Here is a 57,113-nt window from a genome sequence, read left to right as displayed (position 1 = left end):
CCGGGGGACGTTCCGACGGACGGTCGGCGAGGATCGGAGCCCACCACTGCGGGGTCCGCGCGAGTGCGCCCGGGCGTGTGCGCGCCCAGCGCTCGTGAATGTCCGGGATCGTCGCGGCGACCTGCTGCGGGTTCGCGAAGTAGACCTCGGGGTGGTCGGGGGCCTCTGCCCGCAACGTCGGACGGCCCGGGGTCACCTCGACGGTCTCGGAGAAGCATGCGGGGCCGAACCCGAACCGCTCGTAAATGGTCCCCTCCGACGCCGTGAGGATCGCGAACGCGAAACCCTCACGCTCCCACTGGGTGAACAACTCGGTGATCATCCGACGCAGAATGCCTCGCCGACGATGCGTCGACGCGACCGACACCCAGGACAGACCGGCCGCAGGAACCTGCGTCCCGCCGGGAACCGTCATCTGCATCCGATAGAACATCGACACCCCGACAAGCGGGCGGTCGTCGTGCCAGGAGTCCCGAACGAGTACGACGTCGTCGTCGGCGACCTTCCCGCGGAGATCCGCGCGCTCGTCGTCGGAAATAGGGTTTCGCATCGCGAACGCGCGCGCATCCGTGGTGATGATCTCGTCCCAGTCGGCGTCCGTGGCCCGTCCCAGGTCGAGTGTGCTGCTGCGATTGTCCGGTGATCTCACTCCTCAACCGTGTCACATGGGTGGGCAGGAGAAGCAATTCGGACTGCTTACGGCAGACTGGACCGCGTGTCCGAGCCTGTTTCAGCCCCACCTCTGGCAGTCGACGTCATCGACATCGACGACCCCGACGACCTGCGCGTCGACGACTTCCGCGACCTCAACTCCGTCGACCGCCGCCCCGACCTGCCGACGCTGCCGGGCGGCCGACCGGGCAAGGGGCTCGTGATCGCCGAGGGTGTGCTGGTGGCTCAACGCATGATCGCGTCGCGGTTCACCCCGCACGCCTTTCTGGGCGTCGACAAGCGACTCAACGAGCTGTCCGACGACCTGCGGAACCCCACCCTGTCCGGGGTGCCGTTCTACCGCGCGAGCGCCGAGGTGATGGCCGAGATCGTCGGATTCCATCTCAACAGGGGAGTCCTGGGCGTCGCGCGCAGACCAGCCGCGTTGGAGGTCGACGACGTGCTCGCGACAGCCACGACCATCGCCGTGCTCGAGGGCGTCAACGACCACGAGAACATCGGCAGCATCTTCCGCAACGCAGCGGGCCTCGGCGTCGACGCGGTCCTGTTCGGTGCGGGCTGCGCCGATCCGCTGTATCGACGCTGCGTACGCGTGTCGATGGGCCACGCGCTTCTCGTGCCGCATGCGCGGTTCGACGACTGGCGCGGCGCCCTCGACCTCCTCGCCGATCACGGCTTCACGACGGTCGCGCTCACCCCACGCGAGTCCGCGGTCCCGCTCGCCGACGCGGTCTCGGCCGACAAGGTGGCCGTCCTCGTCGGAGCAGAAGGTCCCGGCCTCAGCGAGACCGCCATCCGCGGCTCCCACGTCGCGGCACGCATTCCGATGAGCAGGGACACGGATTCGCTCAACGTCGCGACTGCTGCGGCAATCGCCTTTTACGAGCGCGTCCGATCAGGGACGATAGACCGGTGAGCCTCGCCGAGTTCGACACCGCCCACGCGTCGACGGCCGGCCTCTATCGCCGCGAACCGACGCCATGGGCGAGCGGACTCTTCGTCGCGACGACGTGCGCGATCTACTGCTCGCTGCTGCTCGTCGGCCTCTACACGCTCGTCGCCGACATCACGCCGTGGTCGGTGGCGGCTCGCTGGATCGGGGTTGCTGTTGCGATGCTCGTCGCGGGAGGACTCGGCTGGACACTGTGGCCACTGCGTGACCGACCCGTCTGGCGGTGGATCGTGTGGGGCTCGCTGATCGGATTTCTCGCAGGCGTCGGCTCATCGATCGCCCTGGCGCTACTGAATCCCTGATCCACCCGGCGAAGACCTACCCGGCGGACCTGCTCGAACTGCCTACTTGTCGGCGCCGAAGCCGAAGTACCGCGCGACGCGGCGCGTCCAGCCCGCCGACTCGTCGACGTACTCGCCGTTGGTGGGGAGTTCTGCTTCGACGCTCCCCGGCTCGCCGTAACTCCCCGGCTCGTCGAAATTCGCTGCCTCGCCGGCGTTCACGGATGGAACCGGCGCCGTGACAGCATCCTCGACGCTCGCTGCTGGTGCATCACGCAGCTCGGACTCGACCACCGGCCGACTCTCCTCTGACCTATCCGCCCCGGTCTCGACCGCTTCGGCGTCGACCACTTCGGCCTCCACCACTTCGGTGTCGACGATCCCGGCGTCCACGACGTCAGCGTCGACCACGGGCTCACCCGGCCCATCGGCGATCGGCGGTGCTGCGATCGGTTCGGCGATCGGGATGCCGACCGCTGGTGTGTTCCCGGGAACCGGGGCGGGCGGAGCGTCGACGGGATGCTGCGCTGCGGCTTCGGCCTGCAGGGCCTGCTCGCGCGCGCTCGCCGCGGCCGCGGTTGCAGCAGCAGTTGCGGCGGCGGCCGTGGCGCTGGCCTCGCGGTAGCGTTCGTCGTCGGCCTCGGTCGGCTCGTAGTCTGCGGGCCTGATGGCGAAGCCGGTGACGGGAATCGTCAGCGGTTCAAGATCGCTCGGCGCGAGGGGTCGGGTGAACCGGAAACCCAACCACTCCCGATTGCCCTGCTCGGCGAGTTGCTGCGGATGGAACGGCAACGCCAGCGGATCGGGTGCCACGCCGGGTGCATACCGCAGCGGATGCTCACCTCCCCAGAAAGGCTTCTCGAAGGGGTACGGCAGGCCGTCGTCCTCAATGATGCTGACGGGGTCGGCGGCAAACGAACGTCGAAGTGTTCCGTCTTCCCACCGCGCGAAAACTCCTGTCGCAGAGTCGGGTTCGGTGTAGAGCAGTACTGCGGCAGCGCTCTCGGGGATCGATGCCGCCGTGCGGATGGTCTCGACGGTGCGCGTCAGCGTCGACGGCTTCGACGTCGCGAACAGCGAACACGACACCACGGTCAGCGGGCCGTAGAAGCCCGCGTACACCTGCGAACTGTCCGAGTCCATCGCCGCGGCGAGGTTGGTGTCGACGGACGGGACGAGAACGCTGTCGCCATAGATGGCCGATGCCAACTTCTTGGCCGCGTCGACGTCGTTGGTGACGCCGGATCGGAGTACGTCGACGGGAGTGTCGGTGTCGATGAACCACAGTGTGACTGCGCGCGCGGACATGGAGGCCGGTGCTCAGCTGTTCCCGTTGCTGCGCACACCGAGCAGCACGTCTTCCCAGGCGGGCACGGCAGGCTTGCGCGACTTACGACGACGATGCTCCGTCGGCTTGTCGTCGGTGCTCGACGTCGAGGTGTCGGAGCTCGTCGGTGCGTCCTGAGTGCCGCGCTCGGAGTCCGTAGGCGGAGCTTCGTCGACGACGGTCGGCTCCTGCGCGGCGTCGTCATCGATGCCGAAGTCGAGGGTGTACGTGTCGTGTTCGACCCGCACCTCGACGTGCCGCGAACGCTGGGCCCCGATCAACGCGTTGGCGTCGAAGGTGACTTCCTCGTGGTCGTCGTCGGCGGGCGTGATCGTCGGCGTGCTCACCGGGATGAGTCGACGTCGCGGTTCGATCGTCTCGGGGTGGATGAGCTCCTCGGCGAGATCGTCGAGCGGAACCGCGGTCCCACCGTGCGAGCCGGGAGAAAAGCGCCAGTGCGCGTGATGCTCGGTGTGCCCGACCTGCCAGTTGACCTGGACAACCCACTGCCCATCGTCGCCCTTCCAGGCGTCCCAGGTCGCTTCGTTGGGGTTCTGGCCATACGCGGCGAGTCCCTCGGTGACCGTGTCGCCGAGCGTTTCGGTCGACGGTCCGTCGTGGCGAACGGGGTGGGCGAGTGCGCCGAGCTCGGTCGCACGCTGACGTTCGAGCAGCACCGGATGAGCGAAGCGCTCGATCTTGTCCTTCGGCACGCCGGCGACGGCCGCGACCTCCTCGACACTCGCGCCCGCACGGATGCGGGATTGGATTTCTCGGGGGCGCAGCGACGATTCCATTTCAATCTCGATCTGTCCGAGGCGGGAGAGGTCACCGCGGGCGGCCGCGCGGAGCCGCTCGTCGGCGTCGAGCTTGAAACGCTCACCGGAGTCGGTGTCCTGGCAGATGACATGCGAGCCGTCGACGTCGACGCCGACGACCCGAAGTTCACGCATCATCTGCTCCTCCTCTGGTGGCCATGAGTGCGGGCATTGTCGTCAGGTTAGACCACAGATCCGCGTGAGACGGTCGGGACACGCGGCAAATCCGCAGGTCGAACCCAAACATGCGGCCCTGCAAGCGCCAGACGCGGCCCGAACTGGCAGACGCGGTCGGTGTACCAACCGCGTCTGCCGACTCGAGCCGCGTCTGTGCGGAAAACGTCAGAGCTTGCCGACGACGTAGTCGATCGCGGCGGTCAGGGTGCTGACATCGTCGGGCTCGATCGCCGGGAACATGCCGATGCGGAGCTGGTTGCGGCCGAGCTTGCGGTACGGCTCGGTGTCGACGATCCCATTGGCGCGCAGCACCTTTGCGACCTGCGCGGCGTCGACGTCGTCGGTGAAGTCGATCGTTCCGACGACCTGGCTGCGCAGCGCGGGGTCGGCGACGAACGGTGTCGCGAACTCGCTGGCCTCGGCCCACGAGTACAGGCGCGAGCTGGAGTCGGCCGTACGCGCGACGCACCAGTCGAGTCCGCCGTTGCCCAGCATCCACTGGATCTGGTTGTCGAAGAGCAACAGCGTGGCGAGTGCGGGCGTGTTGTACGTCTGGTTCTTCGCGCTGTTGTCGACGGCCGTCGGCAGCGACAGGAACTCCGGGCACCAGCGATCGGTGTGGGCGATCTGGTCGACGCGCTCGAGGGCAGCGGGACTCATCACGGCGATCCACAGGCCGCCGTCGGAGGCGAAGCACTTCTGGGGCGCGAAGTAGTAGACGTCGGTGTCGGCGATGTCGACCGGCAGGCCGCCTGCGCCCGATGTTGCGTCGATGGCGATCAGCGCGTCGTCGGAACCCGCGGGACGGACGACGGGCACAGCGACACCGGTCGACGTCTCGTTGTGGGCCCACCCGATGAGGTCGACGCCGCCGAAGTCGTCGACGGTCAGTGCCGCCGGATCAGGTGCGGTTCCCGGATCGGTGGAGATCACGGCGGGGGAGTCGAGGAACGGCGCCTTCTTGGCGACCGTCGCGAACTTGGAGCTGAACTCGCCGTAGGTCAGGTGCAGCGAACGCTGCTTGATCAGGCCGAACGCCGCCGCATCCCAGAACGCAGTGGTGCCGCCGTTGGAGAGCACCACCTCGTAGCCCTCGGGCAGCGAGAACAGGTCGGCGAGACCCGCGCGGATCGAGCCGACGACGTTCTTCACCGGCGCCTGGCGGTGGGAGGTACCCATCACCGACGCTCCGATGTCGACCAGGGACTGCAGTTGCTCGGGGCGCACCTTCGACGGTCCGCAGCCGAACCGGCCGTCGGAGGGCAGCAGCTCTGCGGGGATGGTGATGGATTCGATGGCGACGTCGCTCATGCCCGCAATTCTAGGGATGTGGCGCCGACCACTGCGTTCCGCCCCTCCCCGCGCGCTTACAACCCCGGTTTGACGACGTCGCCCCACCCCTCGACGTCCTCGGGTCGACGCGGCGCGGGACCGGTGTAGAGCGCCGCGGGGCGGACAAGCTTGCCGAGCTGCTTCTGCTCGAGAATGTGTGCGCACCAGCCGGCGGTGCGCCCGCAGGTGAACATCGCCGGCATCATGTGGGGTGGTACCTCGGCGAAGTCGAGGATGACTGCCGCCCAGAATTCGACGTTGGTCTCGATGGCCCGGTCCGGACGTCGCTCGCGCAGTTCGGTCAGCGCGGCCTGCTCGAGTGCGGCGGCCACTTCATAGCGCGGGACGTCGAGTTCCGATGCGGTGCGGCGCAGTACGCGTGCTCGCGGGTCCTCGGCACGGTACACGCGGTGCCCGAAGCCCATCAGCTTCTCTTTGCGGTCGAGGATTCCCCTGACCAAACCTCTTGCGTCACCGGTCTTTTCGACCTCTTCGATCATCGGCAACACCCGCGCCGGCGCGCCGCCGTGTAGCGGTCCCGACATGGCTCCGATGGCTCCCGAGAGTGACGCCGCGACGTCGGCTCCGGTGGACGCGATCACCCGCGCGGTGAAGGTCGACGCGTTGAGTCCATGCTCGGCCGCACTCACCCAGTAGGCGTCGATAGCCGCGATGTGTTTCGGGTCGGGTTCGCCCTTCCACCGCGTCATGAATCGGGCGGTGACCGTCGGGCATTCGTCGATAATCCGTTGCGGCACTGCGGGTTGGTGAATACCGCGTGCCGATTGCGCGACGTACGAGAGCGCCATCACCGACGCGCGCGCGAGGTTGGCGCGTGCGGTGGCGTCGTCGATGTCGAGCAGTGGCTGGTAGCCCCAGATGGGGGCGAGCATGGCCAGCGCGGCCTGTACGTCGACGCGGACATCGCCGGTGTGGATGGGCAGCGGGAATGGTTCGGCGGGCGGCAGTCCGTCGCCGAACCGGCCGTCGACGAGTAGGGCCCACACATCGGCGAAGGTGACGGCGTTCTCGACCAGATCCTCGATGTCGACACCGCGATAGCGCAGGTTACCGCCGTTCTTGTCCGGTTCGGCGATCTCGGTCGTGAAGGCGACGACGCCCTCGAGTCCCGGTACGAAGTCGTCGGGAATGCTGTTCGCCACAGGGGCCACCTCTCTCCACGCAACACCGTGGGAAGTGCGCGGCGCGGGGCTGCGGCGCCACCCCAGCACTCTAGGTCACTCCAGCAGGTGCGGCACAGCGGGACGCCTCACCCATTGGGCGGTGACGGGTCGGGTCGGGGAGTACCGTCGGCGTCGTGGACAACGACCCCATCGACCTGCCCGGTATGCGCGTCGGTTACGGCGGCGGCATCCCACCCAACGTCGGCGATGGCGATCGAGCGGCTGGCGCAGACGGGGTGCGGGACAATCTCGATCCGAGCTGGCTCGACGGTGAGCCGCCGTGGCTCGAACTGTTCACCGTGTGGTTGCGCGAAGCCGTTGCCGCGCGCATTCCCGAACCCAACGCGATGGTGCTCGGAACTGTCGACGTGAACGGACTTCCGGCCACACGGACCGTGCTGTGCAAGGGAGTCGACGCCGGGGGCGTCGTGTTCTTCACCGGGTACGAGTCGGACAAGGGACACGACCTCGCCGCCAACCCTTTTGCCGCCGTGACGTTTCCATGGATCGCATTGGAACGACAGGTTCACTTTCGCGGGCCTGTGACCAAGGTCAGCGACGCCGAGACGCAGGCGTATTGGAACAACCGCCCGCGCGGCTCTCAGTTGTCGGGTTACGCGTCGGAACAGTCACGCGAGATCGGTAGCCGTGCCGAGCTCGAAGCCAAGGCGGCGTCGGTCGCCGAGCAGTTCGGCGGATTCGACGACGGCGACCCTGTACCCGCGCCGTCGAATTGGGGTGGGTACCGAATCGAACCGGTCTTCGTCGAGTTCTGGCAGGGCCGAGCCAACCGACTGCACAACCGGGTGCGGTTGACCATGATCGACGGCTGCTGGCGGGCGGCTCGGTTGCAGCCGTAGAGCTTTCGCCAACGTCACAGGGGCGGGAGCCAAGCGGGCGGTACGACGAGACCCATCTGCCGGTCCACAGGGGACCGTGTTTTCGTGACCAAGTTCTTCGCATGCGTTAAGCTTCGCGGCAGCATGTTCGGGGAGTGGTTGCGACAGTTGGGGAGGGCTGGTTGAGCGAGAGCGATCTCGAGCAGTGGTTTGCCAACCTCCCGCCGTGGCCCACCTCGGGTACGACTCCGATGCACGAACTCGCGCGCGAGTCGTCGAGTGTATTGGTGGCTTCGAAAGTCGCCGGTTCGGATACCGCCTCGTCGGGCGAGGGAACCGGGTCAGCCTCTCCCTCGCAGGAGCTCGACGCCTTCCTCACCTCCCAGGCCGAACGCTTGCGCGAGGACACTCGCCAGAAGCGAGAGAACGCGGCAGGTCCGCGCACCTGGCACAAGAGGCGAGGAACACTCGTCGGCGCGGGGGCAGGGATCCTCGTAATCGCGGTGATCGCAACTGTTCTCGGTGTCGCTCTATCGGGGTCCGACGAACGCGAGTCGACCACTGCGCGGCCGTCGGCAGTCGGTCCGACAGAGAGCACCACTGCGTCCATCACATGCCCTGCGAGCGTGAATGGCGCCGTGACCACGGGAGCTGGTGCGGGAGACCAGAGTTCGGGCCCCAACGTGATCAAGGCGTTCAACTATGCGTATTACGTCGACAAAAGCGCTCAGAAAGCCAAAGCTGTGACGACGCCGAACGCGGTCGCTGCTGTCGATGTCATGCAGAAGTTCATCGACCAACGCGGCGTCGGCACCAGTCACTGCCTCTCGATCACTGATCGCGGGAACAACACCTATGGTGTGACGCTCACCGAGACTCCACCGAATGGCGGGGCGCCGATCGTCTACCAGCAGACCATCAGTACTGTGCAGGCCGGTGGCAAGTACTGGATCACTTCGATCAAGTCTGAAAACTGATTTTCAACGCCACTATTGGGGTTCTCGATCTCAGGTCGAGAAGTAATGAGGGGGACAACGCGACGATGACACGGTCAGCCAAGAACCGGACTCGCGAAGCAGTATTGGACGTACGCCGACCTTCGATGAAGACGGCGGTCACCTCTGCGGTTCTCGTCGCCTCAATCGCGACTGCGTTGGGTGCCGGTTCGGCGGCAGCTGTGGAACAGGGCGGAACGAACCCCAACGATTCCGCGCCGCAGCAGGGTGGCACCGCGCCGACCGATACCGCTCCCCAACAGGGCGGTACGGCTCCGACGCCGGCGCCCGAACCATCCGCGCCGATCAACGTCCCAGGTGCTGGTTCGATCCCGGCCCCGCCCCAAGAAGCTCCTTACCAGCCGTACACCGCTGCCCCGCAGTATGAGGAGTCGGGCTACACCGACCCCGGCTACAGCACGTACTACAGCCCCGTACCCGACGCGCCGCTCCAGGCGCCGAAGCCGGTTGCGCCGGTGCGCCCGATTGCCCCGCCGCCCAACAAGATTCGCGTCGGAAACTTCGTGACCGACATCCCCGACGGGATGTCGGACAAGGACGTCAACTCCATCAACGCGTGGTCGGCCTACGGGGAGGCCAAGATCGCCCAGAACCTGATCTCCCTCGGCGTGCCGAAGGACAAAGCGTCGCGTCAGGCCGCGGCGACGATCATCGGCGTGGCCATCGGTGGTACCGCAGGTGCTGCCGCCGGTGTCATTCCCGGAGCGCTTGTCGGCGTGCTGCCGGGCGCAGCGGTCGGTGCGGGGGTCGGTGCCGGTGTCGGCGCCGTTGCCCTGACTCCGGTTTCGGTGCCCGGCGTGGGAACACTCTCGGGGGGCGCCGTCGGCGCTCTCATCGGCCTCCCGATCGGCATGGCAGGCGGAGCGGCAGCAGGCGCTGTCGGCGGAGCCGCCCTCGGCGCGACGATCGGCGGCACCATTGGTGGCATCGCCGCGTACACGCTCGGCGCAGGCGATCCGGGTGCGCACCCGCAGGAGCCCTGGAAGCTCGACGAGAACGGAAATGCCAAGCAGCCCAAGCACGCCAAGCCTGAGCCGGTCGATCCCAGCATCAACCAGTTCGAGCTGTCGGTTCCTGCTGAGTCGGCCGCCGAACAGGGGCTGCCCGGCGTCGACTACGTGGTCAACTATCGCGGCGATGTCAACGTGAAGGTTGGCAACCAGACCACCACGTGGTCGGCAGAGCAGGCGCAGGCGCCGTACAAGGCTCTCGGACCGCTCGGCGCCCAGCTCGAGCAGCGATTCCGTGAGCTCACCAAGCAGATGACGGGCAGTCTCGACGCACAGGTTCCCGGCTCCGAGGTCAACTGGCCCCAGGAGGCTGTGGGCCGCCACGCGCTGCCCGACGACGCAACGGCATCGGAAGCCGTTGCGGCACAGTCGACTCCGGTGGCAGCGACCGTCGACGCCCCGGCGGACGCGACCAAGACAGACGTATCTCAGTCCGAAGAAGCAGCACCCGCCGTCGCCAAGGTGGGTCGGCACGCAGCAGGCCGCTGATCGACATGTCCGACACCAGCGTGCAGGGAGCAACTCAACAGGCGGCCGCGATGCCACACGCGGTCGTCGTGGTGGGCTCCGCCGGTGGTGTCGGAACGTCGGTGATCTCAGCGCTTCTCGCTGAGTATCGAGCGGCGACGACGCTCGGCGCCGCGTCGTGGTGGATTGACGCATCGGGCAACGACTGCGATATCGAGTTGCGGCTACAGGGACGTGGCGACCCGTCGTTGCTGCGAAGCGAACTCGGTACCGGCCTCCATCTCGCTGCCGAAGGAGCATCGGTGGCCGACACGGTCGAGGAAGTCTGGGGCAACGGGGCCGTGCCGGTCGTCGACGCCGGTGCGCGTCTACTCACATCACTTGCCGATCTCACCGACGACGTATTGGTCGACAAGGTCACGCCGGTGATCGTGCTCGGTGTACGGCCTGATCTCCTCAACCGGGCGCGCCCGTTCTTGTCCGAGTGGCACAAGGCGGGCGTACTCGAACGGTCCGTCGTGGTGATCAACAACCCCGTTCCGCTACCGAATCAGGCGTCGCTCCGGACCCTGCTGATCGACACCGTCGGCGCGAACGTGGCTGCCGTCGTCGGATTCGACTACGAGCCGGTGCTCGGCAGCGGGCTGGCAATGGGCCGTGCTGCGCAGGAGAAGTTCCTCCCGGCGACATGGGTGTCGTTGCAGGCTCTCGCTCAGGCGACCCAGGGCCCAGCCGCCCAGTAGGTAATACGCCAACGGGATTCACTCGCTGGTAGTACGTGTCGCTAAACTGCTTCGGTGCCCCGCCTGCTCGCCGATACGACGCCTCTGCGCAATATCTACTTTCGGCGTCTCTGGGTGGCGAACATCGTCACCGTCATCGGTGCTCAACTGACGATCGTCGCGGTACCGGCCCAGATCTACACCATTACAGGCAGTTCAGCGTATGTGGGACTCACCGGACTCTTCGGTTTGGTGCCGCTCGTCATTTTCGGTCTGTGGGGCGGGGCGCTCGCAGACGTGCTGGATCGTCGAATCTTGTTGATCTGCACCACGATCGGGCTGATCGCGTGCAGTGCGGCATTCTGGGCACAGTCGGCGTTCGGTGTCGGAAATGTCTGGATTATCCTGTCGCTGTTCGCAATTCAGCAGGCATTCTTCGCGGTCAACCAGCCGACGCGTACGGCGGTGCTGCCGAGGCTGCTTCCCGACGAGGAGCTCCCTGCTGCGCTGTCATTGAATATGACGGTCATGCAGGCCGGCGCGATAGCGGGTCCGCTCGTCGGTGGTGCGTTGATCCCGATACTCGGGTATCCGCTCCTCTATCTCCTCGACACCATCTTCCTCGTACCGACGCTCGCGGCGGTCGTGATGTTGCCCGCGCTCCGACCGCTCAGTGGCGACGCGCCCAAGGTTCCAGGGCTGCGCTCGGTCATCGACGGTCTGCGCTATCTCGGGGCGCACAAGATCCTGATGGTGTCGTTCGTGGTCGACCTCATTGCCATGATCTTCGGTATGCCGCGGGCGCTGTTTCCGCAGATGGCTCACGAGAACTTCGGTGGGCCGATCGACGGCGGCTGGGCGTTCGCGCTGTTGTTCGCATCAATCCCTGCCGGTGCCGTGATCGGCGGTGTCTTCTCCGGATGGGTGAGCCGCGTCCAACGGCAGGGCCTGGCCGTCATTGTGTGCGTCATCATTTGGGGAGTCGCGATCGCAGGTGCCGGTATCGCGGTGGGATTTGCACATGGTCGCGCGATGCCGTGGCTCCCGGTTGCCCTGGTGCTGCTGATGATCGGTGGTGCCGCCGACATGGCGTCGGCGGCATTCCGTCAGTCGATCCTGTTGGCCGCGGCCAACGACGACGTGCGCGGTCGACTGCAGGGCGTGTTCATCGTCGTCGTCGCCGGTGGTCCGCGAATCGCCGATGTCGTACATGGCGCGGTGGCGGTGTCGATCGGCGTCGCACTCACCACGACCGGTGGTGGTGTGCTCGTCGTGATCGGCACTGTCCTTGCCGCGCTTGTGGTTCCGGCATTCGTGCGATACCGCATCGGGCGCACCATCACCGAGCGGGCCGAAGGCCAGGGGTGAGCGTCGAGATCGTCGACGATGCCCTGACCAGCGGACCAGAGATTTCGATGCCAAGATGGAGCGCATGACTGTCACCGTCGGGGAATCGCGCAGCGGCTTTCGTGTCCCGCTCATCGACATCACGCCGTATATCGCGGGCGGCAGCGCCGCCGACAAAGCTGTCGTCGCCGCGCAGATCGACGACGCCGCCAGTTCGGTGGGCTTCATGCAGATTGTGGGCCACGAGATTCCATCGGCCGTGATCGACGAGTTCACCGCCGTGCTCGACGATTTCTTCGCTTTACCCCTCGACCAGAAGAAGGCGTATCGCACCCCGCCGGAGATCAATCGTGGGTACGCCCCGCCGAAGTCCGAATCGCTCTCGTTGTCGCTCGGCGTCGAATCAGCGAATCGCATGAACGACTTCTTCGAGGCGTACAACGTCGGCGTCGAAGCCAAGGAGTACCCGGATCTCGAGCTCCCCGACGACCAGTACGCCGACAACACCTGGCCGCAGGTCGACCACTTCGAGGCGGCGGTGTCGACGTACTTTGCCGAGGCTCGACGGGTTGCGCACACGCTGACCAAGATCTTCGCCGACGCACTCGACCTCCCGCCCGATTTCTTCGACGGGTACACCGACCACTCCCTCGACGTGCTGCGCATGAACAACTACGCGCTGCCGCCCGGCGAGGTGGAGCTCGACGGCGAGCTGACGGGCATGGGGGAGCACACCGACTACGGCATCGTCACCGTGCTCTGGGCCGACCAGGTGCGCGGTCTGCAGGTGCTCGACGGCAACGGACAGTGGCACGACGTCGCTCCCGAGGACGGGGCATTGCTGATCAACCTCGGTGATCTCATGGCCCGCTGGACCAATGAGCGCTGGATGTCGACGCTGCATCGGGTCAAGCCGCCGATCGTCGACGGAAGTATTGAACGCCGACGCTCCGCCGCCTACTTTCATGACGGCAACATCGACGCGACGATCTCCACGCTTCCGTCGTGCGTCGGCGCCGGAAGCCGGTACTCGCCGATCACGGTGGGCGAGCACATCGGTGCGAAACTCGCCGGATCACGTGCAGGACAGGCAAATCCGTACGCCAAACGTGAAGCTGCCCGAGTCCAGCGCGCGATGCAGCGGGGACTCGGGCAGCAGTAGATCGCTCACGGCCGGTGCCCGGTGGTCGAGGGCCGCGGTCGGACTCGTCAGGGAACGATCACCCAGCCGCCGAACCCGTAGCCCTGAAGGACTCGTACCGGAGTATTCAGTGCGTACGCACCGATCATCACCTGGACGGCGCCCGAGCCCGTACGCAGTTCGAGCGACTGGGTCTCGCCTGGTTTGCGCCCGAACGTAGCGCGCAAAAACTTCTCCTGCGGAATCAATGAAGCACCGTTGCTGAGCATGATGAGCGAGCTGCACCGCGGATTCCGTGCCGACCCGGCACCGTTGCCTGTGAAGCCGAACGATGTCAGTGTCGCCTTGAGCACGCCGCGCTTGGGAGAGGTCAACGTGACATGGACAGAGCCACGACAGTAGTCATGATCGCCGAAGAAGCCGAAATTGTCTCCGGTGCTTGTGTAGTGGGGCAACGGTCGAGGCGCCGGCGCCGCATCCGCCCCACCTCCGCCGATTCCGATGCCCAGAGCTGCCGACGCTGCGACAGCGACCCCGGCGACAAGCCGACGACTCTTACTGCAGAACTTTGACCCGAAAACGGGCATGTACGCACCTGATCCTTGGGTTTGGGCGTCGTGGACGCATGGGTGATCGTTCATTTGCGCAAACAAATTAGCACGACGTTCCGTGGCTTGGGTCACAGGTTTCGGGGCGGCAGAACTGTAACGAACCGCGCGGCGTCGAGCGCATCGCTGATATAACGGCAGTGAGGGCACGTGTGTCGGGGAGGGTCGGTGGAACGTCGCCGGAGCCGAGGACCTGGGCGTCATGCGGAACCTTTGGGGCGGAAAAGGACGATACGGCAGATGCCACCGCGTCCGAACGTCGAGACGTGCAAAGACCGTGCAGGAGAGCACAATGACCACATCCTCGCAAACCCCTTCGACGATGCGCGCAGCCGTTGTCCATGACTTCACCAAGCCCCTGACAGTCGATTCGATCGACGTTCCGACCCCCACTGGAAACGAAGCGCTGGTGCGCGTCGACTACACCGGCGTCTGCCACACCGATCTCCATGCGGCACATGGTGATTGGCCCGTCAAGCCAGAGCCGCCCTTCGTGCCGGGCCATGAGGGAGTCGGGACCGTCGTTGCCGTAGGCGACGATGTCACCCGTATCAAGGTGGGCGACGTCGTCGGAAATGCGTGGCTGTGGAGTGCCTGCGGCGAATGTGAATGGTGCGAAACCGGTTGGGAGACACTGTGTCCCAACCAGAAGAACGGTGGGTACTCGGTCGACGGTTCGTTCGGCCGCTACATGCTCGTCGACTCACGCTACTGTCCCATCATTCCGTCAGGTGCCGATCTCGCCGCCGTCGGCCCGATCCTGTGCGCGGGCGTCACCGTCTACAAGGGTCTGAAGTGCACCGACACCAAACCCGGTGAGTGGGTGCTGATTTCCGGTATCGGCGGACTCGGGCACATCGCGGTGCAGTATGCGATCGCGATGGGTCGTCGGGTGGCGGCGTTCGACGTCGACGACGAGAAGCTCGAACTCGCCCGCCATCACGGCGCCGAGATCACGGTCAATGCCGCGACGTCTGCCGACCCGGGCGCCGAACTGCAGGAAGCCACGGGTGGTGGCGTTCACGGTGCACTCGTCACCGCGGTCAACAAGCACGCGTTTCCACAGGCGATCAGCGCGCTGCGGCGCGGTGGGACCGTCGTCCTGGTCGGTCTCCCGCCCGATCAGTTCCCGCTCGACATCTTCAGCACGGTGCTGCTCGGGTTGACTGTGCGCGGCTCGATCGTCGGAACCCGCAAGGACATGAGCGAGGCTCTCGACTTCTACGCGCGGGGCAAGATCACGCCCACCTACTCGGTACGCAGTCTGACCGATATCAACGCGGTGTTCGACGAGATGGAGCACGGCAAGATCGAAGGCCGCGTCGTGATGGATATGGCCAAGGACGCCGGCTGATCGGCGTCGTGTGGAACGGCGCCAACCACCGCGCAACGTGTTCGACGGGTTGCGGGCGCACCCATATCGAGAAATGTGTGTCGTATCGGAAGATGTGGGTGCTGCAGCACACAGATCCTTCGATTCGACACACATCTAGCCTGGCCGGGATGCTGGGCGGTGTATACGGGTGGCAGGGTCTGGCTCGAGCCGGGGTGCGTACACAATCGTGACGTGAGCGGGGCGCCGAGGAGATTATTGTCTTGGCGTCGCGCTGACGACCGAGTTGTGTACGCGCGCTGGGGGTGTGGCGACTCAGTGGGCGTCGGGCAAGGTGCCGCACGGGCCCGACGAGCGGTCCCGGGTACGACAGCGAAACCGCGGCCCCGCTGGTCGAGCGGGCGCGAGCGCAGCGAGCACCCGAGTCGAGACCACTGCGCCCGGGGAGTGATCTCGACAGGCTCGATCAGCGGGACGGGGCTCGATTTGCGGGACGGGGCTCGATTTGCGGGATGGGGCGCGATCAGCGGGACAGCGCGGCCCCGAGGGCGTATCGCCAAATGTGTGTCGTATTGAAAGATGTGGGTGCTGCAGCACACAGATCCTTCGATTCGACACACATCTAGCCCGGGCGTCGGGCAAGGTGTCGCGCGGGCCGCGGGTGATCTCGACAGGCTCGATCAGCGGGATGGGGCTCGATCAGCGGGATGGGGCTCGATCAGCGGGATGAGGCTCGATCAGCGGGATGGGGCTCGATCAGCGGGGCGCCCCGCTGGTCGAGCGGGCGCGAGCGCAGCGAGCACCCGAGTCGAGACCACTGCGCGTCGCGACTGTTAGTCGGCCGGGGTGACCCTGCCCGGATAGGTTGAGGTGCGCGCCGCGTGGACGGGGCAGTAGTGCATCGACTTGCCGCGTTCGGATTCCGGCGGCAGGTTGCGCGACGGCGTCTCGACGAGCGGTGCGTCGGCCGGAACCCGTCCGTTCACGCGGTCCCACGCATCGCGGGCACGGGGATGCCGCCACGGGCGGCGGGGTAGCAACCGATGGAACACGAGGTTGTAGGTCTTGCCGAGGAGACGGAACAGCTTCTCGTCCCGGTCGGTCCAGGGCAGTGCCATCATTTCGCGGATCGGTTCGTCGTAGAACCCCGTCGTGAGCCAGATGAAGTTGCGGGCGACTACGGGGGCGATGACGCGACGCCAGAGCGGGGTCGGGATGAACGAGAGATAGGGAGGCGGGGGAAGCGTCGAGATGTCGAGGACTGTGCGCACCGACTCGTGGTCGCGAAGTACATTGCGGCACATGTGGTCCCAGTATTCGAGGAAGTCCTCGTAGGTCTCGGGTACCGGCCGCATACTCACGCCGTACATGGCGTACCAGTTCTTCGATTCTTCGAAGAGCTGTCGCTTCTGGTCTTCGCTCAACCACGGGCCGAACCTCTCGCAGAGGCGCACGTTGCCGTACCAAAACGTGGCGTGCGCCCAGTAGAAGACGTCGGGGTCGAGGGCGTGGTATCGCGAACCGTCGGGCATGGTGCCCTTGATCTCGCGGTGGTAATCGCGCACTTCTTTGCCGGTCTCGAAGCCCCAGTACTCGTCGAAGACGACTCCGCCGATCGGATACAGCGATCGCATGAGGCGTTGCCAGCGTTCGCCGAAGAAGTCGGAGTGATCCCAGACCGCCTGTCCGAGCTTGGGGTGCATGTTCTGAATCGACCCGGCCCAGAGGCCCCGGATCATTCCGGTCCAGGTTCCCCACACCTGCCACGTCAGGGAGTCGGGGCCCAGCGGCGGGTACTCGACATGCGGGTACTCGGCACGACGCGGGGTGTCGGTCGTCGCAGCCTCGCGCTCGACGGCGTCGGGTGTTTCGGGTGACGAGCTCGACGAGTTGACTGTGACGTGCGTCATGAGACGAAACCCTAGGTGCGTCTCACGGTGCTGTCAACGCTGCCCGACCTGATCAACCGGGCTGAAAGAGGACGAGCGTGCCGGCGACGAGTTGCGCCGCGGCCGAGACCGACGTCGCCGACAGGACGCCCACGACCGGGTATCCGCCGGTCACGGGGTGATCGGCGAGGAAGATGACGGGCTCGCCGGCAGGCGGAACCTGCACCGCTCCGTGGGCAACGCCCTCGGAGGGCATCTCGGGAAGGTCGGTGCGGTGTGTCAGGGTCGGCGCGGTGTCGTCATCGCGACGTCGTAGGCGTACCCCGACCCGATTACTCGCGGGCGTGACCTCCCACGTGCCTGCGAAGAGGTCGCCCGGCTCGGAGAGGCGATTCGCGCGTGGGCCGGGAAAAGTGGTGAGTTCAACGACGCCGACCCGCCGGGTGTCTGCCGGGGCATGCAGAGTTGCCGGCCACGTCTGGTCTGCATCCCCGACCCTCAGTTCGTCGCCCTGCGCCAGGGGAGGGGGTCCGGTTCCGGAGAGCGTGTCGGTCGACCGCGATCCGAGTGACGGCTCGACGTCGAATCCACCTCGTGCGGCAACGTAGTTGCGGCAACCCCAGTGCGGCGTGCCGACCTCGACATTCGTCCCGGCGCGGGCAACGACAGCCGAATTGATCCCGACGGCAACACCGTTGACCGAGACCGAAGCATCGGCGCCCGTCACGGCCACGAGTGTGTCTGTGTCGCAACGGAGCACGAGGCCACCGAGTGTGGTTTCGATCGTCGCGGCATCCTCGGAGTTGCCGACGAGGCGATTGGCAAGGGTCATGGCGACTCGATCTGCGGCACCCGACCTCGGCACTCCGAGGTGTTGATAGCCGGGACGCCCGAGATCCTGGATCGTCGCCAACGGCCCGGTGGCGATCACCGTTGCGCGAGTCACGGGTTCCCCGTGTCGTCGTCGGGTCGAGCGGCAGAATCTTCGGAGACACTGGCGTCGACGAACCGGACACGGGTACCGGGTGCGAGGAAGGCCGGCGGGTCGTCGTGTTCGCTCCAGAGGCTGATTCCGGTGCGTCCCAGCAGGTTCCAGCCTCCGGGGCTGTCGCGCGGATACACCGCGCTGTATCCGGCGGCGATCGCCACCGACCCGGCCGGCACGCGGGTACGGGCGTGTGACCGTCGGGCGAGGTTCAGCAGTCCGGTGAGAGCGGCATCGGCGACGTCAGACGCGGGCACCAGATAGCCGAAACCCGGTGCGAAACCCATGAACTGGACGACCCATTCGGTACCCCGATGCGCCGCGATCACCGCGTCGACACTCATGTCGAGTGCACCGGCGACGTCGTCGAGGTCGTCGCCGTCGTAGTGAACGGGTATCTCGACGGGTGAGGGAGTCGAATCCGCAACGTCGGCACCTGCGATCCCGAACCGCAGTGCGCGATGGATGCCGAGGACATCCACACCGCCACCTGTCTTGCCCTGCACCAGAATTGACGACGCACTCGGCACAAGGTCCTCGGTGGCTACGAGGCGACCGTCGGCTATCGCGGCCCGCAACGCGGTCGCCGACTCGAGTACCGCATATGCCGGGTCGTCGGCATCGGCGAAGTCGAGAAGCACCGCATCGGGGCCGGCGGGTAACTCCTGCATACCGATCGAATCTACCGTCGACGGCCACGTCCGGATGGCACACTGGGCGCGTGGCGCGCATGGGAGCAGATCGTTGAGAGAGATCGTCGTGTGCGGTGAGGCCCTCGTCGATGTGGTGTCGACAACGGCTCCGGGCCCCGACCCGTCGCACCTGCCACCGTTGCAGCCGGCACTCGGCGGCGGACCGTTCAACGTCGCGATCACCCTCGGCAGACTCGGTAGTGCCGTCTCGTTCTGCTCTGCGGTCGCCACCGACACCTACGGCGACGCCATAATGGCTGCTCTGAGTGCCGGGGGCGTCGGCACCACACTGGTCCAACGTCGCTCCGAACCCACGTCGCTCGCCCTGGCCACGATCGGTACCGACGGCGCAGCGCACTACTCCTTCTATGTGGAGGGCACCGCCGACCGCCTGGTCACCGAGCCCGGCGACTTCGCCGCGACCGTCTCCGCGGTGTGCTTCGGAACGTTGTCCATGGTCCTCGAACCGGGTGCGAGCGTCTACGAACTGGTGATGCGTCGAGCTCACGACGCCGGGCGTCTCGTTGCACTCGACCCGAATATCCGGCCCTCCGTGATCGACGAACCCGACGTCTACCGTCGACGATTCCTTGACTGGGTACCGATGGTCGACGTCCTCAAACTCTCCGACGAAGACGTGGACTGGCTCGGCGACGGAGCAGACGGCTCGTCGGTCGACGACTGGCTCCGGGAGGGCGCGGGGGCCGTCGTGATCACCCACGGAGCCGACGGAATCTCCGTTCGCACACGCGAATTCACCGTATTGGCACAGGCTCCCGAGACAACCGTCGTCGACACGATCGGGGCGGGCGACAGTGTGCTCGGAGGGTTGCTCCATTTCTTCGACGAGTCGGGCGATTTGTCCGCATCAGCACTGCGGTCGCGCGACGCCGACTATTGGCTACGTGCCGCGGACTACGCGGCACGAGTCGCCGCGGTGACCGTTTCGCGTCCCGGAGCCGACCCTCCGTGGGCGAGCGAGCTCGATGCCCCGTGATCGAGGCGCAGGTCAGACGGTATTCGGCTACGGTTGACCAACGTCAATGCACCCTCCGTGGGCGCGCATGTCGATAACCGACTACGTTTAGTAACGGAGAGTCCGACTCACAGTGCGTCACATGTACCTGTGGGTCTCATACCTGAGTAAAGGGGTTTTGGAGTGTCCGCTGAAACAGCTCCCGCCGACTCGGCATCGGATACCGCCTCGTCGACGTTCATCTACCCCGGTGGGCAGCTCGAGCTTCCCATTCTCAAGGCCACCGCGGGCAGTGATTCGGTTGCGCTGGGCAAGTTCCTCGCAGAAACGAATCTCACGACGTTCGACGGCGGCTTTGTCAACACCGCAGCCTGCAAATCCGCGATCACCTACATCGACGGAGAAGCAGGCATTCTGCGCTACCGGGGTATCCCGATCGACCAACTGGCAGAGAAGTCGACCTTCATCGAGGTCAGCTACCTGCTGATCTACGGCGAATTGCCGACTCCGAGCCAGCTCGAAGAGTTCAACAACAAGATCCAGCGGCACACCCTGCTGCACGAGGATCTCAAGCGATTCTTCGACGGCTTCCCGCGCAACGCACACCCGATGCCGGTGCTGTCGAGCGCAGTCAACGCACTGAGTGCTTACTACCAGGACTCGCTCGATCCCAAGGACCCCGAGCAGGTCGAACTGTCGACGATCCGTCTGCTTGCCAAGCTGCCGACGATCGCCGCCTACGCCTACAAGAAGTCGGCGGGCCAGCCGTTCCTCTACCCCGATAACTCGCTGTCGTTGGTCGAGAACTTCCTGCGCATGACCTTCGGCTTCCCGGCCGAGCCCTACGTGGTCAACCCCGAGGTCGCCAAGGCCCTCGACATGCTGTTCATCCTGCACGCCGACCACGAGCAGAACTGCTCGACGTCGACGGTGCGTTTGGTCGGTTCGTCGCAGGCCAACCTCTTCACGTCGATCTCGGGTGGCATCAACGCTCTGTGGGGTCCGCTGCACGGTGGCGCCAACCAGGCCGTGCTCGAGATGCTCGAAGACATCAAGGCTTCCGGTGGCGACACCAAGGCGTTCATGACCAAGGTCAAGAACAAGGAAGACGGTGTGAAGCTCATGGGCTTCGGACACCGCGTCTACAAGAACTACGATCCGCGCGCAGCGATCGTGAAGAAGACCGCCGACACGATCCTCCAATCGCTCGGCGTCCAGGACGATCTGCTCGACATCGCCAAGGGACTCGAGGAAGTCGCCCTCAACGACGACTACTTCATCTCGCGCAAGCTCTACCCGAACGTCGACTTCTACACCGGCGTCATCTACCGGGCCATGGGCTTCCCGACCCGCATGTTCACGGTGCTCTTCGCACTCGGACGTCTGCCGGGCTGGATCGCGCATTGGCGTGAGATGAACACAGATCCCGCGACCAAGATCGGCCGACCGCGTCAGCTCTACACCGGCTACCCCGAGCGTGACTACGTCACGATGGGCGACCGCTGAGTTCGACGCTTCGACCTGTACACCCCACGACTCAAAGGAGAGTCCCGTGACCAGTACCGAGAAGCCAGAAGTCGAGTTCCAAGAAGGTCCCGCTCCCAGTGAGTTGGTGATCGCAGATATCATCGTCGGCGACGGCGACGAGGCAAAGCCGAGCGACGTCGTGGACGTGCATTACGTCGGCGTCGACTTCGAGTCGGGCGAAGAGTTCGATTCGTCGTGGGACCGTGGTCAGTCGGCCAACTTCCCGCTCGACCGGCTGATCCCCGGCTGGCAGCAGGGAATCCCGGGCATGAAGGTCGGCGGCCGCCGTCGCCTCACCGTGCCACCTGCGCTGGCGTACGGCCCCGAGGGTGCGGGCCACCGGTTGTCCGGACGGACACTGGTCTTCATCATCGACCTGCTGGGTGTGGGCTAGATCGCCTCGCAACGTAACAACGCCGGTGCATCGGATGTCGATGCACCGGCGTTGTGCTGGCTACGGCGTGATCTGCGACTAGGCGATCTCCCGGCGCTAGGCGAAGCGATCGGCGACGGCAATCGCGAGGTTCTGGTCTGCTTCGTGCTCGACCCGCGTCTCGAATCCTCTTCAGGCGAGCGACGACTCGCTTTTCTCTACGACTCGCTCCGCGAACTCGACGCCAAGCTCGACGGCAAGCTCCTCGTCGTGCGTGGACGTCCCGACGAGGAGATCCCACGACTGGTCGACGCCGTCGGAGCGGGTTCGGTACATGTGAGCGAGGATTTCTCGCCGTTCGGGCGGCGTCGAGACGACGCTGTCACCGCAGCACTCGAAAAATCCGGCGCGACATGGCAGCCCGTCGGTTCGCCCTACCTTGTCTCGCCGGGCAGGGTGACGAAGTCCGACGGCACACCGTACAAGGTGTTCACGCCGTTCTTCCGTGCATGGCGCGACCACGGTTGGCGCGCGCCGGCGAAGACCGAAGCGCCGTCGAACATCCTGAATCCCAGCGACATTCACCCCTCCGGCCGAATCAGGATTCCGGCAGCACCCACGACGCTGGACCTGCCTGCCGGTGAAGACGCGGCACTCGAGCGGTGGCGCACCTTTGTCGACGACGACCTGTCGGGCTACGAGTCCGACAGGGACAGGCCAGATCTCGATGCGTCGAGCAGGATGTCGGCGTATCTGAAGTTCGGCAATATCCACCCGCGCACGATGGCCGCCGACCTCGGCAGGTCGCAGTCGGCGCAGGCGTATCTGCGTGAGCTGGCGTTCCGTGACTTCTACGCCGACGTGCTCTACAACTGGCCAAAAAGCCTCTGGCACAACTGGAATGACCAGTTCGACGACATCGCACTCGACACCGGAAAGTCCGCCGAGAAGCACTTCGACGCGTGGTGCGAGGGGCGAACCGGCTTCCCACTCGTCGACGCGGGGATGCGTCAACTGAGCGAAACAGGGTTCATGCACAACCGGGTGCGCATGATCGCCGCGTCGTTCCTGGTGAAAGACCTGCACCTGCCGTGGTGGTGGGGTGCGAAGTGGTTCCTCGACCAGCTCACCGACGGCGACATGGCGTCGAATCAGCACGGTTGGCAGTGGGCCGCAGGCACGGGAACCGATGCGGCACCGTACTTTCGGGTGTTCAACCCGGAGACGCAGGCCAAGAAGTTCGATCCCGACGGCGACTACATTCGATGCTGGATTCCCGAATTCGACACCGACGACTACCCGGAACCGATCGTCGATCACAAAGCCGAACGCGAAGAAGCACTTCGACGTTTCGGTGAGCTCTGAGACGGCGAGATCTGAGACGCCGAAACCCTGGGTGGCGCAAGGCGATCCCCACTCACGAGCGAACCCGCGTTCTTCACGCGCGACAGTAGCGGGAGCAATTCGTACGACGTGATCCCGTCGAGGGGTCCGAGGACATCGGTGACGAAGGAGTACAGCTCGTCGGTGTCGTGCACCATGACACTGGCCGTCAAGTTGGCCGCCCCGGTGACGGCAACCGCGAACGGCACAGCGGGGTGGGCTGCGAGTGCCTCGCCGGTCGCTGTCAGATGTCGGGGGTGCACCGTCAGCCAGATCGCGATCGCGTCGCGCCCCAGCGCGGCAGTGGCGAGATCGACGTCGAAGTAGGCGATGCCCGACCACACGAGGTGCTCGACGCGTCGGGTCACCTTGCCCGGCGTCGAACCCACTGCGCGAGCGAGGTCGGTATACGACGTCCGACCGTCGCGGGTGAGGACATCGATGATCGCTCTGTCGGTGCGATCGATCGTCGTCGATGAGGGCCGACCGCCGTCGGGTCCGCTCGGAATGCGTGTTTCCGCAAGCGAGTTAGCCTCCGTCTGGGTGAGCGCGTCATGCCAGCCCTCCCAATCCGTCGGTGCCCCGCCGACGAACGTGTGCAGCACCGCTGCCGGCCGGACGTCGAGGACCGGTGCCGCCTTGGGGAGCGTTCGGGTGAGGAGTTCCATTCCGCCGTGCGGATCGGCTGCGCGCAGATTGAAGACGATCTCCCAGCCGGCCTCGTAGATGGATACCCACGAGACATCGTCTCGCGCTGCCAAGGCACCGGCGATACCGTCGGCTCCTTCCGGGCGACACCGCACACGCACGACCCATGTCGAGTTTCCGAGGGCACGGGGGTCGGTGGCCATGGTGACGCGCAGGAGACCATCGCGTCGCAGGCGTCGATAGCGTCGGGCGATCGTCTGTTCAGCCACGCCGAGGACGTCGGCGATCTCATGAAACGACGCCCGTGGCGACAGTTGGATTGCGCGAGCGATTCTCGTGTCCAGACCGTCGAGGATGGAGGATTCTGGCGACGTTGTGGCTCCCATGTCATGAAGTTAACGGAATCAGGGTCTCCTGGCGACGCCGAGCGATTGCGGGATCACACTTGGTTCATACCGCCTGAGGTGCGTTGACGCACCGGATTCGGGCGAAATCCTCGAAAGGTACACACTCATGGAACGTAAATGGTGGACGCTTGTCGTCGTCTGCGCAGCGACCTTCATGTTGCTGCTCGACGTCACGATCGTCGTCGTCGCACTTCCCGACATTCAACATGCACTCGGCGCCAGTTTCAGTCAGTTGCAGTGGGTCACCGACGCGTATGCGCTCGCGCTGGCGTCGTTGCTGCTGACATCCGGATCCATCGCCGACAAGTTCGGCAGACGTCGAATCTTCTCGATCGGCTTGGTGATCTTCACACTCGGCTCGCTGCTCTGTGGCGTCGCACAGGACCCAGTCATGCTGATCGTGTCCCGCGCACTGCAGGGCGTCGGCGGCGCGATGCTGTTCTCGACGTCGCTCGCGCTTCTCGCGTCGACGTTCCACGGCCGTGAACGCGGCGTCGCCTTCGGCGCCTGGGGTGCGGTCACCGGTATCTCGACGGCACTCGGCCCCATCCTCGGTGGCGTGCTGACGACCGGCGTGAGCTGGCGTGCGATCTTCCTCGTCAATCTGCCCATCGGTATCGCCGCCCTGTTCGTCACGTGGAAGATGGTCGACGAGTCGCGCTCGCCTCATGCTCGTCGAATCGACTGGCCCGGCGTCGTCACATTCACCGCTGGTCTCGTCGCTCTGGTCTACGGGCTCACCGAGGCCGGGCAGCGCTCGTGGGGTGACAGCCTGGTCGTCGGCTCGTTCATCGTCGCCGCGGTGTTGCTCGTGGCGTTCGTGATCATCGAACTGCGTGTCGACGAGCCGATGTTCGACCTCTCACTGCTGCGGATTCCCACCTTCACCGGCGGTCTGATCGCCGCCTTCGCGATGAACGGCTCGCTGTTCGCGATGCTGCTGTACGTGGTGCTCTACCTGCAGGAAGGGCTCGGCTACTCGGCGCTGCAAACCGGCGTCCGGCTGCTGGTGATGTCGGGCTGCACGATGGTGAGCGCCACGATCGCGGGCCGACTGTCGGAGAAGGTGCCGCTGCGCTGGCTCATCGGACCGGGCCTGCTCATCGTCGGTGTCGGACTGTTCTTGATGGCCGGTCTCGACGAGAACTCGTCGTGGACGCACCTCATCCCCGGCCTGATCATCGCGGGCATCGGCAGCGGCCTGGTCAACCCGCCCCTCGCCGCGACCGCCGTCGGCGTCGTCGACGTGCACCGCTCCGGCATGGCGTCGGGCATCAACACCACCTTCCGCCAGATCGGCATCGCCGTCGGCATCGCGGTCTACGGCACCGCCTTCAGCTCGAAGCTGAGTTCGTCGATGCGCGAGAACCCCGCCGGCGGCAAGCACGCCGCCTACGCCGAGGCCCTCAACGCGCTGTTCTGGATCAGCGGCGCCGTGGCCGTCGTCGGTGGCCTCGCCGCGCTGCTGCTGATCCGCAGCCGCGACTTCGTGCCGCACGGCCCCGCCCCGACCACCGAGGGCGGCGACACGTCGAGCGAGGGCGCCGGGGTGACGGCATCGGCCTGACGCTGCTCTCGACTGGCCCAGCCGGCAGAAACCCGCGGAAGGATTCTTTCCGCGGGTTTCGTGCCTTTGCTCGTGTTGTTTCTCGAGGAGAGGTCAGTCTCTGGGGAAAAGATCTCTTCCCCTACTTTCTGCGCGCCCCTAGCGCGCCATCGAGAGCACTTCGGACCACTTGACGCGGCTGCCGGTGCGCAGGATCGAGCGCTGGTAGATGCGCGCGGCGAACCAGGTCGCGGCGGCGCAGGCCAGGATCATCAGGATCAGCGAGACGACGATCTGCATAGCGTTGGTGTCGCCGGTGGCGATCCGGATCGGCATCAGCACGGCCGAGAACGGCGGAATCCACGTCAGCACTTCGATGAACGTCGACTGCAGCGACTGCACTCCGAAGATCCCCGCGTACATCACGGCCATCGACAGCACGGTGAGCGGCATGATCGTCGAGCCGAGCTCTTCCTGGCGCGAAACCAGTGCTCCCGCAGCGGCATACAGCGTCGCGAAGAACAGGTATCCGAGCAGGAACCACACCAGAACCGCGAAGAACATCCAGATGGCGGTACCGGCGATTGTCAACATCCCGGTGGCAATCCCGGCAATCAGAGCAGTCAGGCCGAGCACCACCACCTGCCCGAGCGCAACGGCACCGATCCCGAGGATCTTGCCCCACATCAGGTGTAGCGGCTTGACCGTCGCCAACAGAAGTTCGACGATCCGCGAAGTCTTCTCCTCGACAACTCCCACGGCAATCATGTTGCCGCCCAGCATGATTGCGGTGATGAGCAGAATCGCACCGACGAGCGCGATCACGATCCGCTGCGCCTTGTCGGGCTTTTCCGGGGTGGTCTGAACAGTGGTGATCGTTGGTGTCGGCAGCGACGCCGCGTCGACACCGCGGGCAGTGAGACCCTGGGCCAACTCGTGCTGCTGGATCGAGCCGCGCAGCACACCCGACAGCGAGTCGGACAGCCCCGTCTTGCTGACGATCGCATACGACTCACCGGAACCCCGCACCACCGCGGCATCGAGATCACCGGATTCGACGCTGCTGCGCGCCTGCGACAGCGCATCCGGACCAGAAGCGATTGATACGACGGTGATCGGCGTGCCGCTGGCCTCGCCCACCTGGCCGATCGTCGTCGACAGGGAACTGTCGCCCGCAACGCCGACACGCTCCGGGTCGGTTCCACCACCGGAGATCGCTTTCCAGACGATCAGGCCGACGACGATCACGAGCATCAACACCACGGTGCTGACCACGAAGGATCGGGTCTTGGCACGTGTGGCGATTTCACGTTGTGCCACAAGGCGAATCGTCTGCAGCGCACTCGCGCCCTGTGAGGCTGTGTTGTCAGTGGAATTGTGGGAGGTCATGCCGTCACCACCTCTCGGAAGAGTTCGGTCAGGTCGGGTGTTGTCCGCGCGAAGCGATGTACCGGTCCGTGTGTCAATGCGCGATTGAGTACTGCCTGGTCGTCGAGCGTCGTCGGGTCGACGCGCAGCCGAGCACCGCCCGGTTGGTATTCGGCTTCCAGCACTCCGGGAAAGCCATCGGCCCAGCGCGTCGTCGAGTCAGGACCGTCGACCTCGAGGATCACGCCTGCACGTGTGCGGAGATCGTCGACGGTGCCGAGCGCACGCATTCTGCCCTTGACGACGATGCCGACGCGATCACACAGTCGCTGCACCAGATCGAGCTGATGCGACGAGAAGATGACCGGAATATCCTCGGCTGCTTTCTCTTTCAGAACGTCGCTCATCACATCGACGGCCACCGGGTCGAGGCCCGAGAACGGCTCGTCGAGCACCAGTACGTCTGGATCGTGGACCAGCGCCGCGGCGAGCTGTACGCGCTGCTGGTTGCCGAGCGAGAGGTCGGCGACGTTGTCGTCGTACCGTTCGTCGACGCCGAGTCGCTGCGTCCAGCGTCGGGCACTCTCGGTGGCCTGGTCGGCACTCATTCCGTGGAGGCGCGCGAGAAACACCAGTTGCTCGCCGACCTTCATCTTGGGATAGAGCCCACGCTCCTCGGGCATGTATCCGATTCGACGCCGCGTGTTGAGATCGATCGGTGCGTCACCGAGCGTCACCCGACCCGAATCCGGTTCGAGCACACCGAGAATGATGCGCATCGTCGTCGACTTGCCTGCGCCGTTGCTACCGACGAAGCCGAAGATCTCTCCTGGGGCGACGGTGAAAGTCATGTCATCGAGTGCGACGACGTCGCCATACCGTTTGGATAGTCCGTCGACGGTGAGGGATTCAGGCATGATCTTCCTCCTGGTAGGTTGCGAAGTCTTCGGGGTCGGCGTCGTCGCTCCACCACGCGGTCAGCATGGTTGGCACGAGGGCGCCGGTCAGCACGAGGCTGATGAGCAAAATGCCGGTGCCGTACACCAGTTGGCCGTGTACCTGCTCTCGGGTGCCCAGGACGATCAGGATGATGTACGGGATGAACATCAGCGAGAAGAGGGCGATGAATCCCACTGATCGGGCCGAGTTACGTTGCGCGAGTTGGATTTCATCGAGCGCGGTGACCGGGGTTTCGGCAATGGAGCCGGTCACGATCCGCAGCAGGTACTGCACGACGAACGCGCCGACGATGGCAATGATGAACGGGATGAAGAACGCGTAGGTGAAGAACGCCACCACCGCGCTGGCCAAGAGCACGACCAGCACCACGATCTCGGCAACGACGATTCGTCGCGCGGCTCGACGATTGCGCCAGCTCATCAGCTTGCCTGCATGACGTTGGTTGAAGCGAACATGGCGTTGACCACGCCACTCGTCGTAGCGACGCCACAGCTCGGGCGTCGCTTCGGCCGGGATGGCCGAGTTGGGATCCCTCATTGTGCTTCCTCCGTGGTGGACGACGGTTGCGGTGAGTGTGTTTCGTCGACGCGGATGGCGCGTCGGGGGTAGAGCTCGGCCGACATCGCCGAGAACTCGGTGCGACTGAACACCGCTTCTACGGGGAGGTCGAAGACTTCGCAGATGCGAAAAGCGAGGTCGAGGCTCGGGTAGTTGTCGCCGCGCTCGAGCGCACCGACGGACTGGACGTTGATGCCGACGAGTGCTGCCAGATCGGCACGCGACATCCTCCGCTCGGCGCGTAGAACTCCGATGCGGTTGTAGATGGGGAGCTTTTCTCCCCGCCGTACTGGACTCACACTACATAGTGTTGGGAAAACACAACAACTTGTCAAGGCTGGGCATCAAGAATCTCCGCGACGTTGCGTGCTGCCTCGCGACCCGCGCGGTTTGCGCCGATCGTCGACGCCGACGGTCCGTAGCCGAGTAATTGGACCCGCGGGTCGTCGGCGACGGTGGTTGCAAGGCGTCCGGTCATGACGATTCCGCCGCCGGGTCCGCGCAGGTGGAGAGGCGATAGATGATCGAGCGCACTTCGGAATCCGGTGTTCCAGAAGATGACGTCGACGTCGAGTTGCTCGCCCGCAGTGACCGCGCTGCTGCTCCCGCCTGCCGACCCGTTCCCGCCTGCCGACCCGTTCCCGCCTGCCCCGCCCGTGCAGTCCCAACACACGCCGGTCTCGGTGATGCGGGTGAACATCGGTCGCCAGTTGTCGAGGATTCCGTCGCGCTGCGCGGCTTCGATGGTCGGTGTCACCGCGAGGCCGGTCACCGACACCACCGACGTCGGCGGTAGGCCGGCACGAACCCGGCGTTCGACGCGGGCCACGGCTTCGCGACCGAGGTCGGGTGAGAAGGGATTCGAATCGAAGCGCGGTTCGGTGCGCGAGCACCAGAATGTCTGCACGCCGGGAGCGCGTCGAGCGATCTCGATCAGTAGCTGAACTGCCGAGATGCCTGCGCCGACGACCAACACGCGCTGACCGGCGAACTCCTCGGGTCCGGTGTAGTCGTGCGTGTGCAGTTGCCTGCCGCGAAAGTCCGCGGCTCCTGGAATGTGAGGGATGAACGGCCTTTCCCACGTTCCGGTGGCGTTGATGAGTGTGCGTGCGGAGATCTCACGCCCGCGGAGTCGGCCACCGAGCGTGACCCGAAATCCGTCGCCGTCTCGTTCGACGGAACGTACGTCGACCGGTCGACGTACCCGCAGCCCAAACCTGTTCTCGTACTTCGCGAAGTACTCGGGAACGACGGACGACGCTGGGAACTCGCCGCGGTCGATGCCCACCGCCTCAGCAAGCCCGTATCCCGGAAGATCGTGCACACGGTTGGTGCCCGACAACGTCAGCGTGGGCCATCGGAACTGCCATGCGCCGCCGGGACGCGGGGAGTGGTCGAGCAACTGGTAGCGGTCACCGAGGCCGAAGCGTTGCAGAAAGTACGCCGCCGACAGTCCTGCCTGCCCGCCACCGATGACGAGGACATCGCTGGACGCGTCGGGCTCCTGCGCGACGGATTCGTGCACATCGGGGCTTGTGGACGCGGGCGACAGCGACGGACTCGACACCTCTCCAGTGTGCCCGCCGGAAAATGGCGGGGCTGGGTAGTCTCTCCTGCATGATCCACTCGCATGCAGAAGGTTCGGTGACGACGATCGAGCTCGATCGCCAGGACAAGCGCAACGCACTCAATGAGGACATGGTCGACGGACTCGGGAAGGCTTTCGCCGATGCCGTCGACGCGGGCGCCAGGGCCATCGTGGTCACCGGCCGCGGCAGCGTATTCAGTGCGGGCGCCGACCTGTCCGGTCCCGTCTACGACCCGGCGTTCCTCGAAAAGCTCATCGCCACACTGCGCGAGATCGAGTCGGTGCCCGTCCCGGTGATCGCGGCACTCAACGGTTCGGCACTCGGCGCAGGCCTGCAACTGGCGATGGCGGCCGACCTTCGGGTGATGGCCCCCGACGCTCTTGCCGGTATTCCCGCAGCGAAAATCGGTGTCGCCGTTGACGAGTGGACAATTCGACGACTCGTCTCACTGGTGGGTGCAGGCCAGGCGCGCGGCATGCTGATCGGCTGCGATCCGTTGTCGGCCGAACGCGCTCACGCTCTCGGATTCGCCAATCGCATCGGCGATCTCACCGACGCCCAGCATTGGGCGTCGACCATCGCCGATCTCGCCCCCCTGACGCTGCAGCATTACAAGTTGGTACTCAACGGCGACGGTGCGCGCGACGACGCACCCGCCGATCGTCAGGCCGCGATGCGTCGCGCGTGGGAAAGCGAAGACGTGGTCGAGGGGCGTGCCGCTCGCTCCGAGAAGAGAAAGCCTGAATTCACGGGAAAGTAGATCGGACAACGTGTTTCGTCGTCGGCGGTGCGTCTACGGGCGCATCGTCGAACAACCGTGGCCGTGATGCCTAGTTTTCCTGCGTGAAACATTCCGAGTAACTCGCCGAAACATGGCGTTCGTACGTTTGGCCGATCTGTAACTCGGATCACGCAGGAGGGGCCGATGGCCACCGATAAGCATCACGAACACGTCGGCGAGGTGGCCGACGAGGTCGGCGAGATAGAAAACGCCGAACACAGCATCATCGCGACGGGTGCGCAGGCTGCTGCCATGCGCGAGACCCTCGAGGACTACACACTTCGTTTTGCGCCCCGCAGCTACCGCAAGTGGGGACCGGGCGTCGTCGCCGTCTCCGCTCTCGGTGGCATCGCCTACCTTGCCGACTTCGCGATCGGCGCGAACATCGGTATTGCCAACGGCACCGGAAATGCCTTGTGGGGCATCCTGTTCTTCTCGGTCGTCATCGTGATCACGGGCTATCCGCTCGCGTTCTACGCTGCTCGATACAACATCGACCTCGACCTCATCACGCGCGGAAGCGGTTTCGGTTACTACGGCTCGGTGCTGACCAACGTCATCTTCGCGTCGTTCACCTTCATCTTCTTCGCCCTCGAGGGCTCGATCATGGCGCAGGGTCTCGAACTCGGTCTACACATACCGCTGTGGATCGGCTACCTGGTCTCGTCGTTGTTGGTCATCCCGTTGGTTATCTACGGCATGAACACACTCGCCAAACTGCAGGTGTGGACCACGCCGCTGTGGCTGGTCATGATGGTCCTCCCGTTCATCTACCTGGTGATCAAGCACCCGTCGGCCATCGGTGACTTCTTCGCGTTCAGCGGTGTCGACGGCGACGGCAACCCAGCGGGCAAGGGTGTCAGCTTCGCAGGCACGATGCTCGCGGCCGGTGTCTGTTTGTCCCTGATCGCACAGATCGCAGAGCAGGTCGACTACCTGCGCTTCATGCCGCCCCGTACGCCTGAGAACAAGCGGAAGTGGTGGTCGGCAACCCTTATCGCCGGACCGGGGTGGGTGTTCTTCGGCGCCATCAAGCAGATCGTCGGTCTCTTCCTCGCCGTGTACCTGATCGGGATCAGCGTCGACAACGCGGGCATTGCGAACCAGCCCGTCCACCAGTTCGTCGAGATCTACCAGGACTTCCTGCCGCACTGGCTCGCTCTGACCCTCGCCGTGATCCTCGTGGTCATCAGCCAGGTGAAGATCAACGTCACCAACGCCTACTCGGGCTCGCTGGCGTGGACCAACGCTTTCACACGTGTCACCAAGACCTACCCCGGACGCCTGGTGTTCCTGTTCTTCAACGTGATCATCGCGATCGTGCTGATGGAAGCCAATATGTTCAGCTTCCTGAACAACCTGCTGAACTTCTACGCGAACTGCGGTATCGCGTGGATCGCCGTCGTCGCGTCGGACATCGTGATCAACAAGTACATCTTGGGCATCTCGCCGAAGCAGCCGGAGTTCCGTCGCGGCATGATCTACAGCGTCAACCCGGTCGGATTCTGCTCGCTCCTGATCTCGGCGGGTGCGTCGATCCTGGTGTACTTCCACGTCTTTGGCGATGCCATCCAGCCGTACTCGCCGCTGGTGGCGCTCGTACTCGCCATCGTCCTGCCGCCCATTTTCGCGATCGCAACGAAGGGCAAGTACTACCTGCGTCGCGTCGACGACGGTATCGATATCCCGATGTACGACGAGCACGGCAACCCCACCGACGTGAAGTTGCTGTGCTGCGTCACCAAGATCGAGTTCGAGCGACCCGACATGATCGCCTCGGCGGTGCCCGGTCCGAATGGCGAGAAGCAATACATCAGCTCGCTTGCACTCTCCTGTGACAAGACCGGTGAGCATGTCCTGCCCGCGCAGGACGTGATGTCGATGACCTCCGACATCCCTGCTGCGACAACCGAAGCGGCGACGGCTACACCTAGCTCGTCCTCGGAGGCGCCGAAGGAGGACGCATAGCCTCACGGGCAAGAATTGCACGACGTCGGGTTCGCTTCGGGTCGGGTTCGCTTCAGCGATGGAGCGGACCCGACGTCGTGTGTAGTGGAGCAGCCGAAGCGGCATGACGATCCGCGATCAACTGTGCGGCGATCGAGACGGCGACCTCGGCAGGCGTGTGTCCCCCGAGGTCGAGTCCGAGCGGCGATCGTAGACGACTCAATTGTGCTGCGGTGACGCCGGATTCGACGAGGCGATCGTTGCGATCGGCAACCGTCCGACGGGAGCCGAGTGCACCGACGAACCCCGCGGCGGAGTAGGCGAGCGCAACGCGAAGAGTCGGGACGTCGAACTTCGGGTCATGGGTCATCACGCAAATCGCGCTTGTGGCATCGACTGTGCCGGAACGTATCTCGGACTCGAGGTAGCGGTGCGGCCAGTCGACGACGACCTCGTCGGCGTCGGGAAAGCGTGCGCGGGTGGCGAATACGGGCCGCGCGTCGACGACGGTCACCCGATAGCCGAGCGAGCGTCCGATGCTGCTCGTGGCACGCACGAAGTCGTTGGCACCCACCAGGATCAACCGCGGGGGAGGGGCGAAGGTGTGTACGAACGTGCGCGGACGGTCGGCACCCGACTCCGCAGGCTCGTCGCAGTCGTCGACGCCGATGATGCCGCTGCGCCCCGACGCGAGGAGATCGGCGACGTCGCGGCCGAGTCGACGCCATGGTTCGCTCGTCGACGTCGTGATGTGCCACTCGGGGGAGTCACTCAGCGTGGTTGCCCAGGCGACTCGACGGTCCGCCGCGAGATGTCCGGCGAGGTCGTCCAACGCGCGTCGATGACCGGAGTCGACGCGCTCGACGAAGACCTCCAGAGATCCACCGCAGGTCAGGCCGACTTCGATGCCGTCGGGATCCGCAATACCGAAGTGCTCGACGACGGCACAACCGTCGTCGAGCACGGTCATGCAGGTGTGGACGAGCGCTGATTCGACGCAGCCACCCGAGACCGACCCGATGACCTCGCCGTCGGCCGTGACAGCCATTGCAGCGCCGACGCCGCGCGGGGTCGGGCCGCTCGTGCCGATGATGCGAGCGATGGCGACCGGCCCACGACCGAGGCGATCGATCACCACTGGCAGAACATCACGCATTGATCCAGTGTCGGCTCCGTGGCGTGGTTGCGCCACTCGGCGTCACCGTGTCAGCGCGGCGCGACGTGCGTCATGACGTCACGCACCATCGACTCCGTGATGGCGCCGAGAGCGCTGTCGTCGGCAGTCGACAGGTAGACCAGGGTGATCGCGATGATGTTGGCGATGAACACGGGAGCAATGCGAGCGACCGGTGTGAGCCAATCGATCTGCGCCTGCTCGCCCGCCGCGGCCAGCCCTTGTGCCGCAAGCGCATAGAGATGCTCGTACATCTGCTTGCCCGCCGGCTGCAATTCGGGATGGTTGTGCGCGTAGATGCCGAGCGAGATGGTCGCCTGGAGCCGCCCGGGGTCGGCTTTGAGCATCATGTAGAACGCGTCGAGTTGCTCGACCATCTTGGTACGCATCGCTTCGACGCCGACCGCCGATGATTCGCCCACCGGCAGCAGCGACTGGAGCATGAGTGAAACATCCTCGGGCACAGCCTTTTCCATCACTGCCCAGAGCAGTGCGGTGCGGCTTTCGAATGCGTAGTGGAAGCTCGCGAGTGGCATTCCGGCATGCGCACAGATGCGCCGCGTGGTCGCGCCTTCGACGCCGTGATCGGCAATCACGCGATACGCGGATTCGACGAGCGCTGTGCGCCTGTCATCGACGGACATCCGAGCCAACGGACCGCTCACTCCCCAGTTGAAACGGATAGGTGTCGGAAGCGTATCAGGGTCGATGTCGCCACGAGAACGATTGTCCACCGATGCGACTCGACGCGCGTCCGATTGATCGTGGTGCAGAAGCGATAGTGTGGCGGAATGGTCGCAAGGAGTTCTCGCAGGACACCGAATTCCCCACAAGACAGGGAACCCCGCTCATGATCAGTCGTCTCGCCGACGTCGGGGTGCGAGTGGCCGATTCGGCAACCGGCGCATTGTCGGCAGCGGGACTGCCCGCGGCCCGCGCGCTCGGCGCCGACCGCGACGCGATCCGGCCGTACGTCGAATCGTCGGAGTATCTCGTCGACGGCGCGTTCGTCAATCCCGAACCATCGGCACCCGGAGTGACTCCCGACTTCCAGGTTGCCCTCGACATGGCCCGCGGCCCCGGCAGGCCGAGCCGACCGGTCCTCGTCACCGTGCCGCAATTCGACGCAGAGCCCGGCAAGCTCACCGTCACCTGGCTCGGGCACGCGTCGGCACTTGTAGAACTCGACGGCACCCGCATCCTCACTGACCCGGTGTTCAGCCAGCGGTGCTCCCCGTGGCAGCAGGTGGGGCCGGCCCGACTGCATCCGGTGCCCGTCACCGTTGCCGACCTCCCGCAGATCGACGTCGTGTTGCTCAGTCACGATCACTATGACCACCTCGACATGGACACGGTCGTCGCCTTGGCAGACGCATCGCCCGAGGCGGTGTTCATCGCGCCCGTCGGTGTCGCTGCGCACCTCGTGAGCTGGGGAATCCCCGCTGACCGCATCCGGCAGGCCGACGTCTGGCAGAGCGTCTCGGTCACGTGCGGAGCGACCTCACTCGAGTTCTTCTGCGGACCGGCCCGCCACTTCTCCGGGCGCGGACTCACCCGCAACCTCACACAGTGGGCGAGTTGGGCCGTGGTGGGACCCGAGCACCGATTCTTCTTCTCCGGCGACACCGGCTACAGCGAGCGGTTCGAAGAACTCGGTGCACGACACGGACCGTTCGACCTGACGCTCATCGCCGTCGGCGCATACGACCCGTCGTGGCCGGAGGTGCACGTCGACCCGGAGGAAGCCGTCGCGATACATCGGATGCTGTCGGGCGAAGCGGGCTCCGACTCGGTGTTCCTGCCCATTCACTGGGGAACGTTCAGTCTCGCGAGGCATGCATGGGCCGATCCCATCACACGTCTGCTGCCCGCAGCCGAGCGAAACAACACGTCCGTCGTCGTGCCGCAGCCCGGCGGCACCATCGACATCACCGCGCGTATCGGGACCGGGCTGCGCACACCCACGTGGTGGGAGACCTCGGCGTGAGCGAGCAGAGCACTGCGGCCCCCGAGCGGGGCCTCACGGCCGACGAGGTCGCACAGCGCGTCGCCGACGGCAAGGTCAACGACATGCCCGACCGCTCGGGGCGCTCGGTCGGCGACATCATCAAGGCCAACGTCTTCACCCGGATCAACGCGATCCTCGGGGTGCTGTTCGCGATCGTGGTCTTCACCGGCTCGCTCATCAACGGGCTGTTCGGTCTGCTGATCATCGCCAACAGCGGTATCGGCATCATCCAGGAGATCCGCGCCAAGAAGACCCTCGACAAACTCGCCATCGTCGGACAGGCCAAACCGCGTGTGCGACGCGACGGCGAGGTCACCGAGATCCCACCGAACGAGGTGGTGCTCGACGACATCATCGAGATCGGTGCGGGCGACCAGATCGTCGTCGACGGTGAGGTCGTCGAGTCGTATGTCCTCGACGTCGACGAGTCGCTCCTGACCGGCGAGGCCGATCCCATCGACAAATCCGCCGGAGACAAGGTGCTGTCCGGCAGCTTCGCGGTGTCCGGGGCGGGCGCCTACCGCGCGACAAAGGTGGGCGCCGACGCGTATGCCGCGCAGTTGGCCTCCGAGGCGTCGAAGTTCACGCTCGTGTCGTCGGAGCTGCGGTCGGGCATCAATCAGATCCTGCGGGTCATCACCTGGCTGTTGATTCCCGCCGGGCTGCTGACCATCGTCAACCAGCTTTTCATCAGCAACAACGGTCTTCGCGCATCGCTGCTCGGCATGGTCGCGGCGCTCGTTCCGATGGTCCCCGAAGGCCTCGTCCTGATGATGTCGATCGCATTCGCGGTCGGCGTCATTCGTCTCGGGCAGCGGCAATGTCTGGTCAACGAACTACCAGCGATCGAAGGCCTCGCACGCGTCAACATCGTGTGCGCCGACAAGACCGGCACACTCACCGAGAACGGCATGCGCGTCTCGGAGCTGCGGATCATCGGTGATGACGGAAAAGTTGACGACGGAAAAGTTGACGACGGAACGGCCGAGGACGGCAGCGGGGCAGGCGCGTCGTCGGATCGTCGAACGCAGGCAGAGCAGGCACTGGCCGCGCTGGCGAAGAACGATCGCAGTCCCAACGCGAGCATGCAGGCCGTCGGCGAGGTGTACGACGACGCGCCCGACTGGACGACGTCGGCCGTCGAACCGTTCACCTCCGCCAAGAAGTGGAGCGGCATGTCGTTCGTCGATGCCGACGGCAACGACGCGGGCAACTGGGTCCTCGGAGCCCCCGATGTGCTGCTTGACGACGACTCCGAACCGGCACGCGTCGCAAGCGATCTCGGGGCACAGGGCCTACGCATCCTGCTCCTGGCACGGCTCGACGTCGCTGTCGACACCGAGCCGGACGCGGGATCGGCGACGCCCGGGCACCTGACCCCCGTCGCGCTCGTGGTGCTCGAGCAGCGGGTCCGTTCGGATGCTCGTCCCACCCTCGACTACTTCGAGGAGCAGGACGTTGCCGTCAAGATCATCTCCGGCGACAACGCCCGCTCGGTGGGCGCAGTCGCCGAGTCGCTTGGCCTCGGCTCACCCGACACCTCCGTCGATGCGCGCGACTTGCCGACCGAGCCCAACCAACTCGCGCACGCCGTCGAAGACGGCGTCACGTTCGGGCGTGTACGGCCCGACCAGAAGCGTGCGATAGTGCGCGCATTGCAGTCCGATGGCAACAACGTCGCCATGACCGGAGACGGCGTCAACGACGTGCTCGCGCTCAAGGACGCAGACATCGGCGTCGCGATGGGGTCGGGAAGTTCTGCCGCTCGATCGGTGGCCCAGATCGTGTTGTTGGACAACAAGTTCGCGACGCTGCCCTATGTCGTCGGTGAGGGTCGTCGGGTTATCGGCAACATCGAGCGTGTCTCCAACCTGTTCCTCACCAAGACCGTCTACGCGGTGCTGCTGGCGCTGTTCGTGGGTATCGCAGGGCTCGGAGCGAAGCTGTTCGGCACACCGTCGATCAGCTATCCGTTCCAGCCGATCCACGTGACGATCGCCGCCTGGTTCACCATTGGTATTCCGGCTTTCATCCTGTCGCTCGCACCCAACAACGAGCGGGCCCGCCCCGGATTCGTGCGGCGCGTGCTGACGCAGGCGGTGCCCAACGGAATCATTGTCGGGCTCTGCGCATTCGTCACCTATCTGATCGTCAATCCGGGAGGGTCGGGCAACTCGCTGGGCGGCGACTCGGTGGAGCTGTCGCCACATCAGACACAAGCCGCGACAGCAACTCTGATCACGCTGATCGCCATCGCGGTATACGTCCTGGCTGTTGTCGCGCGCCCGTACACGTGGTGGAAGGTGCTGCTGATCGCGGTGTCCGCGGGCGCATACGTGCTGATCTTCTCGTGGCCGTTCACCCAGCACATGTTCAAACTCGACTCGTCGAACTGGCAGATGAACTCGGTTGCATTTATTTCAGCGGCCGTCGGCATCGTGGCCGTCGAGATCATGTCGCGGATCGGGCCGCGCATCATCGCTCGTCACGAGCGTGAACGTGACGACGCTGAGCAGACGAGCCTTCGGGCCGAGAACGCGCGGGCGGCTCAGTCCTGATTTCTGGTCCATTGGTCCGTGGTTCCGACCCGCCGATGGACATAGACTCGACTGCACGCGACGCTGCTCCCGCGGCGTCGACGTCGACCCAATCACCGAGTGTGACCAGGAGCAGACCATGGATCTCAAAGGACTCGTCGACAAGGCGAAGGAAGCACTCCGGGGCAACCCGAGTCTGATCGACAAGGGTGGCGACGCCATCGACAAGGCCACCGGCGGCAAGTACGCCGACCAGGTCGACAAGGCACAGGACGCGGCACGCAAGGCTGTCGGTGCGGAAGACACGCCCGCTGAGCAGAAGCCTGCCGAACAGCAGCCGGCGCAGCAGCCCGCAGCCGAGCAGAAGCCCGCCGGGGATCAGCAGCCACCGGCCAACGGCTGAGCGAGTTCGAACCGCGTTGCGGTTGCTGTGGGGTGCGGAATCCGCGCCTCTCGGCAACCGCAACTGTTGTCTAGTCGGCCCGCGGGTGGCGACGGTACGCCGACACCGTCGGATCGTCGGTGATCCAGTAGCGCCACGCAACGTCGGCGTTGCGTCGAACTCCGACACGGGGCCCGGAGCTGATCGGCACGGAATTGATAGGCCCAGCGCCGGCGGGGTGGGAGTCGATCTCGTCGGGTGCGATGAATCGGACCTCTCGCGAGCGTGGAGCGTCGAGATCGACGCCGAGATCGTCCATCGTGATACCCAGCGACTTGGCCAGATTTCCCGGCCCGCGGGCCAGGCGCGTCGGTGCGAGGTGTTCCCCGCGTCTCCGGAGCGCAACGTCGAGGCCGTCGACGACCTCGCCCGCACGCAGCAGTACCGCCGACGCTTCGCCGTCGGGTCCGGTGACGACGTTGGCGCAGAAGTGACCGTGGATGCGGTACACATACAGCCTCGACGGCGGTCCGTACATGATCTCCGAACGGGGCGTCCGCGTGTACGCGTGCGAGGCCGGATCGAGCGGGCCCGCATACGCCTCGACCTCGGTGATCCGGATGGTCACATCGTGCCCGCGCAGAAATCGGCCCAGCATCGAACGTGCGGCAGTGGTGACGCTAGGCTGACGAACCATGGCTAAGACGAGCAGCTCCATCGAGGTCGATCTTTCTCCGGAAGATACCTGGTCAGCAGCGTCGGATCTCAGTCGGTACTCGGAGTGGCTGCTTCTGCACGACGGTTGGCGTTCACCGATACCCGGCCCCGGCGAACTCGAAAAGGGCACGAAGGTCTCGTCTGTCGTCAAGGTCAAAGGCACACGTATCCGGTTCGACTGGGTCGTTGAGACGTACGACCCGACGAGCCAGGTCCGTCTCAAGGGCAACGGCAAGGGTGGGATCAAGGCGAAACTCGATCTCGCCATATCGCCCACGGAGACCGGCTCGTCAGTAGTCTTCACTCTTGATCTGGGTGGGCTACCGCTGATCGGCCCCGCGGGGAAGGCCGCGGCAATGGCCGTCTCGGGCGACCTGAACAAGTCGCTGGACACCTTCGCCGAGGTCTTTGCGTAGGACTCTCCGGAGTCGACCGCAGACATACTTCTCGGCGCGCGCAGCGCCGATGACACCAGGGGGACGCACGACAATGGGGCGGCACTTTTCCGACTCCGATTCCGACGGCCAGGAGGTCGAGGGTCAGGGGTTTAGCGGTCAGGGGCCCGGGAGCAACCGGGGTGATCAGCGTCGCGAACCCGGCGCGCCCGACCGTGGCACCGGGTTCCCCAATGACCCGACCCGTCCCGGCGCGCGTCCGACGCCGCCGCGACGGACCCCACCTCCTCCCGGTCCCCGGCAACAGACTCCTCCTCGGCAACAGACTCCCGACCACCAAGCTCCTCGGCCCCAGACGTCGCGCCCCCAAGCCGCGCAGCCCCAGGCCCCGCAGGGCCAGCCCCCGCAGCGCCGGGCGCCTCAAGGCCAGGCGCCCACGCCCGCGCAGCAGCGTCGACCGGACGGGTCGTCGAATACCGGGTCGTCCACAACTGCGGCGCCGAAGACACCGTCTTCGACGGCCCGACCCGCTTCGGGTCGCCAGGCTGCGCAGCCCGCCTCGGGTCGCCAGGCTGCGGCGGCCGGGGTGGCGGCGTCGAGCGGCCAGACGTCACCGCGTGGAAGCAGATCGACACGCAAGGGTGGCTCGGGCGACGGTTTCGGATTCGAGCACCGTGAGGCGCGCAGCGGTCGTCGAGGGATGTGGTTGTGGAGCGCGGCCGCTCTGCTGCTGGTCGTCGCGATCGTCGGTGGCATAGCGATCTGGAAGTCCGGAATCGTCGGAGGCTGTGGCGACCGCACGTCGGTCAGCGTCGCGGCCGATCCGGCGATCCGAGATGCGGTCGCCGACGCCACGTCGAAGATGTCGTCGGATTCCTGCTACGACTACACCGTCACAGCGGTCGCAGGCGCAGACGTGCCGGGCCTGCTGACCAGCGGTGACAAAGCTCCAGATCTGTGGGTGCCCGATTCGTCGCAACAGGCGAGGCGGGTGACGACGCAGGTGCGTCGCCAATTCGACACCGTCTCACCGTCAATCGCCGCCACACCCGTCGTGGTGGCGGGTACGCAGGTCGGAAAGCTGTCGAACTGGGTCGACGTGATGAAGCTCGACGGTCTGCGCGCGGGCAACCCGATCGACACCAGCACCGGGGATGCGCCGATCGTCGGAGCGCTCGCCGAGGTCGACGCGGGCAAGCTCACCAACGACGACCTGACCGAAGCGATGACCGTGCTCGCGGTCCAGCAGAACAACGCTCGTCTGGTCAACGACAACGAGGGCACGCGGCTCAATCTGGCCAACACGTCGACGACGCCGGTGGTCACCACCGAGCAGCAGCTCACCTTGTTCACGCGAACGCATCCCGGTTCGAAGCTCAAGTCGTCGATCCCCGAGGACGGCACAGTGATGCTCGACTATCCGCTCGTCAATACCGCGCCGGAGTCGCGCGCGGAGACGGCGACGGCAGCGGGCAAAGACCTCTCCACCGCGCTGACTTCTGGCGACGGCGCGTCGTCGATCACCGACGCGGGATTCCGAAAGCCCGGTGACACAGAGGGTTTGACGGTATTAAAGCTCAGCGATCCGTCGCAGGTCGACAGGGCTCTACGGCAATGGCAGGTTCTCGGCGTGCCGATTCGCTCACTTGTCGTCGAGGACACTTCGGGGTCTATGGCCGAAAGCGACGGCGGCGAGACGCGCGCGCAGTTGACCATCGACGCGTCGCTGACCGGTTTGAAGCTGTTCCCGAACAACACCGAGATCGGTATGTGGTCGTTCGGTGTCAACAAGGGCGGGCAGGGGCAGGACTGGAAGGAACTGTCACCGATTCGTCGACTCGACGCTCCGGCGTCGGGTGGTGGCACGCACCTGGACGAGCTCACGGCAGCGGTGAAGGCGGGACTCGCGCCGTCGGAGCTGGGTGGTGGAACCGGACTCTACGACACCACTTTGGCAGCGTTCAAGAACGTCCAGGACAGCTACGACCCGAAATATTCCAACAGCGTCATCATCCTCACCGATGGCCGGAACGAGGACGCGAACAGCATCAGTCTCAGGCAGCTGCTTTCGCAGCTCAAGCAGCTCGAGGATCCGGCGCGGCCCGTGCTCGTGCTCACCATCGGGATCTCCGACGACGCCGACACCGATGCTCTGAAGCAGATCGCCGAGGCAACCGGCGGGTCGTCGTACGTGGCGAAAAACGCAAGCGACATCCAGACGGTGTTCGTCGACGCGATCCGTGCTCGGGTGCAGGCGGCCGGCCGCTGACGTTGGTCAGCTCGGCAATGCTGACAGGTCGCGGGCGACGTCGCGGAGCACGTGTAGCACTCGCTCGACGATCGGAGCGTCGGCGGTGACCAGACGTGCCGCGGCAAGATCGACGGGGTCGGCGTCGGGGGTCATCGGTAGGTAGCGGACCCCCGCGATTCCGAGCGCGGCGGTCGGCTCGGGCACGACGGCGACCCCGAGACCCGCCGCGACAAGCGTCACGAGCGTCGAGGTCTCCTGCACCTCGTGTCGGATCTGCGGGACGAATCCGGCAGCCGCACACAGGGTGGCCAGTTGGGTGTGCATCACCGAACGTCCTTGTCCCGCATGGGAGATGAAGTCATCGTCGTGCAAATCTGCGAGGGCAACGTGGTGCTGGTGTGCCCTGTGGTGACTGTCGGGAAGCGCCGCCAGCAATCGGTCGCGCCGCACGGGCGTGACGACGACCTCGGGTGCCGTGATCGGTGGACGCAGCAGGGCGAGATCGATGTCGCCCGCCAACAGCGCCGCGATCTGTGCGGGTGCGAGCATCTCGCCGCGCACACTGACGTCGACGTCGGGGAGCTCTTCGCGGAGGGCCCGGACGAAGCGGGGGAGCAGCGAGTAGGTCGCCGATCCGACGCACCCGATGGCGAGGCGGCCCTGTGTGCCCTCTGCGATCCGCTTGGCGTGCGTTCCGGCATGGTCGACGGCGTCGAGGATTGCGACGGTGCGTTCGAGATAAGCCTGACCCGCGGGCGTGAGTTCCACGGTGCGGGTGGTGCGGATGAGGAGTGGGAACCCGAGTTCGTTCTCGAGCTGGCGAATCTGTTGCGACAGCGGTGGTTGCGCGATGTGCAGTCGTTCGGCAGCACGTCCGAAATGCAGTTCCTCCGCGACAGCGCGGAAGTAGCGAAGGTGGCGCAGCTCCATCAGGCGTCTCCTCGATATTGATACTTCTGACATCTTAGTCGATCCCAAATGAATACTTCTCAATATTGCTCGCAGTTCCTAGTGTTGAAACCATGGACGCCCCCACAGATGTCGTGATCTGCTCGCCGCTGCGCACCCCGGTCGGACGAATGGGAGGTGTCTTCGCGTCGCTGTCGGTTGCCGACCTCGCGACCGGCTTGCTGCGCGAACTGACGACGAGGACAAGTCTGGGTGAGGGCGACTTCGACGACGTGATCCTCGGGCAGGGGTACTCCAATGGCGAGGCGCCGGCGCTGGGCAGGATCGCCGCGCTCGACGCAGGGCTCGGGGTCGGGGTACCGGGTATGCAGGTCGACCGCCGCTGCGGCTCGGGACTGCAGGCGATCCTCAACGGTGCGGCGCAGGTCGCGACCGGAGGAGCGAACCTGGTGATCGCCGGTGGTGCGGAATCCATGTCGAACGTCGAGCACTATGCGCTCGGACTACGCACCGGTGTGCGCGCGGGCGGCGTCGAACTGATGGACCGGCTCGAACGCGGGCGTCTGACAGCGGGAGGCGAGTCGCATCCGGTGCCCGGCGGGATGATCGAGACCGCTGAGAACCTGCGTCGTGAGTACCGAATCGGACGCGACGAGCAGGACGAGTTGGCGGTCCGGTCGCATCACCGTGCGGTCGCCGCACAGCGGGAGGGACGATTCGACGACGAACTCGTTGCCGTCACCGTGCCCGGTCGACGCGGCAAGCCGGACTCGGTGATCGATATTGACGAACATCCCCGCGCCGACGCGAGCGTGGAATCGCTTGCGGGACTGCGCCCTGTGCGCCAACGCATCGACTCTGAGTCCACGGTCACCGCAGGCAACGCATCGGGTCAGAACGACGGCGCCGCGATGTGCATCGTCACGACACGGGCCGAAGCGGAACGTCGAGGTCTCGATCCGATGCTCACCCTGCGGTCGTGGGCGGTCAGCGGATGTGCCCCGGAGACAATGGGTCTCGGGCCCGTCGGTGCCACCGCGGCAGCACTCGGCCGCGCCGACCTCACCCTCGACGACATCGACCTCATCGAACTGAACGAGGCCTTCGCCGCCCAGGTACTCGCAGTGCTCGCTGAGTGGAAGGTCGACGCCGAGGATGATCGCCTGAACCCCAACGGATCCGGCATCTCGCTCGGACATCGCATCGGTGCAACGGGAGGTCGCATCCTTGCCACTGCTGCGTACGAGGCGCGGCGTCGTGATGCCCGGTACGTTCTCGAGACGATGTGCATCGGTGGCGGACAGGGGATCGCGGCGATCTTCGAGGCAACCCGATGAGCGCCGTCGAGGTCAGTGCGCACGTCACGGGCCGAACCGATGCGCCGGTCGTCGTGCTGTCGAATTCGCTTGGCTCCACACATCGAATGTGGGACGCGCAGCTCTCGGCCCTCGAGCAACGCTTCCAGGTGGTGCGCTACGACACACGCGGACATGGTGATTCGCCGGTCCCTACGGGTCCGTACACGATCGACGATCTCGCCGACGACCTCGTCGGTGTGCTCGATCGATTCGACATCGCCTCGGCCCACGTCGTCGGACTCTCCCTCGGCGGCTTGACCGCGATGCGGGTGGCGATTCGCAATCCCGAGCGGGTCGATGCTCTTGCACTCCTGTGCACCGCAGCATGTTTCGCGCCTGCGCAACCTTGGCTTGATCGTGCGGCGACCGTGCGTGCCGACGGTACAGGTGCGATCGCCGATACGATTCTCATGCGCTGGTTCACCGCGGAATACCTTGCCGACGAACGTAATACGGACACGGTCGCGTGGCATCGAGCGATGATCGCAGGCACCTCGGCGGAGGGTTACGCAGCCTGCTGCGAGGCGCTCGCCACCGCGGATGTGCGCGCCGACCTCGGAGCAATCAAGGCGTCGACGCTCGCGATCGCAGGCGCTGATGATCCCGCGACGCCGCCCGATCGTCTCGCCGAGATCGTCGACGCGGTGCCCGACGGACGACTGGAAGTCGTCGGACACGCGGCCCACCTCGCCAATGCGCAACAGCCACAAGAGATCACACCCCTCCTTCTCGACCATCTGGAGCACTCATGACCAACATCGATTCGCCTGCACGGCACAGCAAAGTGGCCGACTCAGCCGCCAGCGCCGTCGCCGACATCCCCGACGGCGCAAGCCTCGCCGTCGGAGGTTTCGGACTCTCGGGCATTCCCAAGTTCCTCATCGACGCCCTGCTCGCGCAGGGAGCGAGTGGGCTGACCATCGTCTCCAACAACTGCGGCGTCGACGGTGCGGGTCTCGGCCTGCTGCTCGAAGCGCGGCGCATCGACAAGGTGATCGCGTCGTACATCGGCGAGAACAAGGAGTTCGGTCGCCAGTTCCTCGCGGGCGAGGTGACCGTCGAACTTACACCGCAGGGCACTCTCGCCGAGCGAATGCGGGCCGGCGGCAGCGGAATCGGCGCCTTCTACACGCCGACCGGGGTGGGAACTCCCGTCGAGGAGGGCGGTCTGCCGTGGCGATACAACTCCGACGGCTCGGTCGCACTCGCGTCGGCTCCGAAGGAGGTGCGAACATTCCACGGGCGGCAGATGGTGCTCGAGGAATCGATCGACACCGACTACGCGTTGATCCGCGCGGCCGTCGTCGACACCGCGGGCAACTGTTGCTTTCACGCAGCCGCACGGAATTTCAATCCGCCCGCCGCGATGGCCGGACGCATCACGATTGTCGAGGCAGAGCGCGTCGTCGAAGTCGGTGAACTCGACCCCGACGAGGTGCACCTGCCCGGAATCTTCGTGCAGCGCGTCGTCGAATTGACGCCGCAGCAGGCCGAAGACAAGGGAATCGAACATCGGACAACCCGGCCGCATCCTGTGGCAGTCGGCGCAGCAGAGGTGGCATCATGACCTGGACCCGTAACGAAATGGCCGCGCGCGCAGCACAAGAGCTGCGACCCGGCGACTACGTCAACCTCGGCATCGGACTTCCGACGCTGATTCCCGACCAGATGCCCGACGACTCGGGGATCACCCTGCATGCCGAGAACGGCATCCTCGGCGTCGGCCCGTTTCCCTACGACGAGGACGTCGATCCGGATCTGATCAACGCGGGCAAACAGACCGTGTCGACGCTGCCCGGCGCGTCGTTCTTCGATTCGGCGACCAGCTTCGCAATGATCCGCGGCGGGCACGTCGACGTCGCCGTACTCGGCGGCATGCAGGTCGCGATGAACGGCGACCTTGCCAACTGGATGGTCCCCGGAGCGATGGTCAAGGGCATCGGCGGCGCGATGGATCTCGTCAACGGCGCGGGTCAGGTCATTGTGCTCATGGAGCACGTCACCAAGAAGGGCGACCCGAAGCTCGTCGCCGCATGTTCGCTACCGCTGACCGGGCGCTCCGTGGTGAGCCGGGTCATCACCGATCTCGGCGTATTCGACGTCGCGGCAGAGGGTTTCGACGTCGTCGAGCTCGCGCCCGGCGTCGAATTCTCCGACGTCGAAGCGAAGACCGGCGCGCCGCTGCGGGCCTTGGCGTCGGCTTAGGTCGGCGGGTTCGGGGTTCGGGGCCCGCGCACTCTTCCGTGTATTTTGCGCTGTCCCGCTTCTATGACCGATTACGCATAGGGCTGTCGCAGCCCTGACCCACGTTCTGATTGATCGATGGCATCGATCAATCACATGAATATGAGTCCTTGTCTTGTATGGATCGGGCTTCTACCGTGGATCTCGAAAGTGGTGGCAGTCACATGGCGCCAGGGGAGTGACTTAGAATTCGCTCCTTCCGAGTAGTCGGCGCGAGAGGAGTGGTGACATGGAGCTACGACACCTGCGGTACTTCGTGGCCGTCGCCGACACGTGTCACTTCGGGCAGGCCGCTGCCACGCTGCACGTCGCGCAGCCCGCGCTGTCGTACGCGATCAGGCAACTCGAAGCAGAGCTCGACGTCACGTTGATGACCAGAACGACTCGCCAGGTCTCACTCACTCCGGCAGGCATCTACCTGCAGGCGGAGGCCAGGCGCATCCTCGGTGACGTCGACGGATGCGTCGACGAGGTACGACGTATCGCCGCCGGACGCAGTGGGTTGGTGCGACTCGGACTGACCGGCATCGGGGCCTTCTCGCATCTGCCCAGGATCGCCCGCGCCGTCAAACAACAGCTCCCGGGCGTCGAGCTCGCGATCTCCGCGGACATGCTGACTCCGACACAGCGCGACGCGCTGGTCGCCTGCGAGATCGACCTCGGACTACTGCGACCGCCGGTGGCCGGTGACGGCATCGAGGTACGCACCATCGACGTCGAGCCGTTGGTCCTCGCCGTGTCCAGTGATCACCGGTTTGCATCCGAACCTGTTGTGGCGCTGCAAGATCTGCGCACCGAACCATTCGTGATGTACGACAGTCGTGACTCTGCGGTCAACGACGCCGTGTTGCGGGCTTGCAGGAGTGCGGATTTCGTTCCGCAGCGGTCGCACGAGGCGTCGGGAACGCCCGTCCTGCTCGCGCTGGTTGCCGCGGGACTCGGCGTCGCGGTACTTCCCGGCTCGGTGCGTGCACTGCAGTCGGCAGGCGTCGTCATCCGCGAACTGGCCGACGCCGGCTCCATCGAAGTAGCGCTCGCATGGCGCACGGATGACACCAATCCACTCGTCGCGACCGTGTCCGAGGTGATTGCGGACGCATTCGGCTTGGCCGAGGCGTTGCCGAGTCCCGAACCCTTTACACAAGGACCACACTCATGAAAATCACTGAGATCGAAGCGATTCCGTTCGCGATCCCGTACACCAAACCACTGCGCTTCGCCTCCGGTGAGGTCCACGCGGCCGAGCACGTACTCGTGCGGGTCCACACCGACGAGGGCATCGTCGGCGTCGCAGAGGCGCCGCCACGACCGTTCACCTACGGCGAGACGCAGGACGGCATCGTCGCAGTCATCGACAAGGTATTTGCCCCGCAGCTCGTTGGTCTGACAGTGCTCGAACGCGAGGTCATCGGCGAACGGCTCGCACGCACCGTCGGCAATCCGACCGCGAAGTCGGCGATCGACATGGCCGTCTGGGACGCACTCGGCAAGATCCTCGGCTACCCGGTCGCCGACCTGCTCGGCGGTTACACCGACCGCATGCGCGTCAGTCACATGCTCGGATTCGACGAACCGTCGGTCATGGTCGCCGAGGCCGCGCGCATGCGAGACACATACGGCATCAACACGTTCAAGGTGAAGGTCGGGCGGCGGCCGGCGTCGCTCGACACCGCGGTGGTCCGCGCACTACGGGAGAGCTTCGGCGAGTCCATCGATCTCTACGTCGACGGCAATCGGGGGTGGTCGGCGTCGGAGTCGATGCGCGCCATGACCGAGATGGCCGACCTCGGCCTGCTCTTTGCCGAAGAGCTCTGTCCTGCAGACGATGTGCAGGGTCGGCGCTGGCTCGTCGAACGTCTCGACGTCCCCTTCATCGCCGACGAATCGGTCCCCGAACCCGCGGACATCACGCGCGAGGTGCTGGGTGGTTCGGCCACGGCGATCAGCATCAAAACGGCCCGAACGGGTTTCACCAGATCGAGGCGGGCGCACCACCTCGCAGAAGGCCTCGGCCTCGAGGTGGTGATGGGCAATCAGATCGACGGACAGCTCGGCACCGCATGCACTCTCGCGTTCGGAACGGCCTTCGAGCTGACGTCGCGGCAGGCCGGTGAGCTCTCGAACTTCCTCGACATGAGCGACGACCTACTCGCCGAGCCGCTGCAGATCTCCGACGGCCTGCTGCATCGCTCCGAAGCGCCGGGTATCGGTGTCGAGATCGATCCCGAAAAACTCACCCACTACCGACTCGACCACTGAGAGAAGACCACCGATGCTCTTCCACGTACGTATGGACGTCAACATTCCCCACGACCTCGCTCCCGATGTCCGGGCCGAGACCGTCGAGCGCGAGAAGGCGTATTCGCAAGAGCTGCAACGCAAAGGCGCATGGCCACATATCTGGCGGATCGTCGGCGAGTACTCCAACTTCTCGATATTCGACGTCGCCGACAACGACGAACTGCACTCCATCCTGTCCGGACTTCCGCTGTTTCCGTACATGACGATCCACGTGACGCCCCTCGCCACCCACCCATCAGATATCGCCGCGGGCTGACCGACCCGCCCGCGGCGCAGCCCCTGGTCACGCAGCACGCAGCACGCAGCCCAAAGTAACAAGGAGTATCCATCATGACGAACACCATCGACGCCAGCTTCAACGAAGAGGTCACCGCGAAGGCCGCCGAATCGGGCGCCAATGCCTCGGCGCGCTTCCGTGAACGCATGGCCACCAGCGGATCTCGCGCAGGCGTCGTCGACACCGAACGGGTCAACTACCTGGCGAGCAAGGCGGTGAAGGCACTCAACGACATCGTCCTCGACGACCGAGTCACCTACGAGGAGTACAACGCACTGAAGGCGTGGCTGATCAGGGTGGGTGAGGACGGCGAATGGCCGCTGTTCCTCGACGTCTGGCTCGAGCACTCGGTCGAAGAGGTTGCCAACGAGCATCGCGAGGGCAGCAAGGGCACCATCGAGGGACCGTACTACATCGAGGGCTCGCCCGAATTGTCATGGAACGGAACCATTCCCATGCGCGACGACGAGCCGGGCACGCCGATGGTGTTCTCCGGACAGGTGCGCGCTGTCGACGGCACACCGCTCTCGGGCGCCAAGCTCGAGCTCTGGCACGCAGACGATCTCGGCTTCTACTCGCAGTTCGCGCCGGGACTGCCGGAGTGGAATCTCCGCGGCACCTGGATCGCCGACGACGAGGGGCACTTCGAGATTCACAGCCTGCAGCCCGCGCCCTATCAGATCCCCACAGACGGTGCATGCGGTCAGCTCATCGAGGCGGCGGGATGGCACGCCTGGCGACCCGCGCATCTGCACTTCAAGGTGAGCGCGCCGGGCTACGAGCTGATCACCACGCAGCTCTACTTCCCAGGTGATCCGCACAACGACGACGACATCGCCTCGGCCGTGAAGCCTGAACTGATGCTCGACCCGCAGCCGGTCGACGGCGGCGTCGCCGTGACGTACGACTTCGTCCTCGATCCCGAGGCCTGAGTCCAGCTTTCAGATCGGGCGTCCGCGTCGTCGGACGCCCGATCGACGACCAGGGAAGGTCGATCATGTTGGTAGCACCGACAACACTCGTCGCCGGTACAACGTCGGACGACCTGGCGCGGGTTCGCGGTCAGGCGTCGTCGTGGCGTTCGCCCGAGATCGCCATCGCAGACCGGGATCTCACCGATTCGGCGCTGAGCGACCTCATCGCGACGGCTGATTCCCTTGGCGAGGACTCGTTCTCGCGTGCCGTCGGCGCGATCGTGTCATCGCGGGTAGGCGACTTCGCGCCGATCCCGCACCTCGACGCCGCCGTCGAGATCTTCCGGACCTTCCTACGACACGAGATGATCGACGGCTGGCTCTACGTCCGCGAGTCCGACGGTTACCTTCATCCGTATCTCGTCATGGACATCACGCTCGAGCATGGTGACCGAACACATGGTCCGCGAATCAAATTCACGATGGAAGCAGACAACGCCACCGTGAAACGGCCCTCACGCAAGCCGCGCGTTCTCTACTTCGAAGACACCGAAGTCGTCGGAAAGACACCCGCGGATGTGCTGCTGGCCGGGGGTGCTTACAAGGAGAGCGACGACCTCAAGGTCGAGTACCAGGCGCGCCGTGACCGCTACCAGCACATCATCGACACCGGTTTCGGACAGCAATACACGTTCAGCGGCAAAGTGATTCGTACCGACGACTATCGCTCACCCAACTCGCGGAACAATCGCAAGGTGGTGCACGACGTCGCACCCGACGAGATCGCACCGCTACGCATGGTCGCCGCGTCGGTACTCTACGACAGCAACCGTTACGGCGGAGACGATTTCGGTCCTGTGCCGGTCACCACGGCCGTGCGGGTATTCGATCTCGGCGCGCAGGACTTCCTCGACGTCAACACCGCCGACCTCGCCGAGTATGTCTACGAGACGCACCTGCAGGACAAACTCGTTCTGCCCGACGATCAACGCGAGCTGCTGAACATCCTCACAACAGACATTTCGGTGTTCACCGGCGACATCATCGGCGGGAAATCGGCCGGTAACGTCATCCTCGCAAAGGGAAGGCCAGGCGTCGGCAAGACACTCACCGCCGAGGTCTATGCCGAGGTCACCGGACGTCCGCTGTACTCGATCCACTCCGGATCACTGGGCATCACAGCCGAATTGGTACGCAAGAACCTCGAAGTGATCTTCGATCGGGCCAAGCGGTGGGACGCGGTCCTCCTGCTGGACGAAGCCGATGTGTTCGTGATGGAGCGCGGACTCGACCTCGCGCAGAATGCCATCGTCGCCGAATTCCTGCGCACCCTGGAGTATTTCGACGGCTTGCTGTTCCTCACCACCAACCGTATCGACGGTGTCGACGAAGCGATCCTCGCCCGCTGTGCGGCGATCATCTCCTACGCGCCGCCCGGACCGAAGGACGCCCGACAGGTCTGGCAGATCCTGGCTGCGGGCAACGACGTCATTCTGGGAGAGGACCTGCTCGACGACCTCGTGGGCGGGTTCCCCGACATCACGCCGCGCGATATCAAGATGCTCCTGCGGCTCGCTCTGCGTATGGCGCGGCATCGTGACGTCGAACTCGACGCATCGGTGTTCGCGAGCAGCGCGGTGTTCCGAGGGCTGACGTACGTGCCGCGTCCGGAGAGATGACCGGTCGATGGGGGCTGCGTAGCCTGGGGGAATGGAGTTCAGGTACGACGTCGAGATCGTGACATTCGTCGTCTCACCTGCGCACGCCTACTTCGGGCGACCGAAGGACGGTCCGGCCGCAGACGTGCCGACCGAGACCCCGTCGAGCGTTGAGATCGTCGCCGACAAGGGGATTCGTGGCGACAGGTTCTTCGGTGTGCGCGCTCATACCGAAGCGGCCGTGACGTTCTTGGCGCTCGAGGCGTGGGAGGCGGCGGCCGGCGACGTCGACCCGGTTGTCGCCCGACGCAACGTGGTGGTGCGGGGCCTCGAACTCGACCCGTTGCGCGGGCGGGAGTTCAGTGTCGACACCGGCGACGGTCCTGTGTGGTTCCGTGGCGGACGTCCGGCGCACCCGTGCGCGTGGATGGACACGATGGCCGGTGAGGGCGCTCGTAAGGCGCTGATCGGTCGCGGCGGCCTGCGGGCGCAGCCGCTGACCTCGGGGACGCTGCGCATGGGCCGGGCGGCGATCGTCACCGACATCGAACTCGACGCCGCCCGCGCCGCCGCGCAGGTCAAGCGCGCGCAGCCGCTGGGGTGAGCCCCGCTGGTCGAGCGGGCCCCACCGCTGGTCGAGCGGGCGCGAGCGTAGCGAGCACCCGAGTCGAGACCACTGCCCCCGCTGGTCGAGCGGGCGTGAGCGGAGCGAGCACACGAGTCGAGACCACTTTGGCTGGCGGGTGATCTCGACAAGCTCGATCAGCGGGTAGAGCTCGATCAGCGAAAACGGCTCGATCATCGGGAGGCCCCCCGCTGGTCGAGCGGGCGCGAGCGGAGCGAGCACCCGAGTCGAGACCACTCTGGCTGGCGGGTGATCTCGACAGGCTCGATCAGCGGGTAGAGCTCGATCGGCGGGAAAGGCTCGATCAGCGGAGGGCCCCCCTCAACCCGACACCAGCGCGCGCAGGAAGAAGCCCAGGTTGCCGGGCTTCTCGGCGAGGCGTCGGACGAAGTAGCCGTACCACTCGTGGCCGTAGGGGATGTAGACGCGGACGGCGTGGCCGGCGGCGGCCAGGCGCTGTTGCTCGTCGGAGCGGATGCCGTAGAGCATCTGGTGTTCCCAGCTGTGCGGCTCCCGGCCGAACTCGATCGCCATCAGCTCGGCCGCTTCGATCATCGTCGGATCATGGCTGGCGACCATCGGATATCCGGTGCCCTTCATCAGGATTCGCAGACATCTCAGATACGCCTCGTCTATCAGTGAGCGCTCGGGATAGGCGACCGACGCGGGCTCGGAGTAGGCGCCCTTGCACAACCGGATGCGAGCGCCGGATGCCGCGAACTCTCGACAGTCGTCCTCGGTGCGACGCAGGTATGCCTGCAAAACTGTTCCCAATTCAGGGTATTCGCCCCGCAGAGTCCTGACGATGTCGAGTCGTTCGTCGACAGTGCCGTGGTCCTCGGCGTCGACCGTGACCAAGACGCCTGCCGCGGCAGCGGCACCACAGATGGTGTGCGCGTTCTCCTCGGCAATTTTTCGACCATGCCGCGGCAGACACTGGCCCAGCGCGGTGAGCTTCAACGACACTTCCAGAGCCCCTGGCGGCGCCTCGAACTGCGACATCCCCTGCAGGAGACTCAGATACGCCGCGACCGTCGCCGACGCTTGAGTCTCGTCGGTGGTGTCCTCGCCGAGGTGGTCGATGGTCACCGACAGTCCGCTGCCGAGTGCGTCGGCGATGGCCACGAGCACCTCGGCTTCCGACTCGCCCGCCACAAAGCGGTCGACGACGCGCTCGGTGACCGGAAGTCGCTGCGACGTCTGCTTGATGCGTTGGCTACCCGCCGCGCGTGTGATCGCCGGGCGCAGAACCGAATCGAAGAGTGCGCTCATGTCATGTCACCTCAGTCCTTCTCGGTGGCATCAGTTGCCATGTGCGGGTAGGCCGAATCTTTCGGCGGTACAAAGGTTTCCTTGATGGTCCGCGTCGACGTCCAGCGCATTAGGTTCGCTTTCGAGCCGGCCTTGTCGTTGGTGCCCGACGCACGTGCCCCACCGAACGGCTGCTGGCCGACGACGGCGCCGGTCGGTTTGTCGTTGATGTAGAAGTTGCCCGCCGCATTACGCAGCAGATTCGACGCCGTCGACACAGCGGTGAGGTCGGTGGCGATGATCGAGCCGGTCAGCGCGTACCGCGCAGTGGAATCGACCATGCGCAGCGTCGATTCGAAGTCGGCGTCGTCGTAGACATGAAGCGACAAGATGGGTCCGAAGTACTCGGTGGAGAAGGCTTCGTCGGTCGGGTCGTCGCCGAGCAGCACCGTCGGCCGGACGAAGTAGCCCTCGGTGTCGTCGCACTGCCCGCCGACCGCGACGGTCATCGACGCGACCGTCTTTGCACGGTCGATCGCAGCGACCTGCTTGTCGAAGGCGCGACGGTCGATCACCGCGCCGCCGAAGTTGGACAGGTCCCGTACATCGCCGTAGGTCAATTCGGCTGCCTCGCTGAGGAAGTCGTCGCCCATGCGATCCCACACCGAGCGCGCGATGTACGCGCGCGATGCAGCCGAGCACTTCTGCCCCTGATACTCGAAGGCGCCGCGAATCAGGGCGGTGCGCAACACATCCGGGTCCGCTGACGAATGCGCGACGATGAAGTCCTTGCCGCCCGTCTCGCCGACGATGCGCGGGTAGTTGCGATAGTCGTTGATGCGGTTGCCGACTTCGCGCCACAGATGCTGGAAGGTTGAGGTCGAGCCGGTGAAGTGGATGCCCGCGAGATTCTCGTCGGCGAGCGCGACGTCGGACATCGCCCGTCCGTCGCCGTTCACCAGATTGATGACGCCGGCCGGGAGTCCGGCTTCTTCGAGGAGCCTCATGGTGATGTGCGCGGCGTACGCCTGTGTCGGAGAGGGCTTCCACACCACGGTGTTGCCCATCAGCATGGGTGCGGTCGGGAGATTGCCTGCGATGGCGGTGAAGTTGAATGGTGTGATGGCGTAGACGAATCCGTCGAGCGGTCGGTGATCGAGGCGATTCCAGACGCCCGGCGACGACATCGGCTGCTCGGCGAGGATCTCTCGCGCGAACTCGACGTTGAACCGCCAGAAATCGACGAGTTCGCACGGTGCGTCGATCTCGGCCTGCTGCACAGTCTTCGACTGCCCGAGCATCGTTGCGGCAGCCAGCTTTTCACGCCACGGTCCGCTGAGCAGGTCTGCCGCGCGCAGGAGGACGGCCGCACGATCGTCGAAAGTGGTGTGCGCCCAGGACTCCTGCGCTGTCATCGCCGCGTCGACGGCGGCACGGGCATCGTCGTGGGTGGCGTTGGTCATCGTGCCGAGCACCTCGTGATGAGAGTGTGGCTGCACGACGTCGAGTCGCTCACCGTCTCCGATGTGCGCCGCACCACCGATGATGTGCGGCAACTCGGCAGGGTCGGCCGACGACTGGCGCGAGAGTTCGTCGACGATCCGTCGACGTTCCGGGGTGCCGGGCGCGTAGGTGTGCACCGGCTCGTTGACTGGGCGTGGGGGAGTGGTGATCGCATCCATGGTCTCAGTCCATCGAGACGGAGACGATTCGGCTATGTCCAATCGGCCAAAGTCAATGCGAACCGTTCGGTGGATTGCACAACGGGGATCGCACAACAGCGTCCGATTGCATGGCAACCGGACGTCCGTTGTGTCAGCCGCCTAGGCCGCTCGCGTGCGGATTCTCCCGAGAACCGTGAGCGCGACCAGCGTCGTCGCCAGGAGCACCGTCGTGCAGGCTGCCGCCGAGAAGACCTGACCACGATCGGAGAGTCCGAAGATGGTCACCGGCAAGGTCTTCCAGGTCGCTGGGTACACCATGACCGTCGCGCCGAGTTCACCCATCGACAGTGCTACTGCGAGACCTGCGGCGGCACCGAGTGCGGGTGTCAGCAGGGGCAGGGTGACCCTTGTCAGGACTCGGAACGGACTGGCGCCCAACGATTCCGCTGCCTGCTTGTACGCGGGGTCGAGTCGTTCCAGCGCAGCGGTGACCGAGCTGAACGCGAAGGCCAGGACGAGCACGGTGTGCGCCACGATCACGATCCAACGGGTGCCGCCCAAGAGCAACGGCTTCGAGTTGAAACTGATCAGCAAACCCAACCCGATGGCGACCGAAGGCACCGCGATCGGTAGGTGGAAGACCGCGTCGGTGAATCGGCGTATCGGCGCGGGTGCCTCCCTGGACGAGAGTGCGGCCCAGGTGCCGAGGACCAGCGCGATGGCGCCTGCGATGAAGGCCGTCTGAATGCTGACCGACAGCGATGCCAGGTTCTCGCCCGAGAGTGCATCCCCGAAATGGTTGAGACCCAGGTTCGACGGCAGTGGGCCCGTCCACGAGCCTGCGAACCCGGCGATGACGACGGTGGCAATCGGTGCGACGAAGACCACGAGTACGACGACCGCGAAGATCGTCCAGGTGACTACCCGGCTGGCGCGAGTCCAGAGCAACATCAGATCTTCTCCCTGCGAGTCGTGATGCGTGCGAACAGCAATCGGTAGGCGCCGTACAGGGCAAGTGACAGTGCGACCTGGACAGTCGCGATCACCGCCGCCCCCGGCAGGTCGAACGTGACGATGCCACGGGTGTAGATCAGGACGGGCAGCGTCGTGACGTCCTTGGCGCCCGTGAAGGCGACGATGCCGAACTCGTTGAGCGTCAACAGCAGAACCAGGCTTCCGCCCGCTGCCAACGCAGGCCACGCTTCGGGAAGTATCACCGAGCGGAGCACCCGCAACGGTGAAGCGCCCAGCGATGCAGCCACATTCAATTGATCGGTCGACATCATCGCGAACGCGGCCAACAGCGGTCGGACGACGAAAGGGGTGAAGAAGGTGATCTCAGCGAGGATCACGCCCCACGGCGTCGTGAGAAAGTGCAGTGGACGTTCTCCGGTCACCGCGGCGATCGCCGAGTTCACCGCTCCCGCAGATCCATACAGAAATGTGAACGCCAGGGTGATGAGAAACGAGGGCAGTGCGAGCACCGTATCGATCATGCGCGCCACCAGGCCCGAACCTAGTGTCGCGTTTCGTTAGTTGGTTTTCGGTTGAGCTTTCTTGAGAATCTCCTCGACCGGTTTCGTCCACACGAA

The 57,113-nt window shown here is 65.3% G+C and carries 54 protein-coding genes and 1 pseudogene (1 of these 55 running past the window's edge); 31 read left to right on the top strand and 24 right to left on the bottom strand.

From position 1 onward, the window contains the following. Positions 1-649 carry the 5' portion of a GNAT family N-acetyltransferase gene (locus A5788_RS18890; RefSeq protein ID WP_064870483.1) on the bottom strand. 593 nt of this gene lie to the left of the window's left edge, so 649 of the gene's 1,242 nt are visible here — the first part of the coding sequence; it begins with the start codon at positions 647-649; the stop codon falls past the left edge of the window. Positions 650-715: 66 nt separating this feature from the next. Here A5788_RS18890 and A5788_RS18885 point away from each other — a divergent pair, with 66 nt between their 5' ends. Together A5788_RS18885 and A5788_RS18880 are read left to right on the top strand one after the other, a co-directional pair. Then, complete coding sequence (locus A5788_RS18885; RefSeq protein WP_064870484.1) at positions 716-1,588, top strand: TrmH family RNA methyltransferase; 873 nt, start codon at positions 716-718, stop codon at positions 1,586-1,588. Next, positions 1,585-1,926: a DUF2537 domain-containing protein gene (locus A5788_RS18880; protein WP_064870485.1), complete on the top strand. Its 342-nt coding sequence runs from the start codon at positions 1,585-1,587 to the stop codon at positions 1,924-1,926. The genes A5788_RS18885 and A5788_RS18880 overlap by 4 nt, the downstream gene beginning before the upstream one ends. Positions 1,927-1,968: 42 nt before the next feature. Here A5788_RS18880 and A5788_RS24505 read toward each other — a convergent pair whose 3' ends face one another. The 4 genes from A5788_RS24505 to A5788_RS18860 form a co-directional block, all read right to left on the bottom strand. Beyond that, positions 1,969-3,213, bottom strand: a complete 1,245-nt coding sequence (locus A5788_RS24505) for a DUF6928 family protein (protein WP_064870486.1) — start codon at positions 3,211-3,213, stop codon at positions 1,969-1,971. Between the two features lie 12 nt (positions 3,214-3,225). Then, positions 3,226-4,185 carry a septation protein SepH gene (sepH, locus tag A5788_RS18870; RefSeq protein ID WP_064870519.1) on the bottom strand — a complete coding sequence of 320 codons (960 nt, stop codon included), beginning with the start codon at positions 4,183-4,185 and terminating at the stop codon, positions 3,226-3,228. Positions 4,186-4,392: 207 nt separating this feature from the next. Continuing rightward, on the bottom strand, positions 4,393-5,538 hold the full coding sequence (gene serC / locus A5788_RS18865; RefSeq protein WP_064870487.1) for a phosphoserine transaminase: 1,146 nt from the start codon (positions 5,536-5,538) through the stop codon (positions 4,393-4,395). Between the two features lie 56 nt (positions 5,539-5,594). Next, positions 5,595-6,722, bottom strand: coding sequence for a citrate synthase 2 (locus A5788_RS18860; protein WP_005206634.1), 1,128 nt, complete (start codon positions 6,720-6,722; stop codon positions 5,595-5,597). Between the two features lie 185 nt (positions 6,723-6,907). On the opposite strand from A5788_RS18860, the gene pdxH reads away from it, so the two are divergent. The 6 genes from pdxH (at position 6,908) to A5788_RS18830 (ending at position 13,307) form a co-directional block, all read left to right on the top strand. After that, complete coding sequence (gene pdxH, locus A5788_RS18855) at positions 6,908-7,603, top strand: pyridoxamine 5'-phosphate oxidase (protein ID WP_064870520.1); 696 nt, start codon at positions 6,908-6,910, stop codon at positions 7,601-7,603. Between the two features lie 161 nt (positions 7,604-7,764). Continuing rightward, positions 7,765-8,559 (top strand): hypothetical protein, encoded by a 795-nt coding sequence (locus A5788_RS18850; protein WP_064870488.1) that lies wholly within the window; start codon positions 7,765-7,767, stop codon positions 8,557-8,559. A gap of 125 nt (positions 8,560-8,684) precedes the next feature. Then, entirely contained in the window at positions 8,685-10,097 is a 1,413-nt protein-coding gene (locus tag A5788_RS18845; RefSeq protein ID WP_064870489.1) for a hypothetical protein, read from the top strand. Positions 10,098-10,102: 5 nt separating this feature from the next. Beyond that, positions 10,103-10,819 (top strand): hypothetical protein, encoded by a 717-nt coding sequence (locus A5788_RS18840; RefSeq protein WP_064870490.1) that lies wholly within the window; start codon positions 10,103-10,105, stop codon positions 10,817-10,819. A gap of 54 nt (positions 10,820-10,873) precedes the next feature. Continuing rightward, the gene (locus A5788_RS18835) at positions 10,874-12,166 is read left to right on the top strand and encodes an MFS transporter (protein WP_005206629.1); all 1,293 of its coding nucleotides are present in this window, start codon (positions 10,874-10,876) and stop codon (positions 12,164-12,166) included. A 55-nt stretch (positions 12,167-12,221) separates the two neighbouring features. Next, positions 12,222-13,307 carry an isopenicillin N synthase family dioxygenase gene (locus A5788_RS18830; protein WP_039855923.1) on the top strand — a complete coding sequence of 362 codons (1,086 nt, stop codon included), beginning with the start codon at positions 12,222-12,224 and terminating at the stop codon, positions 13,305-13,307. A gap of 47 nt (positions 13,308-13,354) precedes the next feature. Here the strand turns inward: A5788_RS18830 and A5788_RS18825 are convergent, their stop codons facing one another. Beyond that, on the bottom strand, positions 13,355-13,873 hold the full coding sequence (locus tag A5788_RS18825; protein WP_064870491.1) for a hypothetical protein: 519 nt from the start codon (positions 13,871-13,873) through the stop codon (positions 13,355-13,357). A gap of 313 nt (positions 13,874-14,186) precedes the next feature. Between A5788_RS18825 and adhP the strand changes: the two genes are divergently transcribed. Beyond that, a complete protein-coding gene (gene adhP / locus A5788_RS18820) occupies positions 14,187-15,248 on the top strand; it encodes an alcohol dehydrogenase AdhP (protein ID WP_005206626.1) in 1,062 nt (353 codons plus the stop codon). 812 nt (positions 15,249-16,060) lie between these two features. Here the strand turns inward: adhP and A5788_RS18815 are convergent. From A5788_RS18815 to A5788_RS18805, 3 genes are read right to left on the bottom strand one after another with little or no spacing between them, the layout of a single operon-like run. Beyond that, positions 16,061-17,137 (bottom strand): oxygenase MpaB family protein, encoded by a 1,077-nt coding sequence (locus A5788_RS18815; RefSeq protein ID WP_197494589.1) that lies wholly within the window; start codon positions 17,135-17,137, stop codon positions 16,061-16,063. Between the two features lie 52 nt (positions 17,138-17,189). Then, positions 17,190-18,062: a biotin-dependent carboxyltransferase family protein gene (locus A5788_RS18810; RefSeq protein ID WP_064870492.1), complete on the bottom strand. Its 873-nt coding sequence runs from the start codon at positions 18,060-18,062 to the stop codon at positions 17,190-17,192. Then, entirely contained in the window at positions 18,059-18,772 is a 714-nt protein-coding gene (locus A5788_RS18805) for a 5-oxoprolinase subunit B family protein (protein WP_064870493.1), read from the bottom strand. The genes A5788_RS18810 and A5788_RS18805 overlap by 4 nt, the downstream gene beginning before the upstream one ends. A 73-nt stretch (positions 18,773-18,845) precedes the next feature. Between A5788_RS18805 and A5788_RS18800 the strand changes: the two genes are divergently transcribed. The 4 genes from A5788_RS18800 (at position 18,846) to A5788_RS18785 (ending at position 23,034) form a co-directional block, all read left to right on the top strand. Continuing rightward, positions 18,846-19,790 carry a carbohydrate kinase family protein gene (locus tag A5788_RS18800; RefSeq protein ID WP_064870522.1) on the top strand — a complete coding sequence of 315 codons (945 nt, stop codon included), beginning with the start codon at positions 18,846-18,848 and terminating at the stop codon, positions 19,788-19,790. A 162-nt stretch (positions 19,791-19,952) separates the two neighbouring features. Further along, positions 19,953-21,275 carry a citrate synthase gene (locus tag A5788_RS18795; RefSeq protein WP_082938088.1) on the top strand — a complete coding sequence of 441 codons (1,323 nt, stop codon included), beginning with the start codon at positions 19,953-19,955 and terminating at the stop codon, positions 21,273-21,275. A gap of 46 nt (positions 21,276-21,321) precedes the next feature. After that, positions 21,322-21,690: an FKBP-type peptidyl-prolyl cis-trans isomerase gene (locus tag A5788_RS18790; RefSeq protein ID WP_049697838.1), complete on the top strand. Its 369-nt coding sequence runs from the start codon at positions 21,322-21,324 to the stop codon at positions 21,688-21,690. Between the two features lie 51 nt (positions 21,691-21,741). Beyond that, positions 21,742-23,034, top strand: coding sequence for a cryptochrome/photolyase family protein (locus A5788_RS18785; RefSeq protein WP_064870494.1), 1,293 nt, complete (start codon positions 21,742-21,744; stop codon positions 23,032-23,034). Here the strand turns inward: A5788_RS18785 and A5788_RS18780 are convergent. Beyond that, positions 22,986-24,086 (bottom strand): AsnC family transcriptional regulator, encoded by a 1,101-nt coding sequence (locus A5788_RS18780; RefSeq protein ID WP_064870495.1) that lies wholly within the window; start codon positions 24,084-24,086, stop codon positions 22,986-22,988. The two genes, A5788_RS18785 and A5788_RS18780, sit on opposite strands and share 49 nt — an antisense overlap. Before the next feature lie 127 nt (positions 24,087-24,213). On the opposite strand from A5788_RS18780, the gene A5788_RS18775 reads away from it, so the two are divergent. Continuing rightward, a complete protein-coding gene (locus A5788_RS18775) occupies positions 24,214-25,674 on the top strand; it encodes an MFS transporter (RefSeq protein WP_064870496.1) in 1,461 nt (486 codons plus the stop codon). 138 nt (positions 25,675-25,812) lie between these two features. Here the strand turns inward: A5788_RS18775 and A5788_RS18770 are convergent, their stop codons facing one another. Genes A5788_RS18770 through A5788_RS18750 form a run of 5 tightly spaced genes read right to left on the bottom strand, consistent with a single transcriptional unit; the run spans position 25,813 to position 30,064 of the window. Continuing rightward, positions 25,813-27,042 (bottom strand): ABC transporter permease, encoded by a 1,230-nt coding sequence (locus A5788_RS18770; protein WP_064870497.1) that lies wholly within the window; start codon positions 27,040-27,042, stop codon positions 25,813-25,815. Then, positions 27,039-27,938 carry an ABC transporter ATP-binding protein gene (locus A5788_RS18765; RefSeq protein WP_064870498.1) on the bottom strand — a complete coding sequence of 300 codons (900 nt, stop codon included), beginning with the start codon at positions 27,936-27,938 and terminating at the stop codon, positions 27,039-27,041. Before A5788_RS18765 ends, A5788_RS18770 begins: the two co-directional genes overlap by 4 nt. Then, the gene (locus tag A5788_RS18760) at positions 27,931-28,518 is read right to left on the bottom strand and encodes a hypothetical protein (protein WP_064870499.1); all 588 of its coding nucleotides are present in this window, start codon (positions 28,516-28,518) and stop codon (positions 27,931-27,933) included. The genes A5788_RS18765 and A5788_RS18760 overlap by 8 nt, the downstream gene beginning before the upstream one ends. Further along, positions 28,515-28,838 carry a helix-turn-helix transcriptional regulator gene (locus tag A5788_RS18755; protein ID WP_049697845.1) on the bottom strand — a complete coding sequence of 108 codons (324 nt, stop codon included), beginning with the start codon at positions 28,836-28,838 and terminating at the stop codon, positions 28,515-28,517. The genes A5788_RS18760 and A5788_RS18755 overlap by 4 nt, the downstream gene beginning before the upstream one ends. Positions 28,839-28,870: 32 nt before the next feature. After that, complete coding sequence (locus A5788_RS18750; RefSeq protein ID WP_064870500.1) at positions 28,871-30,064, bottom strand: NAD(P)-binding domain-containing protein; 1,194 nt, start codon at positions 30,062-30,064, stop codon at positions 28,871-28,873. Between the two features lie 92 nt (positions 30,065-30,156). Between A5788_RS18750 and A5788_RS18745 the strand changes: the two genes are divergently transcribed. Both A5788_RS18745 and A5788_RS18740 read left to right on the top strand, forming a co-directional pair. Continuing rightward, the gene (locus tag A5788_RS18745) at positions 30,157-30,888 is read left to right on the top strand and encodes an enoyl-CoA hydratase (RefSeq protein WP_064870523.1); all 732 of its coding nucleotides are present in this window, start codon (positions 30,157-30,159) and stop codon (positions 30,886-30,888) included. A gap of 165 nt (positions 30,889-31,053) precedes the next feature. Continuing rightward, positions 31,054-32,877, top strand: a complete 1,824-nt coding sequence (locus A5788_RS18740; RefSeq protein WP_064870501.1) for a purine-cytosine permease family protein — start codon at positions 31,054-31,056, stop codon at positions 32,875-32,877. A 52-nt stretch (positions 32,878-32,929) separates the two neighbouring features. Here A5788_RS18740 and A5788_RS18735 read toward each other — a convergent pair whose 3' ends face one another. After that, positions 32,930-34,012, bottom strand: coding sequence for an XdhC family protein (locus A5788_RS18735; RefSeq protein WP_064870502.1), 1,083 nt, complete (start codon positions 34,010-34,012; stop codon positions 32,930-32,932). Positions 34,013-34,062: 50 nt separating this feature from the next. Further along, positions 34,063-34,674, bottom strand: coding sequence for a TetR/AcrR family transcriptional regulator (locus tag A5788_RS18730; protein WP_064870524.1), 612 nt, complete (start codon positions 34,672-34,674; stop codon positions 34,063-34,065). Positions 34,675-34,880: 206 nt separating this feature from the next. On the opposite strand from A5788_RS18730, the gene A5788_RS18725 reads away from it, so the two are divergent. The 3 genes from A5788_RS18725 (at position 34,881) to A5788_RS18715 (ending at position 38,978) form a co-directional block, all read left to right on the top strand. After that, entirely contained in the window at positions 34,881-36,017 is a 1,137-nt protein-coding gene (locus A5788_RS18725; RefSeq protein ID WP_064870525.1) for an MBL fold metallo-hydrolase, read from the top strand. Then, positions 36,014-38,596 (top strand): HAD-IC family P-type ATPase, encoded by a 2,583-nt coding sequence (locus A5788_RS18720; protein ID WP_064870526.1) that lies wholly within the window; start codon positions 36,014-36,016, stop codon positions 38,594-38,596. Before A5788_RS18725 ends, A5788_RS18720 begins: the two co-directional genes overlap by 4 nt. Positions 38,597-38,714: 118 nt before the next feature. Further along, positions 38,715-38,978, top strand: coding sequence for an antitoxin (locus A5788_RS18715; RefSeq protein ID WP_064870503.1), 264 nt, complete (start codon positions 38,715-38,717; stop codon positions 38,976-38,978). A gap of 70 nt (positions 38,979-39,048) precedes the next feature. On the opposite strand, the gene A5788_RS18710 is transcribed toward A5788_RS18715, so the two are convergent. Continuing rightward, entirely contained in the window at positions 39,049-39,675 is a 627-nt protein-coding gene (locus tag A5788_RS18710) for a DNA-3-methyladenine glycosylase (RefSeq protein ID WP_064870504.1), read from the bottom strand. On the opposite strand from A5788_RS18710, the gene A5788_RS18705 reads away from it, so the two are divergent. Continuing rightward, positions 39,653-40,090 carry a type II toxin-antitoxin system Rv0910 family toxin gene (locus tag A5788_RS18705; RefSeq protein ID WP_049698077.1) on the top strand — a complete coding sequence of 146 codons (438 nt, stop codon included), beginning with the start codon at positions 39,653-39,655 and terminating at the stop codon, positions 40,088-40,090. The two genes, A5788_RS18710 and A5788_RS18705, sit on opposite strands and share 23 nt — an antisense overlap. Before the next feature lie 399 nt (positions 40,091-40,489). Here A5788_RS18705 and A5788_RS24110 read toward each other — a convergent pair whose 3' ends face one another. Beyond that, positions 40,490-40,708, bottom strand: coding sequence for a hypothetical protein (locus tag A5788_RS24110; RefSeq protein WP_064870505.1), 219 nt, complete (start codon positions 40,706-40,708; stop codon positions 40,490-40,492). A gap of 61 nt (positions 40,709-40,769) precedes the next feature. On the opposite strand from A5788_RS24110, the gene A5788_RS18695 reads away from it, so the two are divergent. Beyond that, complete coding sequence (locus tag A5788_RS18695) at positions 40,770-42,338, top strand: VWA domain-containing protein (RefSeq protein ID WP_231894304.1); 1,569 nt, start codon at positions 40,770-40,772, stop codon at positions 42,336-42,338. Positions 42,339-42,344: 6 nt separating this feature from the next. Here the strand turns inward: A5788_RS18695 and A5788_RS18690 are convergent, their stop codons facing one another. Then, positions 42,345-43,250, bottom strand: coding sequence for a LysR substrate-binding domain-containing protein (locus A5788_RS18690; RefSeq protein WP_064870506.1), 906 nt, complete (start codon positions 43,248-43,250; stop codon positions 42,345-42,347). A gap of 92 nt (positions 43,251-43,342) precedes the next feature. On the opposite strand from A5788_RS18690, the gene A5788_RS18685 reads away from it, so the two are divergent. The 10 genes from A5788_RS18685 to A5788_RS18640 all read left to right on the top strand — a co-directional run bounded on the left by A5788_RS18685 (position 43,343) and on the right by A5788_RS18640 (position 52,585). Continuing rightward, entirely contained in the window at positions 43,343-44,566 is a 1,224-nt protein-coding gene (locus A5788_RS18685) for an acetyl-CoA C-acetyltransferase (RefSeq protein ID WP_064870507.1), read from the top strand. Beyond that, entirely contained in the window at positions 44,563-45,339 is a 777-nt protein-coding gene (gene pcaD / locus A5788_RS18680) for a 3-oxoadipate enol-lactonase (protein WP_064870508.1), read from the top strand. The genes A5788_RS18685 and pcaD overlap by 4 nt, the downstream gene beginning before the upstream one ends. Beyond that, a complete protein-coding gene (locus A5788_RS18675) occupies positions 45,336-46,154 on the top strand; it encodes a CoA transferase subunit A (protein ID WP_064870509.1) in 819 nt (272 codons plus the stop codon). Before pcaD ends, A5788_RS18675 begins: the two co-directional genes overlap by 4 nt. Continuing rightward, on the top strand, positions 46,151-46,792 hold the full coding sequence (locus A5788_RS18670) for a 3-oxoacid CoA-transferase subunit B (RefSeq protein WP_049697856.1): 642 nt from the start codon (positions 46,151-46,153) through the stop codon (positions 46,790-46,792). The genes A5788_RS18675 and A5788_RS18670 overlap by 4 nt, the downstream gene beginning before the upstream one ends. Before the next feature lie 268 nt (positions 46,793-47,060). Then, complete coding sequence (locus A5788_RS18665) at positions 47,061-47,990, top strand: LysR family transcriptional regulator (RefSeq protein WP_064870510.1); 930 nt, start codon at positions 47,061-47,063, stop codon at positions 47,988-47,990. Then, positions 47,987-49,090 carry a mandelate racemase/muconate lactonizing enzyme family protein gene (locus A5788_RS18660; RefSeq protein ID WP_064870511.1) on the top strand — a complete coding sequence of 368 codons (1,104 nt, stop codon included), beginning with the start codon at positions 47,987-47,989 and terminating at the stop codon, positions 49,088-49,090. Before A5788_RS18665 ends, A5788_RS18660 begins: the two co-directional genes overlap by 4 nt. Positions 49,091-49,103: 13 nt before the next feature. Then, positions 49,104-49,388 carry a muconolactone Delta-isomerase gene (catC, locus tag A5788_RS18655; RefSeq protein WP_064870512.1) on the top strand — a complete coding sequence of 95 codons (285 nt, stop codon included), beginning with the start codon at positions 49,104-49,106 and terminating at the stop codon, positions 49,386-49,388. A 74-nt stretch (positions 49,389-49,462) separates the two neighbouring features. Beyond that, positions 49,463-50,341, top strand: coding sequence for a catechol 1,2-dioxygenase (gene catA, locus A5788_RS18650; protein WP_064870513.1), 879 nt, complete (start codon positions 49,463-49,465; stop codon positions 50,339-50,341). A gap of 65 nt (positions 50,342-50,406) precedes the next feature. Beyond that, positions 50,407-52,002 carry an AAA family ATPase gene (locus A5788_RS18645; RefSeq protein ID WP_064870514.1) on the top strand — a complete coding sequence of 532 codons (1,596 nt, stop codon included), beginning with the start codon at positions 50,407-50,409 and terminating at the stop codon, positions 52,000-52,002. A gap of 31 nt (positions 52,003-52,033) precedes the next feature. After that, the gene (locus tag A5788_RS18640; protein ID WP_064870515.1) at positions 52,034-52,585 is read left to right on the top strand and encodes a hypothetical protein; all 552 of its coding nucleotides are present in this window, start codon (positions 52,034-52,036) and stop codon (positions 52,583-52,585) included. Between the two features lie 342 nt (positions 52,586-52,927). Here A5788_RS18640 and A5788_RS18635 read toward each other — a convergent pair whose 3' ends face one another. The 4 genes and pseudogenes from A5788_RS18635 to A5788_RS18620 form a co-directional block, all read right to left on the bottom strand. Further along, a complete protein-coding gene (locus tag A5788_RS18635; protein ID WP_064870516.1) occupies positions 52,928-53,878 on the bottom strand; it encodes a proline dehydrogenase family protein in 951 nt (316 codons plus the stop codon). Positions 53,879-53,889: 11 nt separating this feature from the next. After that, the gene (gene pruA / locus A5788_RS18630) at positions 53,890-55,539 is read right to left on the bottom strand and encodes an L-glutamate gamma-semialdehyde dehydrogenase (protein ID WP_064870517.1); all 1,650 of its coding nucleotides are present in this window, start codon (positions 55,537-55,539) and stop codon (positions 53,890-53,892) included. A gap of 141 nt (positions 55,540-55,680) precedes the next feature. Further along, positions 55,681-56,472: an ABC transporter permease gene (locus A5788_RS18625; RefSeq protein WP_064870518.1), complete on the bottom strand. Its 792-nt coding sequence runs from the start codon at positions 56,470-56,472 to the stop codon at positions 55,681-55,683. After that, positions 56,472-57,038, bottom strand: a pseudogene (locus tag A5788_RS18620) (2-aminoethylphosphonate ABC transporter permease subunit); the annotation flags it as partial. The pseudogene A5788_RS18620 and the gene A5788_RS18625, both read right to left, overlap by 1 nt. Positions 57,039-57,113: the final 75 nt, after the last annotated feature.

This window comes from Gordonia sp. 852002-50816_SCH5313054-c (assembly GCF_001665925.1).
GTDB lineage: Bacteria > Actinomycetota > Actinomycetes > Mycobacteriales > Mycobacteriaceae > Gordonia > Gordonia jacobaea.
This window is presented reverse-complemented; position numbering and strand designations above follow the sequence as displayed.

Excerpts from the sequence above, each read along its gene's own strand:
- A5788_RS24505 (WP_064870486.1), bottom strand. The coding sequence starts at position 3,213 with ATGTCCGCGCGCGCAGTCACACTGTGGTTCATCGACACCGACACTCCC.
- adhP (WP_005206626.1), top strand. The coding sequence starts at position 14,187 with ATGACCACATCCTCGCAAACCCCTTCGACGATGCGCGCAGCCGTTGTC.
- A5788_RS18845 (WP_064870489.1), top strand. The coding sequence starts at position 8,685 with ATGAAGACGGCGGTCACCTCTGCGGTTCTCGTCGCCTCAATCGCGACT.
- A5788_RS18815 (WP_197494589.1), bottom strand. The coding sequence starts at position 17,137 with ATGACGCACGTCACAGTCAACTCGTCGAGCTCGTCACCCGAAACACCC.
- A5788_RS18745 (WP_064870523.1), top strand. The coding sequence starts at position 30,157 with ATGATCCACTCGCATGCAGAAGGTTCGGTGACGACGATCGAGCTCGAT.
- catC (WP_064870512.1), top strand. The coding sequence starts at position 49,104 with ATGCTCTTCCACGTACGTATGGACGTCAACATTCCCCACGACCTCGCT.
- A5788_RS18665 (WP_064870510.1), top strand. The coding sequence starts at position 47,061 with ATGGAGCTACGACACCTGCGGTACTTCGTGGCCGTCGCCGACACGTGT.
- A5788_RS18645 (WP_064870514.1), top strand. The coding sequence starts at position 50,407 with ATGTTGGTAGCACCGACAACACTCGTCGCCGGTACAACGTCGGACGAC.
- A5788_RS18635 (WP_064870516.1), bottom strand. The coding sequence starts at position 53,878 with ATGAGCGCACTCTTCGATTCGGTTCTGCGCCCGGCGATCACACGCGCG.
- A5788_RS18675 (WP_064870509.1), top strand. The coding sequence starts at position 45,336 with ATGACCAACATCGATTCGCCTGCACGGCACAGCAAAGTGGCCGACTCA.
- A5788_RS18770 (WP_064870497.1), bottom strand. The coding sequence starts at position 27,042 with ATGACCTCCCACAATTCCACTGACAACACAGCCTCACAGGGCGCGAGT.
- A5788_RS18730 (WP_064870524.1), bottom strand. The coding sequence starts at position 34,674 with ATGTCCGTCGATGACAGGCGCACAGCGCTCGTCGAATCCGCGTATCGC.
- A5788_RS18695 (WP_231894304.1), top strand. The coding sequence starts at position 40,770 with ATGTGGTTGTGGAGCGCGGCCGCTCTGCTGCTGGTCGTCGCGATCGTC.
- pdxH (WP_064870520.1), top strand. The coding sequence starts at position 6,908 with ATGCGCGTCGGTTACGGCGGCGGCATCCCACCCAACGTCGGCGATGGC.
- A5788_RS18830 (WP_039855923.1), top strand. The coding sequence starts at position 12,222 with ATGGAGCGCATGACTGTCACCGTCGGGGAATCGCGCAGCGGCTTTCGT.
- A5788_RS18705 (WP_049698077.1), top strand. The coding sequence starts at position 39,653 with ATGGCTAAGACGAGCAGCTCCATCGAGGTCGATCTTTCTCCGGAAGAT.
- sepH (WP_064870519.1), bottom strand. The coding sequence starts at position 4,185 with ATGCGTGAACTTCGGGTCGTCGGCGTCGACGTCGACGGCTCGCATGTC.
- A5788_RS18690 (WP_064870506.1), bottom strand. The coding sequence starts at position 43,250 with ATGGAGCTGCGCCACCTTCGCTACTTCCGCGCTGTCGCGGAGGAACTG.
- A5788_RS18840 (WP_064870490.1), top strand. The coding sequence starts at position 10,103 with ATGTCCGACACCAGCGTGCAGGGAGCAACTCAACAGGCGGCCGCGATG.
- A5788_RS18685 (WP_064870507.1), top strand. The coding sequence starts at position 43,343 with ATGGACGCCCCCACAGATGTCGTGATCTGCTCGCCGCTGCGCACCCCG.
- catA (WP_064870513.1), top strand. The coding sequence starts at position 49,463 with ATGACGAACACCATCGACGCCAGCTTCAACGAAGAGGTCACCGCGAAG.
- A5788_RS18805 (WP_064870493.1), bottom strand. The coding sequence starts at position 18,772 with ATGCAGGAGTTACCCGCCGGCCCCGATGCGGTGCTTCTCGACTTCGCC.
- pcaD (WP_064870508.1), top strand. The coding sequence starts at position 44,563 with ATGAGCGCCGTCGAGGTCAGTGCGCACGTCACGGGCCGAACCGATGCG.
- A5788_RS18735 (WP_064870502.1), bottom strand. The coding sequence starts at position 34,012 with ATGCGTGATGTTCTGCCAGTGGTGATCGATCGCCTCGGTCGTGGGCCG.
- A5788_RS18710 (WP_064870504.1), bottom strand. The coding sequence starts at position 39,675 with ATGGAGCTGCTCGTCTTAGCCATGGTTCGTCAGCCTAGCGTCACCACT.
- pruA (WP_064870517.1), bottom strand. The coding sequence starts at position 55,539 with ATGGATGCGATCACCACTCCCCCACGCCCAGTCAACGAGCCGGTGCAC.
- A5788_RS18660 (WP_064870511.1), top strand. The coding sequence starts at position 47,987 with ATGAAAATCACTGAGATCGAAGCGATTCCGTTCGCGATCCCGTACACC.
- serC (WP_064870487.1), bottom strand. The coding sequence starts at position 5,538 with ATGAGCGACGTCGCCATCGAATCCATCACCATCCCCGCAGAGCTGCTG.
- A5788_RS18780 (WP_064870495.1), bottom strand. The coding sequence starts at position 24,086 with ATGGGAGCCACAACGTCGCCAGAATCCTCCATCCTCGACGGTCTGGAC.
- A5788_RS18625 (WP_064870518.1), bottom strand. The coding sequence starts at position 56,472 with ATGTTGCTCTGGACTCGCGCCAGCCGGGTAGTCACCTGGACGATCTTC.
- A5788_RS18740 (WP_064870501.1), top strand. The coding sequence starts at position 31,054 with ATGGCCACCGATAAGCATCACGAACACGTCGGCGAGGTGGCCGACGAG.
- A5788_RS18640 (WP_064870515.1), top strand. The coding sequence starts at position 52,034 with ATGGAGTTCAGGTACGACGTCGAGATCGTGACATTCGTCGTCTCACCT.
- A5788_RS18715 (WP_064870503.1), top strand. The coding sequence starts at position 38,715 with ATGGATCTCAAAGGACTCGTCGACAAGGCGAAGGAAGCACTCCGGGGC.
- A5788_RS18825 (WP_064870491.1), bottom strand. The coding sequence starts at position 13,873 with ATGCCCGTTTTCGGGTCAAAGTTCTGCAGTAAGAGTCGTCGGCTTGTC.
- A5788_RS18765 (WP_064870498.1), bottom strand. The coding sequence starts at position 27,938 with ATGCCTGAATCCCTCACCGTCGACGGACTATCCAAACGGTATGGCGAC.
- A5788_RS18775 (WP_064870496.1), top strand. The coding sequence starts at position 24,214 with ATGGAACGTAAATGGTGGACGCTTGTCGTCGTCTGCGCAGCGACCTTC.
- A5788_RS18670 (WP_049697856.1), top strand. The coding sequence starts at position 46,151 with ATGACCTGGACCCGTAACGAAATGGCCGCGCGCGCAGCACAAGAGCTG.
- A5788_RS18725 (WP_064870525.1), top strand. The coding sequence starts at position 34,881 with ATGATCAGTCGTCTCGCCGACGTCGGGGTGCGAGTGGCCGATTCGGCA.
- A5788_RS18760 (WP_064870499.1), bottom strand. The coding sequence starts at position 28,518 with ATGAGGGATCCCAACTCGGCCATCCCGGCCGAAGCGACGCCCGAGCTG.